Raw genomic sequence first — 57,671 nt, forward strand, 5'->3', positions numbered from 1 at the left:
CAGGCAGATTCCTAGGTATTACTCACCCGTCCGCCGCTCTCAAGAGAAGCAAGCTTCTCTCTACCGCTCGACTTGCATGTGTTAGGCCTGCCGCCAGCGTTCAATCTGAGCCATGATCAAACTCTTCAGTTCAAACATCTTTGGGTTTTTAAGAAACCCTAAACTTGGCTCAGCAATCGTTGGTTACATCTTTGATTTCTCGCGGAGTAACTTGTGATGCTGATAATCTTGTTGACTATCAGTCTGACTCCACAAGCACCCACACGAATTGCTTGATTCAGTTGTTAAAGAGCGGTTGGTTAGCTTTCGCTGAACCGAGGCGCGCATTCTACAGCAGCCTCTGTTGCTGTCAAGCGGTTATTTTAAGATGTTTTCAAAGTTTCCTCTGTAACATCAACCACTTGCGCTTTCGATCTCTCGTTAGCGGGAGGCGAATTCTACAGCGTTACACGCTGCTGTCAACACCTCATTTCCTGCTTCGATGACTTGAAGCTGACACTGCCGAAAACCAATCCAACTCATTGAAACTCAAGGAGTTTTACGTTTCGACTGCGCCGGAAGTGGGCGCATTATAGGCCGTCACAATTCTGGGTCAAGCACTTGTTTCACATTTCTGTCATATAACCTTTAAAGCCCCTAAAAGCAGAGGCCAGCCTGACGGCTGGCCTCTCTTCTTCTATATAGAGCTACCGCCAGCCTTACAGGCTCGGAAAGGCAAACTGCGATGCCTCATGGCTGGCCCGCTGCGGCCAGCGCTGGGTGATTGCCTTGCGACGCGTGTAAAAGCGCACACCGTCCGGGCCATAAGCATGCAAATCGCCAAACAGCGAACGCTTCCAGCCGCCGAAGCTGTGATAGGCAACCGGCACAGGCAACGGAACGTTCACCCCCACCATGCCGACTTCAATTTCATCGCAGAACAAGCGAGCCGCCTCGCCATCGCGAGTGAAGATACAGGTGCCGTTGCCGTACTCGTGATCATTGATCAGTTGCATTGCCTCTTCCAGGCTCTTGACCCGCACGATGCACAACACCGGACCGAAGATTTCTTCTTTATAGATACGCATCTCAGGCGTCACGCGATCAAACAGGCAACCTCCCAGGAAGAAGCCTTCTTCGTGACCCTTAATGCTCAGGCCGCGACCATCAACCACCAGCTCGGCGCCCGCCGCCACGCCATCGTCGACATAACCGCTCACTTTGTCACGCGCCTGCCCTGTAACCAATGGCCCCATGTCCAGACCGCAGGAAGTACCCGCACCGATTTTAAGCGCCTTGATTTGTGGAACCAGCTTGGCTACCAGGGCATCTGCCACTTGATCGCCCACACACACCGCTACCGAAATAGCCATGCAGCGTTCGCCGCACGAACCATAAGCGGCACCCATCAGTGCACTGACCGCGTTATCAAGATCCGCATCCGGCATCAGTACCGCATGGTTCTTCGCCCCGCCCAGTGCCTGAACGCGCTTGCCACGCTTGGTGCCTTCCGCATAGATGTACTCGGCAATCGGAGTTGAACCCACAAAGCTCAACGCTTTAACTTCCGGCGCCTCGATCAGTGCGTCAACGGCAGACTTGTCTCCGTGAACCACGTTCATGACGCCTTTAGGCAGACCGGCTTCCTGCAACAACTGGGCGATCAGCAGTGTCGAGCTTGGATCACGCTCCGACGGCTTCAGAATGAAACAGTTACCGCACACGATCGCCAATGGATACATCCATAGAGGAACCATGGCCGGGAAGTTGAAAGGCGTAATCCCTGCAACCACACCCAGCGGCTGAAAATCCGACCAGGCATCAATATTAGGTCCTACGTTGCGGCTGTACTCACCCTTCAGGATTTCAGGAGCTGAACAGGCGTACTCAACGTTTTCGATCCCACGCTTCAATTCACCTGCAGCATCTTCCAGCGTCTTGCCGTGCTCTTCGCTGATCAACTGGGAGATACGTGCTTCGTTCTGCTCCAGCAATTGCTTGAAGCGGAACATCACCTGGGCACGCTTGGCAGGCGGAGTGTTACGCCACGCCGGGAAGGCTGCTTTCGCCGCATCAATGGCTTGCTGAATTGTCTCGCGACTGGCCAACGGAACCTGATGAATCACTTTACCGGTGGACGGGTTAAACACATCAGCGGTGCGACCGGAATCGTTCAGCAACTCGCCATTGATCAAGTGTTGAATGGTGCTCATGGATACTCCAGAAAAGTTGTCCACAGGCGCGAACGCTGCGCGCCTGGGTGAGTGCAATTAGTGTCGCTTCTATATAGAAGCGATCAGTCGATCTGATTCAGTGCTTCGCCGACCGCATCGAACAAACGATCCAGGTCTTGCGGCTTGCTGTTGAAGGTTGGCCCGAACTGCAGGGTGTCACCGCCAAAGCGTACGTAGAAGCCGGCTTTCCACAGCTTCATCGCAGCATCGAACGGACGCACAATCGCATCGCCATCACGCGGTGCAATCTGAATTGCACCCGCCAGACCATAGTTACGGATATCAATGACGTTCTTCACACCCTTCAAACCGTGCAGTGCGTTCTCAAAATGCGGTGCCACTTCAGCCACGCTCTGCACCAGGTTTTCTTTTTGCAGCAGATCGAGCGCTGCAAGACCTGCTGCACAGGCCACAGGGTGAGCCGAATAGGTATAGCCATGAGGGAATTCAACCGCATACTCAGGCGTCGGCTGATTCATGAATGTGTGATAAATCTCGCTGGTGGCAATCACTGCGCCCATAGGGATCGCACCGTTAGTCACTTGCTTGGCAATACACATCAAGTCAGGCGTTACACCGAAGCTGTCAGCTCCGAACATCGAACCTGTACGACCAAACCCGGTAATCACCTCATCGAACACCAACAGGATGTTGTGCTGATCGCAGATTTCACGCAGGCGTTTCAGATACCCCTGAGGCGGAACCAGCACACCGGCCGAACCGGCCATAGGCTCCACAAACACCGCCGCAATGTTCGAGGCATCGTGCAGTTCGATCAACTTGAGCAATTCATCAGCCAAGGCGATCCCGCCCAGCTCCGGCATGCCGCGAGAAAACGCGTTGCTTGCCAGCAATGTGTGCGGCAAGTGATCGACATCCATCATCGCCTGGCCAAACATTTTACGGTTGCCGTTTACCCCACCCAGGCTGGTACCGGCGATGTTCACACCGTGATAGCCACGCGCACGGCCAATCATTTTGGTCTTGGTCGACTGACCTTTCAGGCGCCAGTAGGCACGCACCATCTTGACCGCTGTATCCGCACACTCCGAACCCGAGTCAGTGAAGAACACGTGATTGAGATTGCCCGGTGTCAGTTCGGTGATCTTTTCTGCCAACTTGAAGGACAGCGGGTGGCCGTACTGGAACGCCGGGGAGTAATCGAGGGTGCCCAATTGCTTGGCAACGGCTTCCTGGATTTCTGTGCGGGTATGCCCTGCGCCACAAGTCCACAAACCTGACAGCGAATCGTAGATTTGCCGACCCTTATCGTCCGTCAGATAACTGCCTTTGGCGGCCACGATAAAACGCGGATCGCGATGGAAGTTACGGTTGGCGGTGTAAGGCATCCAGTGAGCATCCAGTTTGAGCTGGCTGGTCAGGTTCAATTCGGCATTCTCGGGCATGTTCATCAGCAAAACCTCGCAAGGCGAAAGCGGCGTCGGATGTTGAAAGCGTTGTTGCACCTAAATTGCCACGCCTATAAAGTCGATGAAATCCAACTCTTCTAACCTTTAGTTAGGCGCGCACTAAACTATGAGCAGCCGTCGTCCCGATGCACTGGCCCAAGTCAGCGACTTTGATATTCGATTGCTGCGCATTTTTCGCAGCGTAGTTGAGTGCGGCGGGTTCTCGGCGGCAGAGACCGTGCTGGGTATCGGGCGCTCGGCCATCAGTCAGCAAATGAGCGACCTTGAGCAACGCCTGGGTTTGCGCCTTTGCCAGCGTGGTCGCGCGGGGTTCTCGCTGACAGAAGAAGGACGAGAGGTCTATCAGTCGGCTCTACAGTTATTGGGGGCACTTGAAAGTTTTCGCACAGAGGTCAACGGCCTGCACCAGCACTTGCGCGGCGAACTGACCATTGGCCTCACAGACAACCTCGTCACCCTGCCCCATATGCGCATCACCCATGCCCTGGCCCAACTCAAAGAGCGCGGCCCGGATGTGCAAATCCATATCCGCATGATTTCGCCCCACGAAGTGGAACAGGGAGTACTCGACGGGCGCCTGCACGTGGGCGTCGTGCCCCAGGCCAGCACGTTGTCCGGACTGGAATATCAACCGCTCTACAGCGAGCGCTCCTTGCTGTACTGCGCCGTTGGCCATCCGTTGTTTTATGTCGATGACCGGCAATTGGCGGATGCGCGGCTTAATGATCAAGATGCCATCGCTCCCACCTTTCGCCTGCCCTCCGATATTCAGGCTCACTACCAAGCGCTCAACTGCACCGCCAGTGCGTCGGACCGCGAAGGCATGGCCTTTTTGATTTTGACCGGACGCTACATCGGTTATCTGCCCGATCACTACGCCAGCCTGTGGGTTCAGCAAGGCCGGTTACGGGCGCTGAAGGCAAAAACACGCTTCTACGATCTGAGCCTCGCATCCGTCACGCGTAAGGGGCGTCGCCCGCATCTTGTACTGGAAAGTTTCCTTGAGAGCCTTGAGGCGACGCGTTAACGTGAAAAGTCTCGCTACGGTGCAGAATGCTCCCACACAGATAGCCTGGAACACCTATGACCTTTGACGTCCCTGCCCACGATGGCAAGCCTCCCAGCCGCATTCGACAAAAAAACGAAGAGGCCATTCTCAAGGCCGCTGAGGACGAGTTTGCCCGCCACGGTTTCAAAGGCACCAGCATGAACGCCATCGCACTCAGCGCCGGGCTGCCAAAGGCCAACCTGCACTATTACTTCACTAACAAGTTGGGCCTGTATATCGCGGTTCTCAGCAATATCATCGAGTTATGGGACAGCACCTTTAATGCCCTGACCGCTGAAGACGACCCCGCTCAAGCCCTGACACAGTACATCCGCGCCAAGATGGAGTTTTCCCGCCGACAGCCCCAGGCCTCCCGTGTATTTGCCATGGAAATCATCAGCGGTGGCGCCTGCCTGACCGAGTACTTCACTCAAGACTACAGAGCCTGGTTTCAAGGCAGGGCCGCCGTGTTTCAAGCCTGGATCGATGCGGGAAAAATGGACCCGGTGGATCCCGTGCACCTGATTTTCCTGTTATGGGGCAGTACGCAGCATTACGCTGATTTTTCGACACAGATTTGCCGTGTATCAGGCCGCACACACCTGAGCAAACAGGACATGCAAGCGGCCAGCGACAACCTGATTCGTATCATTCTCAAAGGCTGCGGCCTGACGCCCACTGTCTAAGCCTGGAACCGACATGCCTTCGACCCTGACGGGACTTTGCGAGTACCGCGAAGAAATCCGTAAAAGCCGCTTTATTACCTTCGCTGCGCCCATCACCAGTGCCCAGCAAGCCTTCGATTTTATCGAGCAATACAGCGATCTTGATGCGTCGCACAATTGCTGGGCCTGGAAGCTCGGGGACCAATACCGAAGCAGCGATGATGGCGAGCCAGGCGGTACAGCCGGTCGCCCGATACTCTCAGCCATTGAGGCTCAGGACTGCGACCAGGTCGCGGTGCTGGTCATCCGCTGGTATGGCGGAATTCAGTTGGGCACCGGCGGACTGGCTCGCGCCTATGGCGGTGGCGCTAACAAATGCCTGCAAAGCGCCGAAAAGCTGCCCCTGGTCAGTCGAGTAGCCCTCTCCTGCGCCTGCAGTTTCAGTGAGCTTGCTCTGGTCAAACTGCGCATCTGCGAACTGAACGGCCTGATCATCGATGAAACATTCACCGCCAATGGCGTTGACCTGCAACTGGCGCTGGCCGAAGAACAGATTGCCCCTGCACAGCTACAACTGGCTGGCCTCAGCCGCGGCAGAATTTTACTGCAGCGCCACACCTTCAAAGCTGACGAGTAAAAGTGCTACTTTCCTGCATCCATAGTTGCCCACATTCACTGTGCACCCGCCTGTGGATAACCTGAGCACATAGCGCTGCAGCCCTTACACACCATAGGTTTCAAGCACTTGTACGCTTTTTAGCCAACTCTTATCACCTTTCTATAGGACGCTACTCATGACGGCAAAACATGCACTGATCATCGGAGCTTCACGTGGCCTGGGCCTGGGTCTGGTCAAAGAGTTGCTCGCTGATGGCTGGACCGTCACTGCGACTGTTCGCGATCCCAAAAAAGCGGAAGCCCTGAAAGCCCTGGGTCCAGTCCGCATAGAGCGACTGGACATGGACAGCCAGCAAGCCATCAAGGCATTGAGCAACACGTTGAGCAACGAAGTCTTCGACCTGCTGTTTGTGAACGCCGGTGTCAAAGGCCCGGACGATCAACTGTCGGGCAACGCGACGCTGGCCGAGGTGGGGCAGCTGTTTTTCACCAACAGCGTGGCGCCGATCAATCTGGCCCGCGAGTTTGTCAGCAAGGTCCGTAAAGACAGTGGGGTACTGGCCTTTATGAGTTCTGTGCTCGGCAGCGTCACTCATCCTGACGCCCCTGAGTTGGCCCTCTACAAGGCCAGCAAAGCGGCACTCAACTCTATGACCAATACGTTTGTGCGCTACGAACTGGGCGACAACAACCCAACCGTGCTGTCCATGCATCCGGGCTGGGTGAAAACCGATATGGGGGGCGAAGGCGCGGACATTGACGTCCAGACCAGCACTCGCGGCCTGGTCGAACAGGTCAAGGCGTTTGCCGGCAAAGGCGGTCATCACTTTGTCGATTACAAGGGCCAGACGATTCCCTGGTAAGCCGCCTGCGACAAATGGCGGGAGGTTTTTTACGAGTTACGTCGCCTCCCGCCTGTAGAATGACGCCATCTGCACCCGATTTGATGAGAAAACCTTTTATGTATGACTGGCTCAATGCCCTGCCGAAAGCTGAACTGCACATGCACCTTGAGGGCTCTTTAGAGCCAGAGTTGCTGTTCTCGCTGGCAGAGCGCAACAAAATCGCCTTGCCTTGGAACGACGTCGAAACCTTGCGCAAGGCGTATGCCTTCAACAACCTGCAAGAATTCCTCGACCTTTACTACAAAGGCGCCGACGTACTGCGCACCTCTCAGGACTTCTACGACCTGACCTGGGCCTACCTGTTGCGCTGCAAGGCACAGAACGTCATTCACACCGAACCGTTCTTCGACCCGCAAACCCACACCGACCGTGGTGTTCCGTTCGAAGTCGTGCTCAATGGCATTGCCAGCGCACTCAAGGATGGCGAACAGCAACTGGGCATCACCAGCGGCCTGATCCTGAGCTTCCTGCGCCATTTGAGCGAAGAAGAAGCAGAAAAAACCCTCGACCAGGCACTGCCGTTTCGCGATGCATTTGTCGCCGTTGGTCTCGACAGTTCAGAAATGGGCCACCCGCCCAGCAAGTTCCAGCGCGTATTCGACCGGGCACGCCACGAAGGCTTCCTGACTGTCGCCCACGCCGGTGAAGAAGGTCCACCGGAGTACATCTGGGAAGCCCTCGACCTGCTGAAAATTCAGCGCATCGATCACGGCGTCCGCGCCATTGAAGATGAACGCTTGATGCAGCGCATTATCGACGAGCAAATCCCGTTGACCGTGTGCCCGCTGTCCAACACCAAGCTCTGCGTGTTTGATCACATGTCGCAGCACAACATTCTCGACATGCTTGAGCGCGGCGTGAAAGTCACGGTCAACTCCGATGACCCGGCCTACTTCGGCGGTTACATGACCGAGAACTTCCACGCGCTCTACACCGACCTAGGCATGACCCAGGACCAGGCCAAACGCCTGGCGCAAAACGGCCTGGATGCGCGGCTGGTCAAGCCGTAACACCCCCTGTGGGAGCGGGCTTGCTCGCGATGCTGACCATCAGGTGTGTCTGCCTGATCGAGTTGATGCCATCGCGGGCAAGCCCGCTCCCACAGACATCTGAAACTGCATCACCGTCAGTACCACAACAGTTTTACTGTTTTCCCGGGTACAACTTGCTCAACACCGCACACCTTTCACTGAGCATGTCGCGCAACAAACGCACCGGCTTGCTCAACTGTGCACGATGACCACACAGCAGATTGAGCGGCGCCCGTTCGCACACCAACTCAGGCAATAGCACCCTGAGCCTGCCCGCAGTTACATCGCCCGCCACATCCAGCCATGACTTGTAGGCAATGCCCTCCCCGGCGACTGCCCACAAACGCACCACGTCAGCATCATCGCTAAAACGATTGCCGGTTACGGTCAGCCCCAGCTCACGCTTGCCATCATTGAATTGCCAATGGTCGTGGACCCGCGTGCCGAGCATGTACAACAGGCAATTGTGTTGCAGCAGTTGTTCGAGCTGACGCGGTTCCCCCTTGCGCGCCAGGTAGTCGGGCGATGCACACAGCACCCGCCGATTGTCCGGGGCAACTGGCAGTGCCACCAGGCTGGAGTCTTCCGGTTCGCCGTAACGCAAAGCGATGTCCACAGGCTGGCGAAACAGATCGGCAATCCGGTCGCCCAATAACAGGCGCACAGTCAGTTGCGGATGCTCACGTTGAAACTCATCCAGCCAGGGCAGCAACAGATTACGTCCAAAATCCGAAGGGGCCGACAACTGCAACACACCGCTGACTTGATCTTGCCCACGCGCCAACAAGCGCCGCCCTTCGTCAAGACTGCTCAATGCCGTACGGGCATATTCGAGAAAGCCTTCGCCTTCGGCCGTCAGACGCAAACTGCGAGTTGAGCGCGCCAGCAATCGAGCGCCCAATTGCGCCTCTATCCGCTTGAGTGCCGCGCTGGCCACCGCAGGCGACATGTCCATCACTCGGGCAGCGGCCGACAGGCTGCCCAAATCAGCCGCGCGAACGAACAATTGCAGATCATCAAAACGCAGCATCCAGGGTTCACTCGGCCATTATCAAAAAAATATTGAAAGAGACTGCTCTTTTAGCCGGTTTTATCGTGCTGCGAAATAGCGAATTATCACTACCAGATTCTTACCCCTCTTCAGGACATGTCCGATGAAAGCTGTCGCTTACTACAATTCGCTGCCCATTCAAGACCCGCTGGCCCTGCAAGACATTGAATTGCCTGAGCCGGTCGCCGGCCCAAGGGACTTGCTGGTCGAGGTCAAAGCCATCTCCGTCAACCCGGTGGACACCAAGGTCCGTCAGAACGTACAGCCAGAAGCCGACGCTGCCAAAGTTCTGGGGTGGGATGTGGCCGGGGTCGTCAAGGCGGTGGGCAGTGACGTCAGCCTATTCAAGGTTGGCGACAAGGTGTTTTACGCCGGGTCCATCGCCCGGGCCGGGGCCAACAGCGAGCGCCATGTGGTCGATGAGCGAATTGTGGGGCACATGCCAAAAAGCCTCGACTTTGCCCAGGCAGCCGCGCTGCCGCTGACCGCCATCACCGCATGGGAGCTGTTGTTTGAGCGACTGGGTGTGGCCGAAGGTGGAAATGATGAGCAGCAGAGCCTGCTGATTGTCGGCGCAGCAGGCGGGGTAGGCTCGATCCTCACGCAACTGGCCAGCAAACTGACCGCACTCAAGGTGATTGGCAGCGCATCGCGCCCCGAAACCCAAGCCTGGGTCCGCGAGCTGGGCGCCGACATCGTTGTCGACCATAGCCAGGCACTGAGCGAGGAACTCAAGCGCCACGGCATCAATGCCGTCACCCACGTCGCCAGCCTGACCCAGACTGACCAGCATCTGGATCAGTTGGTCGAAGCCCTGGCACCTCAAGGCAAGCTGGCACTGATTGACGATCCCAAGGCGCTTGACGTTACCAAGCTCAAGCGCAAGAGCCTGTCACTGCACTGGGAGTTCATGTACACCCGCTCACTGTTCGAAACCGCGGACATGATCGAGCAGCATCACTTGCTCAATCGGGTCGCCGACCTGATCGATGCAGGTATCCTGCGCACCACCGTCGGCGAGCACTTCGGCACCATCAACGCCGCCAACCTGCGTCGCGCCCATACGCTGCTTGAAAGCGGCAAATCCAAAGGCAAAATTGTGCTCGAAGGGTTCTGATTAAGGCGACACGGGACTGATGCGGCCAACTTTCAACCGTCAGTCAGAGACTTGACCCCGGACATATTTACCCAAGTATTTCGGCATACACTGGCCTCCTTTGCGAACCGAAGGAGGCCAGTCATGAAAATCCTGATACGAGCGTTAGCAAGATCCCGTAACTGCCAATGGCAGGTTCAAATCGACCAACAAGCCGTCAATTTTCGCAGCGAGTCCGAGGCCCGAGCCTTTGTGGACACGTTGCAATCTCGCCTGCAAGCCCCGCATATCCTGCCTGCACGTTTGGCAGGCTGAATCAGATCGACTGCTGGGCGGCGATCCGGGCGGTGTACAGGCGCCGGGTCGCCATCGCCAGCCCGACCGCCAGCACTCCGCACAAGGTGATGACAATCGCCATCGGCATCGCGCTGCCATCGTGCAATACCCCCACCAATGACGCTGCTCCCGCCGCTACGCTGAACTGCAGACAACCCAGCATCGCCGATGCACTGCCGGCTCGGGCACCCTGCCCGCTCATGGCGCAGGCCGAAGCGTTGGGAATGATGCAGCCCAAACTGGCGATACAGATAAACAACGGGATCAGTAACGGCCACAGTTGCGCGGTATGCAAGGTGCTGACACCCAGCAAGACCAGCCCGGCCGCCAGATACACCCACACCATGCGCGCCAGCAAAAAGGCCGGGCCACGCTTGGCCAACAGGCGGGCGTTCAGTTGCGCCACCAGAATAAAACCGGCTGCGTTGGTACCAAACAGCCAGCCGTAATGCTCGGCGGGTACGCCATACAGTTTGATAAAGACGAAAGGCGAACCTGCGATGTAGGCAAACATCCCGGCCATTGCGATCCCCCCGGTCAGCGCATGCCCCAGGAACTCGCGGTCCTTGAGCAACCGCCCGTATTGACGCAATGCGCCGGACAGCGGCTGGCGCGGCACGTTGGCAGGAAGGCTTTCAGGCAGGCCCAGCGCTACGGCTGTTGCCGCCAACGCACTGAACACCGTCAACACCAGGAAAATCGACTGCCAGCCATACAGGTTGACCAGCAATCCGCCCAGCATCGGCGCCAGGATCGGCGCCAGGCCCATCACCAACATCAATTGCGAAAACACTTTGGCCGACTGCACGGCATCGCATTTGTCACTGACAATTGCCCGTGAGAGCACCATGCCAGCACAGCCGCCGAGTGCCTGGACAAACCGCGCGCCAATCAGCCACTCCAATGTCGGGGCAAAGGCGCACGCCAGCGATGCAACCGTGAACAGGCCAACACCCACCAGCAGTGGCACGCGCCGCCCAAAGCGGTCTGCCACAGGTCCATACGCCAGTTGCCCGATAGACAGGCCCAGGAAGTACACCGCCAGAGTGAGTTGAATTTGAGTTTCATCTGTCGCAAAGGCTTGAGCCATTGCCGGAAACCCGGGCAGGTAGAAATCGATCGCCAGGGGACCGAAGGCGCTCAGGGCACCAAGAATCAAGATTGTTCGAAGGTTCATCAGGTATCCAGATCGGGCTGCAATTAGCGCAGCCCGATAGTCTAGCCGTGGATACCGAACTTGAACATAAAGATAGCCAGCTAGCTAATAAACTGCCTTGGCCTTGTCGGAATACCGCTACCCCGCAATCGGGTGATCACCTGCATTTCAATGCGCTGTACGCGCTTCAAAACCTGCATTGGTGATCACATCAATAATCTGCAAAGGGGACACCTTGCTGTCTACCTTTACGGTTTTGCCCGCCAGATCCACTTCGACCTTCGCGTCTTTATCCACAGCCTGAACCGCACGGGTCACTGCACCAACACAGCCGCCACAGGTCATACCCTCTACTTTGAACGTTTGCATGATCACGCCTCCTGTCTGAGATATGGCTACAGCTTCAACTTTTCCATCGTGGCAAGGTCAAGCCCGTTGTTTCACGCGCTGACTGGCAATCCATGCCCTGCTCGGCCAAGCTGCAAGCCTCGGGATATAAAACAGGATACTTAGTCATGCGCCGGACCGCTTTGAGCCTAGTCAGCCTTTTGGGTCTCGCCAGTTTGCCGCTGTGGGTAAATGCCGATCAGGACTACGGTGTATTGATCATTTCCCGCGAGCGCCTTGAAGTGCCGACCAACTGCGAGGTCGGTGTGTACATCGATGATCAACTGGCCGGTCGACTGTTTCAGGAACAAGCGCTGGCTTTCAACTTGCCGGCGGCCAGCGTTGATATCCGCCTCAAACTTCTACCCGGACAAGCCCCCGGTTGCTTGCCCGGCATGCTGGTACCGCCCGCGCAGCAATTCACCCTGAAGGCCGGGGACGTGCGCAAATACCGTATCGCCCTTGGCAAGCAAGGCATGTACCTCAAGCCCGCCAAACTGGAATATTGAGCGCGGCACAAAGGAAAACCTGACGAACAGCAAGAGCCCTTGACCTTCCCATGGGGTCAAGGTCGATTCTATGGATAGATAACTTCTTGAGGAGGACTGCTCGTGCCCACCCAATTCGATCTGCCGATTGATGGCATGACTTGCGCCAGTTGCGCGGGGCGTGTGGAAAAAGCCCTGACCAAAGTACCCGGCGTGCGTTCGGCAAGCGTCAACCTGGCCACTGAACAGGCCCGCATCGAGGCGCCTGTGGACAGTTTGCCGGCATTGGTCGAGGCCGTGAAACAGGCAGGTTACAGCGTACCCGCCCACAGCCTGGAACTGGATATCAGCGGCATGACGTGCGCCTCTTGCGCAGGCCGCGTCGAAAAAGCCCTGGCCAGGGTGCCGGGAGTCAAGAGCGTCAGCGTTAACCTCGCCAGCGAACGTGCCCATGTCGAGCTGCTCGGCCAAGTCGATACCGCCCTGCTGATAAACGCTGTCAGTCAGGCCGGTTATGGCGCCAGCGTTCACCACACTGCCAAAGCGAGCGAGGATGATCAGCAAAAACGTCTGCACCGCGAGCGCTGGGCGCTGACACTGGCCATTGTGCTGGCGTTGCCGCTGGTATTGCCGATGTTGCTCGCACCATTGGGCGTGCACTGGATGCTGCCCGCCTGGGCCCAGTTCGTCCTCGCCACCCCGGTACAATTTATCCTCGGCGCACGCTTCTACGTGGCCGCCTGGAAAGCCGTCAAAGCCGGTGCCGGCAATATGGACCTGCTGGTGGCACTGGGCACCAGTGCCGGTTATGGCCTGAGCCTTTACGAGTGGGCGATTGCCGAGCCCGGCAGCATGCCCCATCTGTATTTCGAAGCTTCGGCGGTGGTGATTGCACTGGTGCTGCTGGGCAAATACCTCGAAAGCCGCGCCAAACGCCAGACTGCCAGCGCCATCCGCGCCCTGGAAGCCTTGCGACCAGAGCGCGCCCTGCGTGTGGTCGACGGGCAGGAGCAAGACGTCGCCATCAGTGACCTGCGCCTGAATGATTGGGTCCTGGTCAAACCTGGTGAGCGCTTTCCCGTAGATGGCGAAGTGGTTGAAGGCCAAAGCCATGCCGACGAAGCCCTGATCAGCGGTGAAAGCCTGCCAGTCCCCAAACAGCCTGGGGATAAAGTCACCGGAGGCGCCATTAACGGCGAGGGCCGGTTGATCATTAAAACCCTGGCCCTGGGCACTGAAACCGTACTGGCGCGCATTATCCGCCTGGTCGAAGACGCTCAGTCCGCGAAAGCCCCGATCCAGAAACTGGTGGATAAAGTCAGCCAGGTGTTCGTACCCGTGGTCCTGCTGATTGCCCTCGCGACACTGCTCGGCTGGTGGCTTTATGGCGCGCCGATTGAAACTGCGTTGATCAACGCCGTGGCTGTGCTGGTTATCGCCTGCCCTTGTGCCCTGGGCCTGGCAACGCCCACTGCGATCATGGCCGGCACTGGCGTTGCGGCCCGTTACGGGATTTTGATCAAGGATGCCGAAGCCCTCGAACGCGCCCATGAAGTCAGCGCCGTGGTTTTCGACAAAACCGGCACCCTGACCTCTGGCACCCCGCAAATTGCCCACTTCAGCGCACTGGACGGCGATGAAGCGCAGTTGTTGCAAGCCGCTGGCGCCCTGCAACGCGGTAGCGAACACCCGCTTGCCAAAGCCGTTCTGGATGCCTGCGCCGCACGCAACCTGAAGGTACCGGATGTCATGGACAGCCAATCGCTTACCGGGCGAGGTATTGCTGGCACCCTGCTAGGCCGTCGCCTGGCGCTGGGCAACCGCCGCCTGCTGGAAGAAACCGGCCTCAGTCCGGGTTCGCTCGCCGAGTCCGCCAAGGCCTGGGAAACCGAAGGCCGCACGCTGTCCTGGCTGATAGAGCAAAGCCCGCAGCCCCAAGTGCTGGGCCTCTTTGCCTTTGGTGACACACTGAAAACCGGCGCCCTCTCGGCGATCCAGCAGCTCAGTGCACGCCACATCAGTAGCCATCTGCTGACAGGCGACAACCGTGGCAGCGCGAAAGTGGTTGCCGAGGCGCTGGGAATTACCGATGTTCACGCCGAAGTGTTGCCCGCTGACAAGGCCGCAACGGTAACTGAACTGAAAAAAACCGGCGTGGTGGCCATGGTTGGCGACGGCATCAACGACGCCCCGGCACTTGCCGCCGCCGACATTGGCATCGCCATGGGTGGCGGCACCGACGTGGCCATGCATGCAGCGGGTATCACCCTGATGCGCGGCGACCCGCGACTGGTGCCGGCCGCACTGGAGATCAGCCGCAAGACCTACGCCAAGATTCGTCAAAACCTGTTCTGGGCGTTTATCTATAACGTGATCGGTATTCCACTGGCCGCCTTCGGCTTTTTGAACCCGGTACTGGCGGGTGCGGCCATGGCATTTTCCAGCGTCAGTGTGGTCAGCAACGCATTGCTGCTTAAATTCTGGAAGCCCAAGGATCTTGAATAAGGAGGCAACCCCATGAATATTGGCCAAGCCGCCAAACAAAGCGGCTTGAGCGCCAAGATGATTCGTTATTACGAGTCCATCGGCCTGCTCAAACCCGCCAGCCGCAGCGACAGCGGCTACCGCCTCTACAGCAGTGACGACCTGCACACCCTGGCGTTTATCAAACGCTCCCGTGACCTTGGGTTTTCACTGGAAGAAGTCGGCAAGCTGCTGACACTCTGGCAAGACCGCCAGCGCGCCAGCGGCGATGTGAAGGCGCTGGCGCGTCAGCACATTGATGAGTTGAATCAAAAAATCGCCGAACTGACCAGCCTGCGCGATACGTTGCACGAACTGGTCGAGAGCTGTCAGGGCGACCATCGCCCTGACTGCCCGATTCTCAAGGATCTTGAGAGTGCTTGTTGTGTCGGCTGAACAAAAAGCCCCGTAGCAGCTGCCGAAGGAACGAGGCTGCGTCCGGCGGCAAAGCCGTCGTAAATTCAGGCAACGCGGTGTTTCAGTTAAAAAGTGCACGCTGATTTTACGATTGCTTCGCAATCGGACGCAGCCTCGTTCCTTCGGCAGCTGCTACGAAAGTTCGGGGCTTACGTCAGGACTGCCTTGGCGAGCATCAACAGGCCTATCACCGCACATAACGTCGCGAAGCCTTGCTGTAGCCATTGGGCCGAAACCCTGGGGGCAATCACCCGACCGGCAATCATGCCGGTCAGGGTGGCGCCGATGAACATCACGCCTTCGCTCGACAAGCTCACACCCTGGCTCATCAGATTGCCCAAGGTGCCCAGCGATACCAGTGCCACCACCATCAGCGAGGTGGAGACCACGGCATGAATGCGCACGTCACTGAATTTTCGAAACGCAGGTACGATCAGGAATCCGCCCCCCACACTCAACAACCCCGTCAGCAAACCCGAGGTGGCACCAATCGATACCAGCGTCATGCTGCAGCGGGCATTCCAGGTCAGCCGCCCGGTAGCAGGATTGAGCATGCAGTTTTTTTCTATTGCCCCCAGGCTGCCACTCTCGCGCGCATCAGCTCTGGCCTGCAAAAACATACGCACGGAGACGAACATCATGACCCCGCTGAACATCAACACCAGCGCCCTGGCGGGGATCAATCTGGCGAGGTGCAGCCCGATCGGCGAAGTCATCGAACCCACAATCGCCATCAACGCGGCGGCCTTGTAGCGCACCAGGCCTTTGCGCAGCCCGTCCAGCGCGCCCAGTGCCGCTGCCGTACCGACCGCCAGCAATGCCACCGGCGTGGCTTGCGCCAGTGTCCACCCCAGGCCCAGGGTCAACGCCGGTATGGCCAGAATACCGCCACCGGCCCCCGTCAAACCCAGCACGACACCCACCAACATGCCTAACAGAATAATCAACATGGTCAGGTTCAGTCCGGTTTGCAGTCAGTGAACCACTCGCGCCCTTTCAGCATGCCTTGCCAGTAGAACCAGGGCAGAAACGTTGCCTTGAGCCACCAGGCCGACTTGCGGGCCACGGTCGGGTCCAGGGCAAAGGTGGGCAGCAGTTTTGCGCCATAACCAAATTCGGCCAGGATGACCTTGCCGTTTTCGACGGTCAGCGGGCATGAGCCATAGCCATCGTAGCGCTTGGGCAAAGCCGCCCCCTTGCGCAGGGCGAGCAGGTTCTCGGCCACCACGACCACTTGCTTGCGAGTCGCTGCCGCGGTTTTGGCATTGGGTGTGTTGCAGACATCGCCAAGGGCGAAAATGTCGGGGTAGCGTGGGTGTTGCAGTGTTGCCGGATCGGTCTCGAACCAGCCCGCTTTGTCCGCCAACTCGCTGCGACGGATAACGTCGGGCGCTTGCTGGGGTGGCACCACATGCAACATGTCGAACGCTTTCTCAACGCGGGTCACGCCACCGTCTGCGTCGGTTACATCAAACCAGGCGGTCTTGCCTGGCCCGTCGACCTTGACCAGATTGGACTGGAAGGCCAATTGGGCCTTATAGGCCTCAACGTATTTCATCAGTGGAGGGACGAAGGTCGGCACGCCAAACAGCACCGCCCCCGCCAGATTGAACTCAACGGCCATCGAATCCAGAACGCCACGCTTGCGCCAATGATCACAGGACAAGTACATGGCTTTTTGTGGAGCCCCCGCGCACTTGATCGGCATTCCCGGCTGGGTGAACAGCGCTTTGCCGCCCTTCAGGGTGCGCACCAGCTCCCAGGTATAGGGCGCCAGGTCATGGCGATAGTTGGACGTCACGCCGTTCTTGCCCAAGGTCTCTTCAAGGCCCTCGATATGCTCCCAGGCCAGTTGCAACCCCGGGCAAACGATCAATTGCTGATACCCCAGTTCAGTACCATCACTGAGCAGCACAACCTTGCGTTGCGGGGCGAAGGCGCACAGCGACGCCTTGATCCAGACACCACCTTTGGGCATTACGGCTGCAGTCGGGCGAACCGTGTCCTTGACATCAAAGGCACCGCCGCCAACCAGCGTCCACGCGGGCTGGTAGTAGTGCTCTGTATTGGGTTCGATCACGGCGATGCGCAATGACGCGTTGCGCTTGAGCAAGCTGGCCGACACCGAGATACCGGCCGAGCCACCACCGACCACGACAACATCGTACAGCCTGGCCTCACGCGGGGCTTGAGTCGCCGCCTGATAGAGCTTTGATGAGCGATTGCCTGTGCGGCAATACGCCAGAACGGGTTTTGGCAGCTCATTGAGCAAATGACGCAACTGCTGCGCCTGCTCAGGGGTCGCACCCGTGCTGAGTACCGGCAGGTAAGCAAAGCTCAGCCCCAGGGCCTGCGCCGCCTGCTGTATCGATGCGTGCCCGGGTTGGTCTGGGCCGCCTTCATGATCCGGACGGTTACAGATCACACTGGCAAAACCCAGTGCTGCCAAAGACTGGAGATCAGACTGCCCGATTTGACCGGCCACAGAAAATGACGTGTCGATTCGCTTGATGCTTTGCTCCATTGAGCACTCCAGGCACAACAAAAATGAATGGAATAGGTTGGGCGATGTCAGCCAGGGGAATGAGGTTGCGCTATTTTTTAAGCGCCTGGCCGCAATACAGGCCTGACAGGGTTTGCATCACAGACACCACTTCAAAGCTGGCAAGGGAATAGAAAATGTACTTCCCCATCCTTCGGGTATTGACCATGCCCTCATCGCGCAACACACCAAGCTGTTGCGAAAGAGTGGGCTGCCGGATGCCCGTCAGGGCTTCAAGTTCGCCGACATTGCGCTCACCTTGGGTCAACTGGCAGAGCAACAGCAGTCGGTCTTCATTGGCCAGGGCTTTGAGAAGGGTGCAGGCTTTGGATGCAGAGTCGCGCAGAAGTCCGATTTCTTCGCTGGTTAACTGAGCAGTCATGAAAAGCTCCGGGACGTGATAGTCGACAGTCTACGACCCGATAATATATGTTTCAATATATTGAGTATTTTTTGACAAACACGAGGCCCGTCATGCACCCCGAAATTCAAGGATTTTTCGACCCTGCAACGTCGACCGTGAGCTACGTGGTTCATGAAGCTGGCGCCAGCGAGTGCGCAATCATCGATCCGGTGCTCGACTACGATGCCGCCGCCGGGCGCATCAGTACCACCGGTGCAGACATCATTGCTGCTTACGTGCAGGCACAGGGCCTGAAGGTGCAATGGCTATTGGAAACCCACGCCCACGCCGATCACCTGTCTGCCAGCGCTTACCTGAAGCGAAAACTGGGCGGACAGATTGGTATTGGCGCGGCAATCACCCAGGTACAAGGGGTGTTTCGCGACATCTACAACCTTGAGCCCGAGTTCAAGCTCGACGGTTCGCAGTTCGACCGGCTGCTGGAACCGGACGAGCTGTTCCACATTGGACGGCTACAGGTACGCGCACTGCACGTGCCGGGGCACACCCCGGCCGACATGGCGTATCAGGTTGAGGGCGACTGTCTGTTTGTGGGCGACACATTGTTTATGCCCGACGTTGGCACGGCCCGCTGCGACTTCCCGGGAGGCGATGCGCACCAGTTGTACCAATCGATCAAGCGTCTGCTGGCCTTTCCGGTCCAGACCCGACTGTTCATGTGCCATGACTATCCGCCAGCAGGGCGTGAGGCCACATGGTCAACCACGGTGGGTGAGCAGCGAGCCAACAATATTCATGTCAACGACAGCATCGACCTGACGGGCTTCGTCGAGATGCGCACCGCTCGCGACGCGACGCTGGGGGTTCCGGCACTGCTGATTCCGGCCATTCAAATCAACATTCGGGCCGGTAACCTGCCGCCCGCCGATGAAACCGGCCTGTGCAGCCTGAAGGTGCCGCTGAACCGTTTTTAGCCACACAATTACTGTGCGTGTGGGAGCGGGCTTGCTCGCGATGCAGAGAACGCGGTCTACCGGTATGACCACAGTGATGCCATCGCGAGCAAGCCCGCTCCCACAACAAGCCTGCTCCCACAGGGCTGCATTGAAGTAAAAAAAATCCGGCCTGAGCCGGATTTTTTATTTAGCCAATCACTGCATCCACGGTGGAGGCGGCTCTTCAGACTTGCTCGGTGGCGCGTCATCTGCAGCACGCACGGCCTGACGGAACGCTTCGTCCAGACGGGCAGCTTCGATCTCGCGCATGACACCGCCCACATCGGCCAGCTCGTCCGGCTCGTCAAACTCGCCCGTCAACACGCTGCCAGGGTGCAAGGTGGCAGCTTCGTAAAGCGCCCACATTTCCTTGGCGTATTTGGTTCCTTTAAGTTCCGGCGCAAAACGCCCGAAGTAAGAAGCCATGTTGCCCACGTCACGTTCCAGCATGCTGAATGCGTGGTTGTTACCCGCGGCATCGACAGCCTGTGGCAGATCAATAATCACCGGGCCGGTCGGCGTCAGCAGTACGTTGAACTCGGACAAATCTCCGTGGACCAGACCGGTACACAGCATCAGCACAATCTGCTGAATCAGGAACGCGTGATACTCGCGAGCCTGGTCCGGTTCCAGCACCACGTCATTGAGTCGTGGGGCTGCATCGCCGTACTCATCCGCCACCAGTTCCATCAACAGCACGCCTTCAAGGAAGTCGAACGGTTTTGGAACCCGAACACCGGCGCCCGCCAGACGAAACAGCGCAGCCACTTCGGCGTTTTGCCAGGCATCCTCGGTTTCTTTACGACCGAACTTGGAGCCCTTGGCCATCGCTCGGGCCTGACGGCTGTTGCGAACCTTGCGACCCTCCTGATATTCGGCGGCCTGGCGGAAACTTCGTTTGTTAGCCTCCTTATAAACCTTGGCGCATCGCAGCTCATTGCCGCAGCGGACTACGTACACAGCTGCTTCTTTGCCACTCATGAGTGGGCGCAGCACCTCGTCGATCAGACCGTCCTCGATCAGGGGTTCTAAGCGTTTTGGAGTCTTCATCAGCTTTTATTGTGGGTCCTTTATTACCAAACACGCGAATGTCACTCGTTATACGGCAATCCACTCACCACGGGGAGAGGGCAAACGATTTGAATGATAGACGAGCAATCCGTCAAGAGCACCGACTAATGGGCCCGCTGCCTAGCCCTGGCGAAATAACTCGCCGGGCGTATAGCCGAACATCTTTTTAAATGCCGCGATGAATGCCGACGTCGACTCATACCCGCACGACAACGCCGCACGCGTGACATGACCACCCTCCTCCAGCACCTGCAACGAAGACAGCAGTCGTACCCGCTGACGCCAACTGCGAAAACTCAAGCCCGTTTCACGCAGGAACAACCGCATCAGGGTTTTTTCAGACATGCCCAGACGATCCGACCACAGGCTCAGGCTGACGTCGGCATCGGGGGTTTCGATCAATTCATTGCACAGCACCAGCAAACGCCCATGGCGTGGCAGCGGTAGCGAAAAACCCACCTCAGGCAGGCTCGCCAATTGATCCAGCAACACCGCCACCAACCTTTGCTCAGGGCTGCCGCCCTCGGGGTATTCGGCGGGCAATGCACAAAAACCTTTGATCAGCTCCCGTGCCAGCGGCGTGACCTCCAGCACCCGGCACTGGCCGGGCGCCCAAAGGCAATCCTCACGACGTACATACAGGCTGCGCATTTCGGCACGCATCGAGGTGATGACCTCATGCTCCAGCCCGGCGGGAATCCAGATCCCCCACTGCGGCGGTGCAAAAAAGCTGCCCTCGTCGGTATGCACCCCCAACACGCCACTGATCGCGTATGAAAACTGCACCCAATCATGCCGATGACGTGGCGTCCAGGAACCTGCGCCCAGGCTTTCGGCCCGGGCATACAGCGGCCGTGGCAGTGCATCAAGCACTGGAATGGCGCGCTGGAGTCCACGTTGTCCGTTTGGCGGCATTGATTGGCCTTATATCGCAAGACGTCAGATACCTGCGACGTTAGGCTAAGTCACTAATTCTTACAATGTCCCGGTGCCCACGATGCCTGTGCTTAAACATCTCAAACGAATGTTCACCGACTGGTTTCTGTGCGGCATGCTGCTAGCGACATTTCTGGCCTATGTGTTTCCGCATTTCGGCAGTACTGGCGGCGGGATGCACGCTGAGTGGGTAATCAACATCGGTGTGTTCCTGGTGTTTTTCCTGCACGGGGTCAACCTGTCCAGCGAGCAAATCCGCCACGGCCTGAAAAACATCCGCCTGCACTTCATGGTTCAGGGCTTCACCTTCATCGTTTTCCCGCTGATCTGGGTCATCGCCGACAAGCTGCTGGGCACCCATGTTCCACCGCTGCTGATGCTGGGCTTCTTCTACCTGTGCGCATTGCCTTCGACCATCTCCTCCTCGGTCGCACTCACCGGCAGCGCAGGCGGCAACGTACCGGCGGCGATTCTCAACGCCAGCCTGTCCAGCGTACTGGGGATTTTCATCACCCCATTGCTCGTCAGCCTGGTGGTTGGCAGCGGCGCGGGCGGCATCGACCTGGGCTCAACCCTGCTCGATCTGTGCGCCATGCTCCTGTTGCCCCTGGTCCTTGGCCAACTGGTACGCCCGCTGTTCGGACGTTTTTTCGCCCGCCACAAGCGCTACACCAACATCTGCGACAAAGTGGTGATTCTGCTGCTGGTTTACGCAGCGTTCTGCAACTCGATGGTCTCGGGCATGTGGCAACAACAAGGCACCTCGGTGATTATCAGCGCCGTGATCGGTAGTGCCGTCCTGCTCGCCGTCATCCTGTGGATGACCACCCGCACTGCCCGTGCCTTGAAGTTCAGCACCAGCGATGAAATTGCCGCCGTGTTCTGCGCCAGCAAAAAATCCCTGGCTGCCGGCGCGCCGATGGCCGCCCTGATCTTTGGCGCCAACCCTGGCCTGGGCCTGATTTTGCTGCCGATCATGATCTACCACCCGCTGCAGTTGATCGTGTGCTCGGTGATGGCAGAAAGCTACGCCACTCGCAAATACAACACGAGTGGAAGCGGGCTTGCTCGCGATGCAGACGCCGCGGTGTAACAGCCACACCGCGGTGATGCCATCGCGAGCAAGCCCGCTGCCACCCACATGCGGCTACCGCTCAAGGATTGCGGTAACGCCCTGCCCACCTGCCGCGCAGATCGAGATCAGCCCTCGCCCCTGCCCGGCAGTGGCGAGCAGCTTGGACATATTGGTCACGATCCGCCCTCCTGTCGCCGCAAACGGATGCCCCACCGCCAGCGAGCTGCCCTTGACGTTGAGCTTGCTGCGATCAATCGAGCCCAGCGGTGCATCCAGGTCGAGCCGGCTTTTGCAGTAGGCCGCATCCTCCCAGGCCTTCAACGTACACAGCACCTGCGCAGCAAAAGCCTCGTGAATTTCGTAGTAGTCAAAATCCTGCAAAGTCAGGCCATTGCGCGCCAGCAGCCGTGGGACTGCATACACCGGCGCCATGAGCAAACCTTCCGCTCCATGCACGAAATCAACAGCAGCAGTTTCGCCATCACGCAAATACGCCAAAATCGGCAGGCCGCGCTCCCTGGCCCACTCTTCGCTGCCCAACAGCACCACGGCAGCGCCATCGGTCAGTGGCGTGGAGTTGCCCGCCGTCAACGTGCCTTTGGCACTGCGCTCGAACACAGGCTTAAGGGCGGCCAGCTTCTCCAGGGTCAAGTCGGCACGCAGGTTGTTATCGCGGCTCAAACCCCGGAAAGGCGTGAGCAAGTCATCTTCCCAGCCTGCGTGATAGGCCGCCGTCAACGCCTGATGGCTGTGCAGCGCCAGTTCGTCCTGTTCAAGCCTTGGGATGCTCCAGGCTTGCGCCATCAGTTCGCAGTGCTGGCCCATCGACAGCCCGGTGCGGGGCTCGCCATTACGGGGAAACTCGGGTTTCAGAAAACCCGGACGCAATTGCAGCAAGGTCTTGAGCTTATCCAGAGGCGCCTTGGTGCGATTGAACTGCAGCAACCATTTACGCAGGCCGTCATTAAGGCCAATCGGCGCATCGGATGTGGTGTCCACTCCCCCGGCAATCGCACAGTCGATCTGCCCCAGGGCAATCTTGTTGGCCACCAGCAATACCGCTTCAAGCCCCATCCCGCAGGCCTGCTGCAGGTCATAGGCCGGTGTTTTCGGCGACAGCCGTGAGCCCAGTACGCACTCACGGGTCATGCTGAAATCCCGAGAATCCTTGAGCACCGCCCCGGCCACGACCTCCCCCATGCGCAGCCCGTGCAGGTTGTAACGCTCGATCAACCCCTCCAGCGCGGCCGTCAACATGTCCTGATTACTGGCGGTCGCATACGGCCCGTTGGAGCGGGCAAACGGGATTCGGTTACCACCAATAATTGCTACACGACGCAGACTCATACGATTGCCCCTATTCTTTTGAATCCATTAATCGTTACAAGCGTAGGTCTTATCGCTGATAACGAACGACCACGGCCTGTTTGTGGTCAACCCTTTGAACCCCATCTGTCGGAGAGTGTTCCATGTCAGACCGTTATATCGACTTCGTCAACTCATCCCTCGGCCAGCGTCTGGTCGGCGCGTTGGGGCTGCCGTCACCGGGACGACTGGAACGCTGGCAAGCCGGGCGCCTGCGCCCCGTCGAAGGCCCGCTATTGATTGGCGGCGGGGCACTGGCCGAACAGGTGAACCGTTTTGCCAGCAAACTCACCGACGCCGTCTACAGCTACGGCCCCGAACCGTTGCTCGCAACCCCCTGGATTCCTGGCCAGGGACCAAAACTCAAGGCCGTGGTGTTCGACGCCAGCGAGCTGCTGCACACCGACCAACTCAAGCAACTGCGCGAGTTTTTCCAGCCACTGCTGCGCAGTCTGGAACACAGCACCCATATGGTGATTCTGGGCCGTGCACCTGAAACATTAAGTGACCCATTTGCTGCCAGCGCCCAGCGTGCGCTTGAGGGTTTCAGCCGGTCACTGGCTAAAGAACTGCGCAACGCCAGCACCCTGCAACTGCTGTATGTCGGTGAAGGTGCTGAAGATCAACTTGAAGGCGCACTGCGGTTTTTCCTTTCGCCCAAAAGTGCATTTATCAGTGGGCAAGTGCTTCGCCTCACGGCCTGCGCCTCCCAGGTACAGGACTGGACCCGCCCCCTGGCCGGGTGCAAGGCATTGGTGACCGGGGCGGCCCGAGGAATTGGCGCCTCGATTGCCGAAACCCTGGCCCGGGATGGCGCCCACTTGATCCTGCTCGACGTGCCATCCGCCAAGGCCGACCTGGATGCGCTGGCCGCCCGTTTGGGCGGACACAGCATCGCGCTGGATATCTGTGCCGCCAATGCCGCTGAAGAACTGGTCGAGCACCTGGCTGACGGTGTCGACATCGTGGTGCACAACGCAGGCATCACCCGTGACAAGACCTTGGCCAACATGACGCCCGAGTTCTGGGACTCCGTGCTCGCGGTCAACCTCAACGCCCCGCAGGTGCTGACCAAAGCCCTGCTCGACAGTGGCACTTTGCGCGATAACGGCCGGGTGATTCTGCTCGCCTCCATCAGCGGTATCGCCGGTAATCGCGGTCAGACCAACTACGCCGCCAGCAAGGCCGGGCTGATTGGCCTGGCTCAAGCCTGGGCCCCCTTGCTGGGCGAACGCGGCATCAGCATCAACGCCGTGGCCCCCGGGTTTATCGAAACCCAGATGACTGCGCATATTCCCTTCGCCTTGCGTGAAGCGGGTCGACGCATGAGCTCCCTGGGCCAGGGCGGCCTGCCGCAAGACGTGGCCGAAGCCGTGGCCTGGCTCGGGCAGCCGGGGTCGGGCGCCGTCAGCGGTCAAGCGCTGCGGGTGTGCGGACAAAGCATTCTGGGAGCATGAACCATGACCGTGAAGTGGCTCGACCTCGCCAGCCCACCGCACTTGCCCGCGCTGTACGCCCACGCCGCCACCCGGCGCAAAATCACCGGCAGCATCTTGCCGGAGCAGGGTTTGCGCTGCTGGGTGGAAGTTGAGCCCACGGCACTGGCAGCCTTCAGGGAGGTGTGCGCCCTGGCGCCAAGCCCACTACTCCCGCCCACCTACCCCCATATCCTGGCCTTCGGGCTGCAAATGCAATTACTGACCAGCAAGGACTTCCCCTTCCCACTGCTTGGGCTGATTCATCTGACCAATCGGGTACGGTTGCTGCGGCCCATGGGCAGCGTGACGCAGCTGCGTATCGGCGTGTTTGTGCACAACCTGCAAAAGCACCCCAAGGGGGCGACCTTTGAGGTGGTCACCCAGGTGGACGACATGCTCGGGCCGCTGTGGGAGGCCGAAAGCACGCTGCTGTGCAAAGGCGTCGAGCTGCCGGGGGAACCCCCTGAAACCGCCGCCCCCGGGCCGGTGGTGCTGAACGAGCTGACCCGCTGGTACGCCCCCACCGACATTGGCCGCCGCTACGCCAAGGTGTCGGGCGACTACAACCCCATTCACCTCAGTGCGGCCAGCGCCAAACTGTTTGGCCTGCCCAGCGCCATCGCCCATGGCCTGTGGATAAAAACCCGTGCCCTGGCGGCATTGAATTCGCACCTGCCAGCCGCCAATGTCGAGATCTTTGTCGCGTTCAAAAAGCCGGTACGTCTGCCCAGCGAAGTGATTTTGCGCTGCAGCGAAGCGGGTTCCAGTGGTGATTTCCAGCTGAACGGGCATGGCGATCTGGTGCACATGACCGGTAATTGGCGACCGATCAGCTAGCGTCTGCTGTCCAAAGACCTGTGGGAGCGGGCTTGCTCGCGATGCAGACGCTGCGCGGTGACAGGCAAACCGTGCTGCTGCCATCGCGGGCAAGCCACGCTCCCACAAGGTGTGTGATGCCTGCCAAATGTGCCTTTCGCTTGCGCCAAAAGCCGTTCAGTCGCAAGCTTTGCGCCTTCTGGAGAGCACACCCTCGATGAACCTCGACGAACTCACGCAACGCATGCACCGCATCCGCGATAACAACGACTGGAAACAATTCCACAGCCCGAAAAACCTGGCCATGGCCGCCAGTGTCGAAATGGCTGAGCTGGTGGAAATCTTTCAGTGGCTAAGCGAGGACCAGTCCCGCCAGCTCCCCGCCGACAAGCTCGCCCACGCAGGCCAGGAGGTAGGCGATATCGTGCTGTATCTGGTGTTGCTGTGCGCCGAACTGGGGTTGGACATGAACGAAGTGGTGCGCAGCAAATTGGCTGACAATGAAAGGCGTTTCAACCCATGAGTGACCGTCACTTCGATCAACTGGCCACCCGTTTCGCCGAAAAAATCTACGGCGGCGCCAAGGGTGCCATTCGTCTGGCCGTGCTTCAGGCCGACCTTGAAGAATCACTGCCAAAACGCCCGTTACGAGTACTGGATATCGGTGCAGGCCTGGGTCATATGTCGTTATGGCTGGCCCAGCAAGGTCATGATGTGACCCTGGCCGAACCGGCCGCGCCAATGCTTGAAGGCGCCCGCCAGCGTTTTGCCGAGGCAGGCCAGACCGGCACCTTTATCCAGGCGCCGTGGCAAGAGCTGCTGGGGCAACTGACCGAACCCTACGATCTGGTGCTGTGCCACGCCGTGCTGGAATGGCTGGCGGAACCCCACGCGATCCTGCCGGTGCTGCATCAGTTGACCGCCAAGGACGGCTGGTTGTCCCTGGCGTTCTACAACCGCGACGCGTTGATCTATCGCAACCTGCTCAAGGGCCACTTCCGCAAAATGCGCAAGAACGACATGGCCGGCGAAAAACAGAGCCTCACCCCTCAACAACCACTCGACCCTCGGGAACTGGCCACGGCACTCGAAGGCCTGTGGCAGGTCCAAACCCAAAGCGGTGTGCGAGTGTTTCACGACTACATGCCCGTTGAGTTCCAGGCCCGAGCCGAGCTTGAGGCACTGGTTGAAATGGAACTGGCCCATCGTCGCCATCCAGCCTTTGCCGGGCTTGGACGTTATCTGCATTGGGTGTGCCGCCCGGTTTGAATCGCCCTGCGGGGGAGACCATCATGTATCGCCGCGTTGCCTTAGTCGTTTTAAGCCTGGGGCTGGGCGCTTGCCAAAGCCCCAACCCTTACACCCCGAGTGCCCTGCCCATGCCGCCAGCCCCGGCACAAGCAGCCAATAGCCTGGACTTGAGCGCCTACCCGGCGCCGCCTCGCGATTACGGGCGCTACCAGAGCTGGGCCTGGCTCAATGGTCGTCTGCCGGTCGGGACCGCGTGGGCCGACTCTGCCCAGATCGCCGAAGCGGTGAACAATGCACTGGACCAGCGGGGCTTGCGCCCGGCGCAGCCCAACCGTCCAGCGGATCTGTGGGTCAGTGCCGACTTACATACCGAAAAACGCTTGCGTCAGGTTCAGGACGACTATGGTTACGGAGCGGGCTACGGCAGCGGCTATGGCCGTTACGGCAGCCAGTACGGGATGTACAACTCTGTGCCCGTGGTGCGCACCTACGAAGTTGAGGTCATGGTGGTGCGACTCAATCTGTATGACGGCAAAACCGGTCAACCGGTGTGGAGTTCCAGTGCAGAAACCAGCAGTAAAGGCAGCCTGGGCGAACGCAGTGATGCTCTGCGCGAATCACTGAACAAGGCAGTACAGGCTTATCCTCCCCATTAAGACTTATTGTTGAAGCGGAGAAATCATCATGCTACGTCGCCTGGCATTACTGGGCATCGCCCTGCTGCTCAGTGCTTGCGAAACCATGCAGGTCAGCAGCGATTACAACCCTGCGGTCGATTTCGCCAAGTTCCAGTCCTGGGCCTGGAAAGACCCTGCCGTGCAATATCACCCCAATAACCCGATGCTGCGAAGCAGCCTGACCGAGCAACGGATCGTTCAGGCCATCAGTGGCCAGCTGGACCAACGGGGCCTGCGCCCGGTTGCGGCAGGCAGCAAGCCGGACTTGCTCGTGCAAGCCTGGTTGATCGTTGCCAACCGCCAGGAGCAGGTCGTGACCAACTACGGCTACGGCGGCCCTTGGGGCGGACCGTGGGGGGGTTACTGGGGTGGCCCGTGGGAAGGTTACTGGGGCCCACCGATGTATAACGAAGTACGCAACGTGGTCTATCAGGTTGGCACGCTGCAAATCGACCTGATCGATGCCAAGGACGGGAAACTGGTGTGGCGCGGCAGTGCTGAAAAAGTCGTCGACACCAGCCCTACTCCGGCCGAACGCAGCGCGGCAATTCAGGAGGCGGTCACGAAAATCTTGAGCGCCTATCCACCGAAGTAAGTTTCAGGGCACTCACTTGCTCACACTGTATATATGTAAGTTGGTATTAATACTTTCGTGAGCAAGTTAGTTTCCACACTCGACTTTCGGCTATTTATCATTGGCTTTTGATTAACTGTTCACATCACGCCTATAAAACTGGCAACTGGCCAGCGCGACGATCACTTTCTGGCTACACTCGATCAAACTTTGGAGAGTTAGCGCTGGGCTATGTTCCAGCAACAGGAGTGCTCGATGTCTCCCCATCTACGCGGTATTGGTTTTACGGGTCCACAGCAACAGCGTGGCGCAATCGGCTTGATGGCTGCCGTGACCCTCGGCATGGTGCTGTTGTTCATGTTGTTGGTGGTCGATAGCGGGCGTTTGTACCTGGAGCAACGCAAATTGCAACGGGTGGCGGATATGGCGGTGTTGGAGGCGGTGAGTCGTGGGGGAAATTGCCTCACAACCCCAACAACGGCACAGGATTATGCAAACCAGAACGCCAAGATCAACAATTTCACCCCAGGTGACGATCAACAAATAAGCGCCGTTTGCGGCACGTTAAAAACCAATGATGACCAGATTCGTGTCTTCACTGAGAACAAGAACAGTTCAGATGCCATTCGCGTGATTGCCACCACCACTGTTCCCACTAGCGTGGCCGGAGGATTGTGGAGCCTATTTTCCAAAGACGGGTTTAGCACCAAGACGAATTTGACGGCGAGTGCCGTGGGGGCAACGCCGGGGCCGACCTTGGCTCAGTTAAGTATTCGAACCACCCTACTCAAAGTAGATACTGCAAAGTCCTTACTGCTTAATGATCTATTTACAAAGCTACTGGGCGGAAACGTTAATATTTCGGCCTTGGGTTGGGAAGGACTGGCCAAAGCCGACATCAACCTTCTTCAATATTTAAACCAGCTAGCTATTGTGCTTAACGTAACCGCTGGAGACTACACTAAACTTCTTGCCACTGACGCCACGGTCACACAGCTTATTCAGGCTGCCATCAAAGCCGCAGAGATCAATGGAGCAACCGCCGACATAGTTACGAACCTAGGACAACTCAAGCTAGCGGCATTAAATAAAGTCCCCTTAAAGGTCGGAGACTTACTAAAATTGCAAACCGGAACCACATCAGCCGGTCTAGATGCAAATGTCCAGTTAATGCAGATACTTCAGGCATTCATCCAAGTTTCTAACAAAAACAATGTTCTCTCTGCATCATTACCTCTGAACTTGCCCGGAGTTGCAAGCATTACAACACAGATCAAAATTATTGAACCGCCACAATTTTCTGCCATAGGCAACCCTGCTTTAGCCAAAGCAGCACCGTTGGGAGAAAACAAAATTTTCGTTCGCACAGCCCAAATCAGAACGCTCATTACCATTGAACTTGGAAAGCTGAGCCTCGTTACTGGTTTACTCAATGCGGTAAATGGTATTTTGAGTCCTATCACAAACCTTGTAACAGGGCTTCTTTGCGGTCTTGGACTATGCTCTGAATCTGTTGACGTTATACTTCTTCCGCCACCAATTTCTATATACGTCAATCTTGACACCGGAGGAGCAAGTAGCTATTTAGTCGATTATAATTGTGCCCCTGACAACAAAAGCTTAACCGCACGTTCAGAGTCGTCTATTGCCAATATAAAAGTAGGCAAAATCACTAACCCTGCCGCCGTTTTCACCTCCAAAGACCTTGTTAGCATGACCCCTCTTCCACTCGTCGACATTGGCACAAGGTGCTTTCTGTGCGAGAGAAAGCCTTTCGGCGGCGGTGGCATTGCTCTTACGGTCAACAGCTATGTTGCACAGAGAACACCGCAAGATCTTTTATTTACAAAGGCTGACGCACCTACAAACCTTAAACAAAAGCCTGCAGAACTCCATATAAAACCTACCGGAGACATTATTGCGAGCCTCAAAAACACCTTATCCGGGATATCAATACAACTTTACGGCCCCATTGATAACACGGGCATATTAAATAATATTTTAACCTCGGTCAGCACCGCCGTAACTCAAGCGCTCAATGCAATATTAGGGATCATTTTACCACTGATCATTAATATTTTAAGCAGCCTCTTGGATCCGCTCATCAATAATATTTTGTCTTTATTAGGCGTTGACCTAATGGACACCGTAGTCGGTGCCAACCTCTCCTGTAACCAAGGTGGCCGCGCCCAGTTGGTTCTTTAACTACCCCTTGAACGCAGAAGGCCCGGTGTATCAGATACACCGGGCCTCATGGTCTTACGACTGCTGCGCAGCCGATCGCAGCCTCGCTTCGCTCCTCAGCGGCTACAGATTTCGTCGTCAACTGCGCGTCGTAGCAGTTGACGAGTAGAACGAGGCTACGTTCGATCGCGGAGCGGTCGCAAAACCGGTAGACACGGTATGCCTGATAAGCCGTGAAAGCTGATTTTTTACGACGGCTACGTCGGGGTGCCGCATCACGCAGGACGCAGGACGCAGCCTCGTTCTACTCGTCAGCTGCTACGGATCGCGAGTACCCTTTTGCGCGCAACCACTAGAGGAGCGCGTTTGACCGGCAACAGAGTATCTACAGATATCGCAGCACTTCACTCCTGCACTTCAACCACCGGCAACTCCACGCAAAACCGGGCGCCGTGCTCGGTGTTGCTGACGCTCAACCGCCCGCCCATGTTGTCGATGATGCCGTAGCTCACGGACAACCCCAGTCCCGTGCCAAGACCAATGGGCTTGGTAGTGAAGAAAGGTTCGAAGATCCGCTCCAGCAGACGCGGGTCAATACCGCCTGCGTTGTCGTCCACTCTCAGGCACACATGCTGTGCATCGGACTCGATACTCAGGGCAATCCAGGGCTCAAAGTCGCGATCGGTTTCTCGCTTGCTCATCAGCGCATCACGGGCATTGACCATCAGGTTGATCAGCACTTGCTCAAGCTGGTCGACATGGCCACGCACTTGCACATCACACACCTGGCCTTCACTGCGCAATTCGACGCCTTTACCGCGCAGGCCTTCGCTGAGCAAGGCCACGGAGCCTTCCATCGCCTGTGAAGGGTTGAACACTTGCTGTTCGATTTCCGAGCGACGACCAAACACCCGCAAGTGGTCCACCACCCGCGCCGCACGCTGGACTTGCCCGTCGATACGGGCAAGCTTTTCCTGCAGGTACTCGATCTGTGCATCGCCGTTGCTCAGACGCTTGAGCACGTTCGCCACGGCCATGCGCATGACGTTCAACGGCTGGTTGATTTCGTGGGCCAGCCCCGTGGCCATTTCGCCAAGGGTGGCCATTTTCGCACTGTGGGTCAGTTGCTGCTGCGAGCGACGCACCTCGGTGTTGTCGCGGCCAACGGCTTGTACTTCCAGCAAGTTGCCCTGTTCGTCGAAAATCCCCCGGTCCGACCACACCCACCAGGCATATTCGCGACCCGGCAGTTGCAGGCTGATTTCAGCGGAGCTCACCGGAGACTGTGGAGTCAAACCCGCAATACGCTGCACAAAGGCTTCACGCTGCTCGTCGGACAGCCAACTGCTCAGATTGATGCCCGGCAACTGCCCGGTCGTGCACTCCAGGTAGCTGGCCAGGGGCTGATTGCCAAAGGTCAGGGTCAGGTCGGGCAGGTAACGGCAGATCATGGCGGGTGAATCTTCGACCAGGATTCGATAGCGTTCTTCGCTGCTCTTGACCCGCTCGGCCGCTTCGGTGGCCTCGGTGATGTCCAGCCACAACCCGACGACTTCAACCGGCAAACCCAGGTCATCACGTAGCAACTTGGCTTCATCCAGCAGCCAGTGGTAATCACCGCCTCGATCGCGAAGACGATAGCGACGCCGGGTGCTGCCTTCGCGCAGCAACTGGCGGGTGCGCTCAAAATAGTGCTCCCGATCATCGGGGTGAACCCACTCGATCAAGGTCGCGCTCGTGCACTCCTCCAGCGTCCAGCCCAGCAAGGGCTTGAGGCTGTCACTGAAAAACGCGGGCAACAGCGCGCCTTCGACATAACGCTGCACGTAAATCACCGCAGGCGAACTGGCGATAAGGTTGTCCAGCCGCGCATGAGCGGCTGCAACTTGCTGCTGTTGATTCTTGATGTCGCTGACATCCAGCATAAAACCCACGATACGCCGCCGGGTGCCGGTCCCCAGCATCTGGCCCTGGACTCGATACCACTGGGCAGGCTGAGTGCTTTGGGGTTGATGCACCCGCGCAAACAGCAACAACTCCTTGCCATGCTCCAGCAATTCATTAAAACGGCCACAGAGCTCATCCCGATCGGCAGGATGAAACAACGCCAGCCATGCCTCGCGGGTCATAGACTGCGGCTCGATGACCTCAGTCAGGTTGGCGGCCAGTTGCGGGGCCAGTTGCATCAGTTCGTGGGTGATCGACCACTCCCACCACCCCGTGCCCAGCAAGCCTTGAAGGGCTTCCATGCGCTCGCGCTGCTGCAGGTGCTGTTGCTCGCGCAAGCGATCCAGCAGGGGCGCGGCCAATGCCGCGCACACCTGCATCCAGTCGCTTTCACTCATCTGCGGTCCGTGCAGGGATGCCGGGTAAAACCCCAGCATCAACCAGGCACACAGGCCTTGCTGGTCGCTGTACGGCACCAGTACGCCGTCGGCATTGCCAAACAAATCGTTCAGCCGCGGGTTGCCGTCGCGCTCGACACGCTGGGGCGAGTTGCCGCCCAGCGGGTCGAGCAGGCTGCCCAGGTTTTGCTCTGGCAACCAGAGTTGCGGTGCATCAAACGAGTGATAGGTGCTGTGCATGTACCAGGAGGACTGCGCATCATCACGCACGGCCAGCGCCATGCAGGGCACACGACCATGCTGGGCCACGCTGCGCAGCGCTTCGTGCATCACTTCCGGCAGGCGCTGCACACTGCACTGACGCAATTGCTCGCCCAGGCTGAGGGTCAGTTGCGTGCAGCGCTCACGGTTGCGCGCCTGCTCGCTGCCAAGGCGCAAGTCACTGATATCCAGCAGCTGTAAAAGCCAGCCATCACCCTGGGGCTGAACCCAGCCTCGGGTATGCACCACGCGCAGCCCGGCGCATTGAAAGTCCAGGTCGAGGCTGTGGCCCACCCAGTCTGCCGGGACGCCTTCGAGCGCCAGCGTGCTGCCCGGCACCATGTAGCTCAGCAGCAAGCGCGGTGCGCCGTCGCCGCTAGAGCGCGCCAGACCATAACGCTGCAGGCCGTGAATGTCGGTGACGTAGCCGTGTTGATCGAGCATCAATTGGATGCCCGCATGGATGTTCAATTGCGGATCATTGGATTCAGGCAAGCGCTCGTCGGTCCGTCCCAACAAGCGCCCGAACAGCCTTTCACTAGGGGACAAGTTGAGCGCTCGATGTGGCAGTCAGGTTGGCTGGCAAGTCCGGCACGGTGATGCTTCCCAATTTGAGCACCGGCATGATCGCGCTCAAATCCTTGGACGGCAGCGTGACGCTGGCTGTCAGCACTTTTGTTGTGGCGTTATAGGTCGCGGCCGGGACAACCTTGCTTCTCACAGCCGATGGCACCCAGGTCAGCTTGTCGTTCAAAACGCTAACGGCCAATGTCTGCACCGCTGCCCCATAGTTGGCCGCCGTCGGGTCCACCGCCATGCTTCGGCGCACCGCTTCGGACGTCGCATTATTGAAGGACTGCACCAGCAACAGCGGCAAGCTGTAGCTGACGACGCCGTAAAGCACTGCGAAAAAAATCACAAACACCAGCGCGAACTCAATCGCCGCGGCGCCTTTCTGCTTTTTGGGAAGCCTTGTTTTCATGACGGTGTCTACCCTGACTGTCGACAGTAATATCATCATAGAATCATTGGTAAAAAAGGGAGGTTCTTTACGTGATCCAGTTATGTGTTGTGTTCGTGTGGTTTGCTGCGTGTTCCATTCAAGATCTTCTCCAACGTCATATCTCCAATATCCTGACCTTTGGCGCGGCGGCGCTGGCATTGCTGTATCTGCTGTGGACAGGCCACACCTGGCTCGGCGCAAGCGCAGCCGAAGGCGGCTGGGCATTGCTGGTCGCGCTGGCACTGACACTGCCCGGCTATGCACTCAACAAGCTTGGAGCCGGCGACGTAAAGCTGTTGATGGCCCTGGCACTGGCAACCGATCGTCCGACAATTCTTGGTACCATCATCGGTGCAGGCCTTTGTACTGGCGCTTGGTGGCTATTTGCGTCAAAAATCCTGCCGTCAATGAATCAACGAGTTAAGACCCCTTCACTTGCCAATCACGTCCCAGTGTCAAAAAAGCTTCCATTTGCACCCTTCCTGTTGGGCGGGTTTACCCTGACAATGGCGCTCCTTCGCTAATCGTTTGAGGGGATTAACACCTTGTACATAGTCGTAAAGTAGGTCTACGTTTAACTCAAACGCAGTAACCAAGTGGACCCAGAAGTCCCTGATTGGTTTACCAGGAAGGAGAACCGCGTGCATACATCCACCCCCCTGATAAAAGTCCTCGTGGTCGACGACCAGTCGTTGATTGTCGAAGAACTGTGCGAATTTCTTGAAAGCAGCGGCTACCGTTGTGTGCCCTGCCATTCAACACGTGAAGCCATCAGTGCTTTCATCGCCGATCCAGAGATTGGCCTGGTGCTGTGCGACCTGCACATGCCCGAGATGAACGGCATCGAACTGACTCAACACTTGCAAAAAATCGCCGGTAAGCACCGCTCCTTTGAAAGCATTTTGTTGACCGGTCGAGCAGACAAGCAGGATGTGATCAAGGCCCTGCGTATCGGCATTGCCGATTACTATCAAAAGCCGGTTGACCTCAATGAACTGCTTGAGGGCATCCAGCGCCAGGAAGCCATCTTGCGCGAAAAGCACAAGAGCGATCAGTTGGGCCACCTGAACCAGAAGTTGCAGTTCCTGGCCGAATCCATTGACGACCTGTATCAGGACATGGAGTCCGCTAGACGCCCCCCTCAGTCGGCCACTCAACCTTCAAACCCGCAGGACTCAAACGAGGGCCCCTGGCAGCAGATCCCGACGATTTTCAAACAGCTGTCGCCCCGTCAACTGGACGTTGCCAAGCTGGTGAGCAAAGGCCAGACCAACTATCAGATCGCCTGCGATCTGGGCATAACCGAAAACACGGTAAAGCTTTACGTGTCCCAGGTTCTGCGCCTGACCCACATGAACAACCGCACTCAACTGGCCCTCGCGCTGTCCCCTAACGCCCCAGCACAACATCGCCAGAGTGCGCATTAATCGCTGATCCTGCCTCACCTTAATCGCTGGCAACACCTGTGAATAACAGGCTAGCCCGCGACAAGATCAGCTCATTCAGTTCTGCTTGGCCGTGCCGCCCTCATCCTGTTTGTAGTACTCAGGGATCTCATGCTTGTAGCTGTCCAGCCAACGCTGCAGGCTGAGCTCACGCTCGGCCGGAGTCGCCGTTTGGCGTATCGGCGACTGCACGCTGCCACTGACCTGAAGCTGCAGCCAGTTTTCGGTTTCCTGCTGGTTTTTTGGCGTGGGACCGGGCTCGATGGCCACCGCACCCAGCGGGATCAGGGCCAGCAACACCCCCACACGAATAGAAAAAGTCATTGCAAACCTCCAACGCATTATTTGATGACAGCCACCTGGTTGCTGGCTGCCTTGGCTTGAGCCTTCAGCGCTTGCGCCCGGGACTGGGCATCACTCACTTGATCGGGCGTTAATTCGGCGCGGGTGACCAGTTCGGCCGCCTGGGTCCACTGGTCCTGATAAATCAGCAAGGTCACCAGGTTCAGCGCCGCCAACGAGTCATCCTGTTTGAGTTCCAGCGCAGTCAAAAACTCGAACCGGGCATCATCGTCACGGCGCTGGTTGAGATACACCACGCCCAGGTCATTGCGAATCTTGGCATCGGTCGGCGCCAGTTTCGCCGCACGCTCAAGGTGGGCTGTCGCCAATGCGTTGTCGCCACGCCCGGCGGCCAACTGGCCCAGGCCATGCTCCCCTTCTGCGGCCAGACACGACCCCAATAGCCCCTGGAACAATGGCTCGGCCTCACTGCGCCCCAACTGACGGTAGATCCGCGCCTTGCGCAGTTGCACCTGCGCGGATCGTTCCGGCAGGTTTTGCAGGTTGGCCAGGCTGGCGTGCAGCTTGCCCTCCTTGGCCATGTCATCGGCCAGGTTCAGCGACAGATCCTGATCAGCACTCAATTTTGTACAACTGCCGCCCATGGCCATCCACGGCGGATTGCTCTGGCCTCCTGTCGCGCAGCCGCCCAGCATCAGCAGCCCACACAAGACGATGACAGCTTTCATGTTCATACCCCTGATCAAGAGAGAAAGGCTCGCGAGATAGCGACAAAGCTCGGCCCGGCCAAGACAATCATTAGCGCCGGGAACAGAAACACCATCATCACTACCGACATCTTGGCGGACATTTTGGAGATGTACTCTTCCATGCGAGTCAGGCGACGGTCATCAAGCAGCTCTTTAAGTGCCTGCAATGACTTCATCGCGCCACCGCCCTGCTGAATCAATTGCTGAAGAATCACGCAGGTGTCATTGAATTCGTCCACGTCCAGCAAGCTTGCGGTTTTGCTCAGTTCCTGGCTCAACTCCAACCCCGAATCAACCCGCGACAGCACTACCCGCAACTCGCCTGTAAGCACTGGCAGCAGCTCCCTGGCATCCTGGCTCAGCACCCGTAACGCCTGTTCAACCGCCATGCCGGACTCAAACAGAATGCGCAGCAACGGGATAAAGGTAGACACCTCCACCGCCACTTCTTGTTGCCGCCGCTTTGCAGCGTAGGCCAGCATTCGCTTGGGGATCAGATACCCCAGCGCCAGTGAGAACAACAAAACAACCAATAGATTGCCGGACCTGGGAAAGAACAACTCATGCCCCAAAAACACCAGCCCGGCAAACGCAAACGGCGTACCGATCTGAAACGCGGCAAACAGCGAACGCTGACTGGCGGTACGCCAGCCAAGGCGGTTGAGCAGCGTTTGGGTTTCGCTGTCCATCGTGATCGAACGCTGGCCAAACTTGCTGTTGCCCACCATCCGCATCCAGAGACTGAGCTTGCCCGGGCCGCTCTTGTCACCGTCCAGGCGCTGCATCACCCGCTGCTGAGCCAAACGGTCCTGAACCACGTTATTGATCAGCAGCGCCATGGCGCCCAGCAGTAAAACTGCACAAATCAGATAGGCCATGTCATACGCTCCGAACCATGCGCCATAACGCAACGCTGCCAATTATTTGCATCGACAACGCCGTAAGCAGCATGTGTTGCCCACCTCCGTCCTGCCACATTTTGAGCATGTAATCGGGGTTGGTAGACATGAAAAAACCCACCACAAATATCGGCAACATGCCCAGTACCAAAGCGGTCATGCGGGTTTCACCGGTCATGGCTCTCAATCTGCGAGCCCCCTGTTCACGCTCGCGAATCAGCACGATCAGGTTTTCCAGCAGCTCACTGGCGTTGCCGCCGTAGCGATGGTTCACCTTCAGGCCGAGGGCGAACATGCGAAACTCGTCGCGCTCATACAGCTCGGCAAAGTCATTCACGGCCTCCGGCAAACTCACCCCCATCTGAACATTGCGTGACACACGGCTTATGCTGCTCTTGAGCGGGTCACTGGAAGCTTCGATCGCGGTCAGTACTGCATCGGCCAAGGTCCGTCCCGCCTTCAGGCTGCGAACGCTGTGATCAAGCAAGAGCGGCAGTTGCTCAACCATGCGCCGTACCCGACGGTGGTAACGCCAACTGACAAACAGCTTGAGCAACAGTGGCGGCAGCACCAGCAGCGCGAGAAAAAATACCCAGCCCCCGATCAGGCCAGCCAACACCACTGCTCCCGCCCACAGCGACAGCCATAAACCCAGGCGCTCAGAAGGACGCCCCAACCCCGCCTGCAAGAAAGCCCGGTCGATCCACGCCACACCCTTTATTTTTTCCGAGAACTGCGGCTGCCCCTCCCCCAAACGGTCCAGCACGCGACTGGTTGTCGGATCCGTCAGAGCCCGATACACCAGACTCAGCGATAGCACGAACATAAGAAAACTGATGGTAAAAAGCAGTAAGGCCGGGATCATGATCAGCGCCTCAGCCGTGGGCATTCAAAATGGGGTCACGACGCAACTTGTCGCCTGCCGGGTTCAAGGCTTCGCGCATAAAACCAAAACCGGTGCGCTTGTCCAGGCGGAACAGGGTGTTGGTCACGTACACATCGTCACGCACCCCGACCACTTCCAGTACTTCACTGACGCAACGGCGACCATCAGGCATGCGCGTGAGCTGAATAATCACGTCCAGTGCAGCGCAAATCATCTGGCGCAGGGTTTTTTCCGCCACGGTGCGGCCCGTCAGGCCGACCAGGGTTTCCAGACGCAGCAATGCATCCTGTGCCGTGTTGGCGTGAACGGTGCTCATCGAACCATCGTGACCGGTGTTCATCGCGGTCAATACGTCGAGCACTTCCACCCCACGAATTTCGCCGAGGATGATGCGGTCCGGACGCATCCGCAGGGCGTTGCGAATCAGGTCGCTGGACTTCACTTCACCATGCCCTTCGGCATTGGGCGGGCGTGTTTCCAGGCGCACCACATGGGGGTGCCCCAGCTGCAGCTCGGCCACGTCTTCGATGGTGACCAAGCGTTCGTGGGGGTTGATCAACTGACTCAAGATATTGAGCAGCGTGGTTTTACCCGTACCGGTACCGCCGCTGATCAAGATATTGCAGCGCTTGCCCACCGACTCCTGAAAAAACTCAAAGATCGCCTGGTCGATGGTTTGCATCGCCACCAGATCGCTGCTCTGGAGCATGTCCTTGCGAAACTTCCGAATCGACAGGCACGGCCCGTCCAGTGCAATGGGCGGAATGATCGCGTTGACCCGGCTGCCATCCGGCAGGCGTGCATCCACCATCGGCGAAGACTCATCCAGGCGCCGACCCAGCGGCGCCAGAATGCGCTGCATGACCCGTTCAACGTGATGATCGTCGATAAAACGCAAATCGCTCTGACTAAGCAGACCCTCGCGTTCAACAAACACGCGATGGGGGCCGTTGACCAAAATTTCCGTGACGGCAGGATCTCGCAGCAAGACTTCAAGCGGGCCGAACCCCGTCAGCTCGTCGACGATTTCTTCAGCCAGACGCTCCATTTCATAACGGGAAATGGCCAGGTGCAGGCGCGATACATATTCAGCCACCCGCTCGGTGACAAACTGGGCCAGGGACACACGGGAGCCTTCCAGCAGGTTAACCCCGGTCTCTTCAATGGCATCGATGATGTAGCGATGCAGTACCAGCTTAAGACCGTCATGGTCCGCACGCCCGTCCTTGTACAGGCCGGAGCCAAACAACTGTTCGTTGTTCATTTGGCCCCCCACAGGCGGTTTAACCACGCGCCAGACTTGGAAACCGTTTGCTCGGACGACTGCGAGCGCTTGGTCAATCGCTCACCCAGTTTTTTTAACGCCAGGCTCAGGGCTTCCCGCGGAGCCAGATCAAACAGGGTGGTGGCCTGATTCTTGGCATTGATGCGTAGCTCAGGGCTGAGCGCCAGTGTCGCCATCACCGGCAGGCCAAAGCTCTTGCCCAGGGCATCGGCATTCGGGGCAACGCCCCCCATGTAACGATCGATCAACAACCCCGTATGCTCAAACTTCATGCCCTTGGCCCGCCAGCGAGCTAGCACCTCCAGGTTGCGGCGGCAATCAAGCACGCTCTGGTCGGTGTACCACAGCAAACTGTCACAATGGGTGGCAAAGGTGCGCAGCGCTTCACTGTCTGGCTGCCCCGTGAGGTTGACCACAATGTGCTGAAAATGCTGACGCAAGGCGCTGAGCAACATATACAACTCGGCGGCGCTGGTTTGCTCCAGCGGCTCATCACTTTCGCTGTGGGCCAATACCCGCAAACCACTTGCTGTCTTGGTAAAGGCACTGTCAATCAAGGTGCTGTCCAGGCGTCGTAAATGGCGCAGGGCATCACCAAAAAAGAACGTACTCTCAAGCCCCAGCACGGCAAGACCATCGCCACGGGGTACGCCCAGGTCCAGAAACAGGGTTTTTTGATCGTGTTTTTGCACGACCAGCCCAAGGTGGCTGGCAACCAGCGCGCCATCGGCATTGCATTGGGCGCTGAACAACACGCTCAACCCGCCCAGCTCGGCGTTGGGCGCCACCGGCGGCAAGCGTTTGCTCAGACGGCGAACCAGCCCTGCCACTTCACTGGAGCGCGAACCGTAGGCGACAAAATCCCTTGCCCCGGCGCGCATGGCGTTGAGCACCAGCTGGTTATCCATACCGTCGCCCAGGGCAACAATGGCCAGCATGGGCTTGGCTTCCAGCGCGCCTTCAATCAGCGCGCACTGGTTGACCACCTTGTCCCGGTCCAGGCCCACAAAGATCAAACCGGCAAACGTCACGTCAACCAGGGCCAGCAGTTCATCCAGGCTACTGGTGCCTGCACCCACCACTTGACCCAACGGCGCCAAGGCACCTTGCAACCATTCAAGATCGGTGTTGTTGCGCGTCAGCGCGAGAAATGTCTGGCTCAGGCTTTGGCTCATTGGGATAACCCGCTACGGCTGTTGAATTTGCCGTTTTCCAGGAAATACAGGCGATACCAGTTAGGGTCGTAGTTACGCAGTTTCTCCCCGGGCATCGATGGCAATGGCGCATTGGCAGCCAATGGCTGAACCAGATGCGGGGTCACGATCATCAACAGTTCTTTTTCTTCGCGGCTGATATTAGAGTCGCGGAAGAACGCGCCAAGAATCGGGATATCCCCCAAGCCAGGAAACTTGTTGACCTGTGAGCTGTTGCGCGAACTGATCAAGCCACTGATCACAAAACTTTCGCCATCGGCCAGGGAAATGCTGGTGTCGGTGCGACGAACCGTCAGGCCCGGCACCAAAGTCCCGGCGATATTCACCGCATTGGTGTAATCCAGCTCACTCACCTCAGGTGCCACTTTCAACATGATGCGATCACGCCCAACCACGGTAGGGGTCAGGGTCAGACGGATACCGAACTCCTTGTACTCGATCGATACGTTGTCGCTGCCGCTGCTGGGTACCGGGATCGGCACTTCACCACCCGCGAGGAAGGTTGCACTCTGCCCGCTCATGGCCACCAGGCTTGGTCGTGCAAGGGTGTAGGCAAAACCGCTGCCTTCCAGGGCATTGATCATCGCTTTGACCTTGCCGCCGCCAAAACCGATGTTGAAGTACTTGCTGTTGGCAACCGGACCGCCTGTGATCACCCCTTCAGCAGTGCTGAGGAATGAACCCGGCGAGCCAAACAGAAAGTTGCTGCCCATGCCGAAGATCGAGGTGCTGGCCTCTTGCAGCTTGGTGCGGCTGACCTCGACGAAACGAATGTCCGTTTGCACCTGAATGGGCAACGTCGGGTCTTCGGTCGGCGACAACGACGTACCGGTCAAACCCGAAGTGGCCTTGCCTTTGACGAACAGCATGGTCTGGTGTGGCTCTTTCGAACAGGCGCTCCAGACCATCAGACTGGTAGTGCCCGACGCAACGCCGGTCAGCAAAAAGGCGTTTTGGCCATTGGTGCGGACATCGGCAACCGTGGGATCACCCACAGCGATGCGAGAAATGTTGACCGGGAAGCTCATGGCCTTCTGGGCCCCCTGGGGCACTTCCAGTACCGATGGCAATGCGTTGAATGCGGCGCAATTGTCAGCAGCGGCCAAGGCCATTTCCAGGGGCAAGCTGCTCAGGAGCAGCGTCCATACCGCACGTTTGAAAAGGGGAGCGCAACGATGGCTCATATGCTATGTCCTTGCAGATAAGACTTTTTATTGGGCCGATTGCTGAGCCGTTTGGTTGCCACGAATCACTTCAATGCCGCGCACACGGGGAGCACCAGCGGGACTGCTGACAGGCGCCCTGGCCGGGCTGGCCATGGATAGCTGGTTGAACTGGTACAGGCTGCGCCTGGCGTTCTCGAGGTTGGTCGGGGACTCTTGCTCACCCGCCCAGTATTTGCTCAACCGCTGTTCATCGGCGCTGCGCACTGCAAGGCGCAGCGTGCCGGCCTGGGTCGCGAGCATCAGTTGATTAAGCAGCACTTCAGGCACCGCCAGCACGGCGGTGCGCGCATTGATACGACCCTGCTCTTGCTTGAGTGCTTCTTCGGCATTTTTCGGTGGGCTGGCCAACTGACCATCACTGGTCATACCCAACTCAGTCCCCACGCTAAGAACCCGTACCGCTGGCAACACCACTTGGGCCGATTGCTGGGGATTGCCCGTGTCCTGACGCAGGAACAGCAGAATGTCGACGTAATCACCCGGAGTCAGCTGACCTCCCGCCCCGGCCACCTCGTCGATCGAGACTGCCAGTGCGCGCTCATCAGGGCGGATCATGCGGGCCAGTGGCCCGCCCATTTCAAAGCTTTTCTCATTGAGCCAGGTACCTGCACTCATGCTGCGCCAAGGAGTACGTCCTACCGCCTGATCAATGGTTGAAAGGCTGCCAGCAGGCGCGGTACGCAGTTTTTCCAGAGTCACATCTTCTGCCGTCAAGGCCACATTCGGGGGTACATCGCGGGCCAGCACCACCACCGACTGACGGGTCGTGTCCTCAGCGGCTGCTACCCCTTGCTCCACAACCTGTGTCACCGGAACTTCAGCAACCGGCTGCTGCCGACTCAATACCAACCCCCAATAACCGGCGGCAATTGCCCCTACAAATAATATGGCGGCCAGTATTAAACTGCGTCGATTGTTCATGCACAAACTCCCTTTTCCACTGCGCACGGCAGACTAAAAAACCCATTCACAATCAGGCAGCTATGAATCGATATTGCTGTTGCAACCATTCGCTATTTAAAATAGCCCAGTCGAAGCAAAATGCCATTAGTGACAATAAAAAGCTCTAATTAATTGTGAATAGTTTGATTTAGCACACATTTTTTAGAATGACCATTTGGACTAATACTTTATGATTAGTCCATTGTTACAGTTGTAAGGAAGTGATTTATTGCCAATCCTATGATGGCAGATGGAGATCAACCTGCACCATTGTTACGCAGTGCCCGACCCGGCGCACTCAAGGAGAAGTCAGATGATGTTAAATACTGTTCTGAAAGTGTATGTACCTGCACAGGTATTCCTGGCGCGCCAGACCAAGTTATTTATTAAAAGGACAGAAGGTGCATCGGGTATTGAATATGCGATTATTGCGGCGATGGTAGCAGTGGTTATTGCTGGACTTTCACCTGATGTACAAACAGCAGTAACCAATGTATTCACTAAGATCAAAGGTGGTCTGGCAACAACTTAATTCACTAACAAAAGGAGCCCTTTGCATGCCCCTCTCCCCATCACGGCAACAACTGCTTCTGGTGGATGACGAAGAGGACGCACTGCTGGAGTTGGCCGAGCTGCTTGAGGGCGAGGACTTTTGTTGCTTTACGGCAACATCAGTCACACTCGCCCTTTCGCAGCTGACCCAGCATCCGGATATTGCGCTGGTCATCACTGACCTGCGCATGCCAGAGGAAAGCGGGATTGCGCTGATCAGGCGCCTGCGTGAGCATACCTCGCGCCAGCATTTACCGGTGATTGTCATCTCGGGGCACGCCGACATGAGCGATGTCAGCGACTTGCTGCGGTTGCAGGTACTGGACCTGTTTCGCAAACCCATCTACCACGTGCGCCTGCTCGACACCCTCGACAATCTCTTTCCAAAACCCCCACAGCTACAACTGGCCAGAACATAAAACCCGCCCCATAAAAACCCCGCAGCCTGAGTTGGCGCTGCGGGGTTTTTATATATAACGCTTACAACTGATAACTAAAACTTAGTGTATAGCGCGGCCTGCGATTAAAACTGTCCAACGCTATATCAGACATGGGCTTGGCAACTTCCAGGGCAATGTTGTAGTAACGCTTGTCACCAAAACGCAACCCCAGTGCTGCGGAGGACATGTCCGAGCCTTTTAATGGCAGTTCGTTGTACCAGGCCTTGGCCCTGTCCACGATCGCATAAGGCTGCAGCAACTTGACCCAGTCACCGTCGCGGTTATAGCTGTAGTTGAGCTCATAGGCCACGCCCCAGCCCTTGTCCCCCGACGCCTGGTCATCCGGATAACCACGACCGAAGTTCTGCCCGCCAAACACTGCCCGCTCGCTGTCAGGCAACGTGTCATCACTCCAGTACAACGCACCCGACACCACGCCCTGCCAGTTATCGAAGTAGCCGTCACTCTGCACACCCGACAAACGCAATCGGAAGAAGTCCAGGTCATAACGGCTGCCAGTCAGGGTGGTTTCGCTCTTGGCACCCATCGCGTCCATGCCCTGATACATACCGGCACTGACAATACGCAACTGCCTGGCATCGGACTTGCGCCAGTCACCTTCAAACGCCAGTGCGCGCACGTTGGTTTTTTCGCTGATGGTCTGGCCGAAGCCTGCCACCTCGTAGTCGGTATTGTCGTTGACGCCATACAACCGGGCACCGGCGCTGAGCCATTGATCCGGCGCGGCAATCAGCGGGTGGCTGACGCCAATCGAGAAGCGGTCATTCTCACGGTGAGGCTTGAGTTCAAACCCGTCATCGGTAGCAATGCTGGTGCTCGGATCACTGCGATAACTGGAGCCATACAGGCTCAGTTGCGTGCCTTCGGCATTCAGGTACTGGCTGTAATCGAGACGGTAGTAGTGCTCCTTGTCGCGACCCGGCGGAAACAACCCGCTCAGGGTCAACTGCTCCGCCATGGCCGTTTGCGAGTTACTGCTGACCCCGAACAGTGCCTGGGTACTGTTACGGCTGCCCTCGACAAGGCTCATGCTGGTGGTGAACGGTTTGCGACTGGCACTCACACGCAGTGTCGAAGCACCGTCGGTGGTGCCCGGTGGCGGCACTTGCGCCTGCAAGGTCACACCGGGAATCCGGCTCATCAGCGTGCTGTAGCGATCAAATGTTTTACGGGTCAGCGGGCGCTCTCCCTTGAGCTTGTCTACCAGTTCATCGATATACCCCTTGACCCGCCCTATATCCCCATCGATCTCGTAATTGCTGACATAGCCTTCGACCAGCACAACACGCACCAGGCCTTGATCGAAGTCCTGTTGAGGCAAAAACGCATACGACAATAAATAGCCATCGTCCTGGTAACGCTTGGTGATGCCGCGCGTGGCCTCGATCAATTCACCCAGGGTGATTTCATGGCCCAGCAGCGGCTTGAACACCGCACCCAACTCGGGCAGCGGGTAAATCGTGCCACCTTCGATCTGCAACTTGCGAATGGTCAGGCGCGTGCCCATGACCAGTGGCTGAGCCTCCCCGGCTGCCGGTTTGGGCAATTCCAGCGCAGGCGCCGGCGGGCGATAGGCATCCACCGGCAAGTTGGGCGTGGGCAAGGTTTGCATGCTGTCGTTGCTATTGAGAAAGCGCGGAAGGGACTCGGCACCCGCGTACGGGGCCAGGGCCAATAACAAAAAGGGAACGCAATTACGCATATGACACTCCATGTTCAACTACAGCGGCATAACGAGGGGGCTTCATCTTTGATTGCGCCGTGAAGCTACCCGAGCATCAGTCCTAAAAACTGCACATGAAAAAAGACGAGAGACTCATCTGAATCTCTCGTCCCAACCAAGCGTAGGCGCTGTAGGTAAGGCCGTCGAACCGGCCAGGTGCAATTAATCGTCAGTTTTTCTTGCCCAGATTGCCCAGCCCACCCAGCACTCCCCCAAGAACACCACCCAGACCTGTACCTGTATTGGCACCCGTGTTACTACCTGTACCAGCGCCTGCACCCAACAAGCCGCCGATACCGCCGCTCAGACCTGCGCCTGCACCGGTACTGCCACCCGTGCTTGCGCCCACTCCCAACAGACCGCCAAGACCCAAACCGGCACTTGCACCGCCACTTGTGCTTGCACCTGCACCCAACAGGCCGCCAAGACCGCCGCCAATGCCTGCACCGGCACCGGCACCGGCACCTGAACCATTACCCGTGCTTGCACCCGCACCCAGCAGGCCGCCAAGAGCGCCACCCAGACCCGAGCCTGTGCCCGTGTTTGCAGCCGGGTTCAGCAGGCCGCCCGCCTTGTCGACCGCACCGCCCACGCCCACCAGCACGCCACCTACCAGCGAGGTCACCGGGTTTTTGTCGCCGGTTGTAGACACCTTGGTGCCAAGACCGCTCACGGTGCCACCGACTTTGGTCAGCAGCCCATCCACCGGGGCTCCGAGGCCTGTGGTGGTACCCACTTTGCCCGTGACGTTTTCTGCCAGGGAAATGACCGGTACCAGGACCTTGTCATTCACGCCCCCGGTCACCTTGCCCAGTTGGCCACTGTTCACATTGGTGGTCAGTGTGTCACCGAGCATGGTCACGGTTGTACCGACTTTGTTGACCAGCCCACCTGTGGTGTCAGTCACTTTGCCCACCAGGCCACCGGCCAACGGGATCTGGCTGATTGGCGTGTTATCGAGCACCGTGCTCAAGCCCGTACCGACGGACGAAACGCCTTTACCCAGCTCGCTGACCGCATTGGTCGCACCCGCTACGGTGATGCCCAGGGAATTCTTGTCTGTGCCCAACGTGCCCAAGCCATTAGTCAGGCCAGTGGTGACGGAGCTCACGGCATCGCCGGTTTTGACCACCAGGCCGCCACCCAGGGTGCCGACTACCGGCACCGGGGTCAGGGCAGTGCCCAGACCACTGACAGTGGTGCCTACGCCACCCAGGGCAGTACCGACTTGACCTACCACCTGACCTGTAACCAGAGGCGTGCTGCCAGTTCCGCCGCCAGTACCACCGCCGGTTCCGCCACCAGTACCACCGCCAGTACCACCACCGGTTCCACCATCAGTACCGCCGCCGGTACCGGTGCCGCCGCCTGAGCCACTGTTAGTTGAGGTCACATAGCTTTTGGAGCCGCCACCACCACTGCTGCAGCCTGCCAGGCTGACAGTCATGACCAACAATAATGCTGTACTGGTTTTAAACCACAGTTGAGTGTTCATGATTAATTCCCTTGCACCTGTTACGCCTGAGTTCGAAGTTCCCTGCTCTGCGTCAGGGATACATTCATCCGTTGGGTACATAACAACCTCAAGGGCCTTATCAAACAATTCACAACTTGGTATTAACCCCTTATATAAAAAGGCCGACACCCTGCTTGAGAACTAATACTTTAGCGTTAAGAACGTATTAAAAAGCGTTATTTATCAAGGACAGGGTCTGCCTGCCAAAGTAAAAAACCCATCACCAAACTTTAGTTATATATACAATTAACAGCGTTTTATAAGCGCTTTAACCCGCCAAACCGCTTTGATTACCTCACTCCACCACACTGAACTCGACACGGGCGGTTTGCCCGCTTTCGTCCAGCACACTGAGCTCATAACGCCCCACGTGTTCCAGGGTGGTGCTGAATACCTCCAGTGGCAGGCTGTCCCCCAAAGGGGCGCCGTTGATAAACCACCACCGCCGCCCCTCTCCGCCCAGGGTCGTCAATGCCAGCCGCAACAGCGCCTGGCTCGCAGCCGGGCGGCGCAGGCGGTCGCCTTCGCGCACGCCCGCAATCGACAGCGGCGTCACTGCACTCAAGGGCGGTGGCGGGCATTGGCGTGAGGCGTCTGGCAGTCGCGCCTCACGCCGTTCAACACGGGGTAGCCACGGTTCAAGCGGTGCAGGCCACAATGCCACCTCACGGACTTGCGCATCCGGGCATTGCGCACCCACGCGCAGGCCCCGGGAATTGACCCGGATGGTTTCCTTGAGCCCCACCCCCAACGGCTGGTCCGCCGCAAGCAAGGTCGGGGGAGTGGTGTGATCCAACGTCCAGGCAAAGCGTTGACGACGGCAATTGGGGTCACTCTTATTCATGGGTTGGCCCAATGGCCAGCAGATCGCAGCCACACCGACGCTGTCAGGTACGGCCTGCACCGGCGCCACAATGCCGCGCTGGCTGTCGCGGTTACTCAGCACATCGTGGACTTGCAGCATCAAGGGCGCCGCCGACGCCAGGCCAAACTGCCCCGGCACGGGCGTGCCATCCGGGCGGCCTATCCACACGCCGATCAGATAACGCGGGCCAACCCCGATCGCCAGCGCATCGCGAAAGCCATAGCTGGTGCCGGTCTTCCAGGCCAATTGCGGGCGCTGCACCAGATCGGCATGGGGGTCACGATCCGGGCGCGCCTGGCCGCTGAGAATGCGCCGGATGATCCACGCCGCACCTGGGGACAGCATGGGGCGCTCGCGTAATTCGTCACTCGGTTGCAGACGTAAATTGGCGCTGCGCCCTTCTCGCGCCAGTGCGCTGTAGCCACTGACCAGATCCTCCAGGCGACTGCCGGCGCCGCCCAGAATCAGCGCCAGATTGGGTTGCGCGAGAGCCGGCAGGCTCAACGGCACGCCGCCATTGCGCATATCGGCGGCAAAACGCTTGGGGCCATACGCTTCCAGCAACTGCACGGCGGGCAAGTTAAGGGAAGTCACCAGCGCTGCACTGGCCGATACCGGCCCGCTAAACCCCGTGGAGAAATTACCCGGTCGATAGTCGCCATAGCGCCGGGGCACATCCTGCAGCAACGACTCGGAGTGGATCAGCCCCGCATCCATTGCCATGCCATACAAAAACGGCTTGAGGGTGGAGCCCGGCGAGCGCATGGCAGTGATCATGTCGACATGACCAAAGCGGCGCGCATCGTTGATATCCACCGACCCCAGATAGGCGCGTACTGCCATGCTCTCAGTCTCGACTACCACGATGGCGGCCGACGTGTGATCGGGTAAACGGGCGCGCCAGCCCAGCAGCAAGTCTTCGAGACGGCGCTGCAGGCTGGCATCGATCGTGGTGCGGATCAGCGGCGGGCTGTCCGGGCGGTTGAGCCGTCGTGCCAGCAACGGCGCCAGGCTCGGTTCCAGGCGCGGCGCCAGTAACAGCGGTTCTTCCTGCGCCTCGTCAACCGCCGATTGCGGCCACACCCGGTATTCGGCCAAGCGGCGCAACACCTTGTCCCGCGCCACTTGTGCCCGCCCCGGATGACGGTCGGGACGCAAGCGGCTCGGCGCCTGGGGCAACACAGCGAGCAGCGCCGCCTCGGAATGGGTGAGCTGGAGCGGCGACTTGCCCAGATAAGCCCAACTGGCCGCCGCGACCCCCTGTAACGTGCCGCCGAACGGAGCCCGGTTGAGGTACAGCGCAAGAATCTGGTCCTTGGACAAGTGCCATTCCAGCTGCGCCGTACGCCACAACTGGCGCAGTTTGCCGGGCAGCGTGCGCTCATGGGGATCGAGCAAACGCGCCACCTGCATCGACAACGTACTGCCGCCTGACAACACCCGCCCGCCCGTCAGGTTTTGCCAGGCCGCGCGGCCCAACGCCAAGGGATTGATTCCGGGGTGCTGAAAAAACCAGCGGTCTTCGTAGGTCAGCAAAGCGTCCAGGTACAACGGCGATACTTCACCGGTTTGCACCGGATAGCGCCACACGCCATTGGCATCGGCAAACCGCCACAGGGGCGTGCCGTCTTCGGCCAATACCACGCGGGCCAGATCATCCCGGGGCAAGGGCAACGGCCAGATCCTGTCGGCCAGCCACAGCAATGCGCACGCCAGCAGCAGACCGGCGAGCGTCCAGCCCACTATTTTTTTGATCCTTGCCCCCACTGACTCTCACTCTCTACGCAACTTGCGGCATGGATGGATGCCTAATCTGGCACAGTGGCCACCTTACTCATCGGAACATGACCATGCACGTCGAAAGTTTTATCGGAAATCTTGGCCTCTGGCTGGGCACACTGGTTCGTTTTATCGTGGAGAGCCTGAACGGCCTGTTTGGCGCCATCACAGACGCAGGCAGCAGCTTTGTCGAAGGCATGGCGCGCGCGTTGGGTATGGACACCTCGATCATCAGCATTGCGGTACTGATCATCGGCTTGCTGTTTCTGTACAACGCCGTGCGCGCCTTCATGCGCGCCTCGGTCATCGGTGGCGTGATCTGGCTGCTGCTGGGCCTGTGGGTGCTGAGCTGGATCATCAACTGAGCAGCCATCCCCCTCACGCCTGTGAGAGCGGACTTGCTTGCGAAAGAGTCGCCGCGGTTTGTCTGTTACACCGCGTCATCGCCATCGCGAGCAAGCCCGCTCCCACACCGGTCAGCGGCCCTTGATCACCATGTCCCCCGGTGTTTCGCCCACGGCCTGCCAGTTGGGGCGGTACATCGACTCCACTTGCGGCGGCGGGACGCGGTAGGTGCCAGGAGTCACGGCACGGGCCAGGTACAGCAGGTGCGTGGTGCCGTAGCCATCCAGTTTCAACGCTGCCACATACCGATCATCCCGATATTCCTGGTGCTGCACGCTGGCGTTCTGCATCGACTCGCGCCATTGCTTGACCTGGGTGCTGGCGTTTTCAAGGCTGGCGGCGCTTTGGCCCAGGTTCTGGTTTTCAAGCTCCAGACCCGCTGGCAGCAAATCGACCACCAGCGCATCCGGCACCTGCTGCTTGGCCGTCACGGCCAGGTGCACCAGCACCAGATCACCACTTTTCAGGGCCTTGAGGTTCAACGGCTCCCCGTTCATGCCCAGGTAGTCACGGCGAATGCTCATGTTCTCGCCGCCCGCCGCCGGGGCTTGTTGTGGATAACCTGAAATCGTCAGTTGTTGGTAAACCGGCGCACTGCCTTCGTTGCGCAAGGTCAGTGGCGAGGCCAGCAGCGGCCCGTCGAGCTTGAGGCCCGACTGGGCATTGTTCAGCTCGCGGGTCTGGTCGCCACTGGCAAGCTGCACCGACCACTTGGCTTCAGGCTGGCTCAACAGATCGCGACCGGCAAGGAACAGCGCGTTGCGCTCCTGGGTCGACAGCCACTGGCTCGCCGCCAGCTGATCGGACAGGTCGAACACCCGTTGCTCGCGCTGGCCGGCCATCAAGTTGTTTTCTTCCAGCAAGGCCAGAATCAGAGCCTGATCGCGCAGCGGGCTACCGTAATCGCCCAGCCATTGATCGGCTGTACGGGTCACTGCCAGGCCCGCCACCAGCGCCTGATCAGCCCGTGGTTGGTCGCCCATCTTCTGCAAGGCAATCGACAACTGCACCAACGGCAGGCCGGAACGGGCATCGCTGCGCCGCTCGAAAATGCTGCGCAATGCACCCAGCGGTGCTTGCTGACTACGGGCCAGGACCATCGCCGCATAGGCCTGCACGGCAAAGCGGGTGTGTTCGAGGTTTTCGCTGTAATCGGCCTCGATCAGGTTGCGCTCCTGCACATAGCGCAGCAAACGCTCGCTGGCCTTTTTAAGCGCTTCGGGCGGCACGGCATAGCCTTGATCCCGGGCACGCAGCAAGAAATCGGTGACATAGGCGGTGAGCCAATACTCTTCCTGACCGTCCGCGCCCCACAGGCCAAAGCTGCCGTTGTAACGCTGCATGCCCAGCAGGCGCTCGATACCCAACTCGATTTTGCGTTTGCGCTCGCTGTCCGGTTCGCCTTCCAGGCCCAGGCGTTTGAGCAGGGCCGCATCGGCATACAGCGCCGGGTAAAGGCCGCTGGTGGTCTGCTCGGAGCAGCCGTAGGGGTAGGCCTTGAGCGCCCGGATCTGCTCGCCCAGGTTCAGCGGCGGACGGCTCGACAGGCTGAGCAAGGCTTCACGCCCGGCCGGCTCAAAGGCTTGCAGCTCGCCCTCGGGCAGGCTCCAGGGCTGGTCGTTGAGCACGGCACGGTAATGCTTGAGCAATGCGGGATACGCCGGGCGCACGCCCAGCGTCCATTCGCGGGTGAACGGCGCCAGGGTTTCACCCGGCAGGTCCAGGCCATTGACCGTCACCTTGACCACACCGGTGCCATACCCGCCTAGCGCCTTGACCGGAACCTGCAAGGTACTGCGCTGGCCGGGGCTGAGTGTCAGGTTCTGTGTCGCGTCACCCAGCAGGCTCAGTTGCCCCTCGGTGTTGAGGTTCACGTGCAGCGTTTGCGGCGTGTCGGTGAGGTTGGACACGTCCAGCGCCAGCCGTGTTTCGTCGCCACCGGCCAAAAAGCGCGGTGCCGCCAGTTCGGCCACCAAGGGCGCGGCGACTACGGTTTTGGCCTCGGCCATGCCGTAGCGATCATCGGTCCAGGCTTGAGCCATCAGGCGCAGCTCGCCATTGAAGTCAGGGATATCCACACTGACTTCACCTTCGCCCTGCTCGTTCAGGGTCACGGGTGCGCTTTGCAGTGCCACGATCGTCACACTGGTGGCAGGCCGCTTGCCGCCTTTGGCCAGCGCTGCATCGCCACCGAACGCCAGGCTGGCCAAACGGCCTTGCCCGGTTTCGATCAATTGCCCGTAGATGTCCAGCTGATCCGCGCCATAGGCCTTGCGCCCAAACAGACTGGCAAATGGATCGGGAGTCGGGTAGTCGGTAATGTTGAGCACGCCCACATCCACGGCGGCCAGCAGCACATGGGCTTGCTTGGGGATGCTGCCATCGGCGTTCTTAGCGTGGATTTTCACCGTCAATGGCTGCTTGGGGCGCATTTTCTCAGGGGCATCGAGAGTGAGTGCCAACTTGCGCTGGCTGCGATCGATCGGCAAATGCAGCACGCCCACGGCACGCTTGGGAGTGATGTTGGTCTTGCGCTCACCCGGGCGAATCACCAGGGCGCTGATGTACAAGTCATGCCGCGCCCAGCGTGGGTCAAGCTTGACGTCGAAGACCTTGCCCTCGGCAGGCACCTCGATTTCTTCCCACCTCAACGGGCCGTCGCTGCCTTCAACCAGCAAATAGCCTTTACCTGCCGCTGGCGGCGTGACCGTTACCCTGGCCGTGTCGCCATCGGCATAGGCAGCCTTGTCCAGCGCCAGCTTGACCTGATCGGGGCGCACGGCGCCGCCTTCGGCGTTGTCCTGGGCGCGATAACCGGCCCAGAAGCGCAGGCTGCTGATCAAGCCGGTTTTCGGGTCTTCAACTTCAACGCGATACGGCCCCCACTCGACCGGGAAGCTGACCTTGGCGGTTTCGCCCGCCTTGAGGCTGAGGGTTTCTTCGTTGAGGTTCAGAAACTTCTCGTTGTAGTGGTAGCTCCAGCCGTCGCTGTCCGAGTAGTTCCAGTAATAGTCACGGCGCTCGCGCACCAAGCGCACCTTGAGGTCGTCGGCGGCCAGCTTGTTGCCCTGGCTGTCGGCAACCAGCAGCTCGAATTCAACCGGGCCATCACCGTCGGTTTCAGTGCCGTCAAACAGGCCGCGAATGCCCGGCAGACGATCCGCTGGCCACACCGCCTGCACCAGACGCCGGGTAATCGGCCGCCCGCCCGACTCTTGCAGACTGGCCTGCACAATCAGTTGCAACGGAGATTTAGCATCACTCCACTGGCTTTCGAGGCTGATGGTTTCCTTGCCTTCGGCATCCAGAACGCTTTCGTCCAGTTCCAGGTCCTGAGTCAGCTCGGGTTCTGTCACCGATCCGAACTCATAGCCCGGCAAGGTGCTGACGGCCTCGCGCAATGGCCGCACATAGACTTGACCACTCAAGCGATTACCCGCCGCCGGAGCGCCATACAAGTAGCGGCCATTGACCTGGATTTCAGCGGTTTGCTCAGGGCTCAGCGGCGTATCGCTACCCTTTAGCTCCAGCGCCAAACGCTCGGGCAGGAAGTCCTCGACCAAAAACTCGTACAGCTGCGGCTTGCCGTCACCGAAGTCGAACACCAGCTGCCAGCGCCCGGTCGGGGCTTCAGCGGCCAGTTGCAACGGGTACTGATACAACCCTGAAGCGTCCGGCGACCACACAAACTTGCGGCTGACCTGCTCGTCCGGACGACGGACTTCAACGCTGACCGGCTGCGGCTTGACCGGGTTGCCATCGCGGTCGCGCAACAAGGCATTGAGCAATACGGTTTCGCCGGGGCGATACAGGTCACGAGGGCCAAACACAAAGAACTGCAGCGGATGCCCCTGGGGGCCGCCAATATCGAATTCGGCCAGGTCCAGCGCCGCCGTGTTCAGGCGCAGCAAGCTGGTTTGATCGCCTTGGCGCGCAACCAGCACTTCGGCCTTGGGGGGCAGCGCCAGTTCGGCGTGACCGTCTTTACCGGTTTTACCCTGGCCCAGCATCTGGCCTTTGCCGTCGAGCAATTCCAGCTCGACACCCGCCAGGGCGCTGCCGCCTTCAAGGGCCTGGGTGAACACATCCAGACGCTTCTGATAGCGGTGTACCGAAAGGCCGATATCGCTGAGGGTGAACAAGGTGGCAGGGGTCGAATAGTTGTAGCTGCCCGTCGCCGTCATCACCGCCAGATACACGCCCGGCTGCTGCAAAGGCTTGATTCCGGACGTCGGCAAGATCAGGGTTTCACGGGTATTGCGCGCCGGGTTCAAGTCAAAACGGCCGCCGTACACCAGCTCGGCCATGCTCAGCAGATCCTTGGCTTCGTAGCTTTGCAGGCTGCTGTTGCGACCCCATTGACTGAGAAACGCTGGCAGGGACTCGGGTTTGACCCGGAAGAACTCAACATCCACCTTGTCGACGTTCAGCGCGATCACCGGCAAGCCTTCGGCCAGGCGGGTGGGCAGCAAGTTGCCACGACTGGCAAAACCGACCGTGGGCTGCAGGTCACGGGTTTCAAGGCGGCTGATGTACTCGGCGGCCAACGTGGCGTCGTTGACGGCACGCAGGCCGGGGTCAACGGTGAGGATCAGTTTGCGCTGAGGCTCAAGATGGCGCAGGCGCAGTTCCATCAGGTTATCCGACAGCTCCCATGCGCCATCGACCTTGCCGGTTTTGGCATCGACCAGGTGCAGCTTGTCTGCAAAATTCTGCTCAGGATGGAGCGGCACCGAAAAACTCACGGACAAGGTGCTGGCTCCGTCCAGTTGCACCTCGGACACATCCACCACACTTAACTCACGCCCGGCGTAACGCTGGGCCAGGGCCTTGACGTCCTGCACCGGCTTGGCGGGCTGGCTCGCGGCAACGGTCGGCGCAGCAGGCTTGTCGACGCTCGAAGAATCGCAAGCGCTCAACAGCGCCAGCGTGCAGGCCAGGAACAATCCTTTGTTAAGCATGGTGTTCTCGTTAACTGGGCAGATAAAGGGCGACTATATAACAGCCGGTGGGGAACCACAGGCGCACTGGTCTGATTGTGGGAGCGGGCTTGCTCGCGAGGGCATCACTGCGACTGGCCTGACACACCGTGCTGCCTGCAGCGCGAGCAAGCCCGCTCCCACAGGTTACAATCGCGGCCCCAAAGGAGCCTGCATGTCATCTTCTCTATCAGCCGACTGGCGCGATCGCCCAACCCATCGCCGGGTATGGGCGCTGGCGGCGCCCATGATTTTGTCGAATATTTCCGTGCCCCTGGTGGCGCTGGTCGACAGCACGGTCATTGGCCATTTGCCTCACGCCCATCAGCTGGGCGCAGTGGCGGTGGGCGCCAGCATGTACATCTTCCTGGCCTGGATGATGGGCTTTTTGCGCATGGGCACCACCGGGTTCTCCGCGCAGGCCGCAGGTCGTGGCGATGGCACCGCACTGCGACAAATTCTGGTGCAGGGCTTGTTGCTCAGTGCGTTGCTGTCGATGCTGCTGGGGGCCATTGCGATTCCGTTCAGCGGGATAGCCTTAAGCGTGATGCAACCCTCGTCCGAGCTGCACGCCCTGACCCTGGATTTTTTCCATATCCGCCTGTTTGGCTTGCCCGCTGCCCTGGCCAGTTATGCCCTGGTGGGCTGGTTCCTGGGGACGCAGAACGCCCGCGCGCCACTGGCGATCCTGCTGACCACCAATCTGGTCAATATCGCCCTTAACCTGTGGTTTGTACTCGGCCTGGACTGGGGCGTGGTCGGTTCGGCGCGGGCTTCGGTGATTGCCGAGTGGAGCGGCGCCCTCCTCGGTTTATGGCTAACCCGCGGCGCCCTGCGCACGTTTCCAGGCACCCTGGCATGGGCCGGGTTACGCATCTGGAACAACTGGAAGCCGTTGCTGGGGGTCAATCGCGATATTTTTATCCGCAGCCTGATGCTGCAACTGGTGTTTTTCTCCATCACCCTGCAAGGCGCCCGTCTGGGTGACGCCACGGTGGCGGCCAATGCGCTGCTGCTCAATGGCCTGCTGCTCGCGGCCCATGCCCTGGACGGCCTGGCCCATGCTGTCGAGGCACTGTGCGGGCATGCTATCGGTGCACGGGATCGCAATGCGTTACGCCGTTCGATGGTGGTGGCCTGTGGCTGGTCGTTGCTGGCCAGCGTGGGGTTTGCGCTGTTGTTCATGTTCGGCGGCCATCTGTTTGTGCAAATGCAGACCGACATCCCTGCGGTGCGCGAAACCGCCTTCCAGTACCTGCCTTATCTGGCTCTGCTGCCGCTGATTGCAGTGTGGAGCTATTTGCTCGACGGGCTGTTCATTGGCGCCACCCGCGCCCGGGAAATGCGGGATGCAATGGTCATCAGCGTGATTATCGCGCTCCCTGTCGCCTGGGCACTGCACGGTTATGGCAACCACGGGCTGTGGATAAGTTTTCTGCTGTTTATGGTGCTGCGCAGCCTGACCCTGGCGGTTTATGCGTTGCGCATGCAGCGCCGGGACGAGTGGTTTACGCCCAAGGCTGCAACCTGACCCCACAACCTGCGCCTACGGGGTTGCGGTGACAAACTCGCTGACGTTGTCCAGCACCGGTGCCAGCCAGCGCAGCGGCCGTGAAAGCGCCGCCACCAGCGTCACGTGACTGGTGCGCGAAAAGTACAGTTCCTGCACCGGCACCTGCGCCTCGCGCAGTGCATTGGCCAGGCCGCCTGTGTTTCGGGTCGGATTGACCAACGTATCCGTCGCGGCCGCCATCAATAACGTCGGCGGCGACGCGTGGCTGACATGACGAATCGGCTGCGACTCGGGCGGTGAGTCCGGATAGAAAAATACCGGCCTGACGGCCTCATCCTTGATCGGCAAAAAGTCGTATGGCCCAGCCAGACCAATCCAGCCGCGGACATTGGCCGGGCTCAGGCCTACCGCCTTCAACCATTGCGCATCGAGGGCCAGCATCGCGACGTTGTAGGCCCCGGCGCTGTGGCCCATCAAGTACAGACGCTGGGGATTGCCGCCGTACTCGCCAATGTGCCGATACGTCCAGCCCACCGCCTGCGCGCCGTCCACCAGAAACTCCGGATATCGCACCTGTGGATAAAGCCGGTAATCGGCAATCACCGTGGTGATCCCCCGCGAAGCCAGG

The 57,671-nt window shown here is 58.7% G+C and carries 51 protein-coding genes and 1 rRNA gene (1 of these 52 running past the window's edge); 25 read left to right on the plus strand and 27 right to left on the minus strand.

Annotation, left to right across the window (positions count from 1 at the left end; translation table 11 throughout):
* The 3 genes from AACY07_RS10250 to AACY07_RS10260 form a co-directional block, all read right to left on the minus strand.
* Positions 1 to 132 (minus strand): 16S ribosomal RNA (locus AACY07_RS10250); the annotation flags it as partial.
* Positions 133 to 698: 566 nt separating this feature from the next.
* Complete coding sequence (locus tag AACY07_RS10255) at positions 699 to 2,192, minus strand: CoA-acylating methylmalonate-semialdehyde dehydrogenase (RefSeq protein WP_133079624.1); 1,494 nt, start codon at positions 2,190 to 2,192, stop codon at positions 699 to 701.
* Positions 2,193 to 2,275: 83 nt separating this feature from the next.
* Positions 2,276 to 3,625, minus strand: a complete 1,350-nt coding sequence (locus AACY07_RS10260) for an aspartate aminotransferase family protein (protein ID WP_019825761.1) — start codon at positions 3,623 to 3,625, stop codon at positions 2,276 to 2,278.
* A gap of 124 nt (positions 3,626 to 3,749) precedes the next feature.
* On the opposite strand from AACY07_RS10260, the gene AACY07_RS10265 reads away from it, so the two are divergent.
* The 5 genes from AACY07_RS10265 (at position 3,750) to AACY07_RS10285 (ending at position 7,889) form a co-directional block, all read left to right on the plus strand.
* On the plus strand, positions 3,750 to 4,670 hold the full coding sequence (locus AACY07_RS10265; RefSeq protein WP_133079623.1) for a LysR family transcriptional regulator: 921 nt from the start codon (positions 3,750 to 3,752) through the stop codon (positions 4,668 to 4,670).
* A 56-nt stretch (positions 4,671 to 4,726) separates the two neighbouring features.
* The gene (locus AACY07_RS10270) at positions 4,727 to 5,377 is read left to right on the plus strand and encodes a TetR/AcrR family transcriptional regulator (RefSeq protein WP_326427434.1); all 651 of its coding nucleotides are present in this window, start codon (positions 4,727 to 4,729) and stop codon (positions 5,375 to 5,377) included.
* Between the two features lie 13 nt (positions 5,378 to 5,390).
* The gene (locus AACY07_RS10275) at positions 5,391 to 5,993 is read left to right on the plus strand and encodes an IMPACT family protein (protein WP_339474681.1); all 603 of its coding nucleotides are present in this window, start codon (positions 5,391 to 5,393) and stop codon (positions 5,991 to 5,993) included.
* A gap of 157 nt (positions 5,994 to 6,150) precedes the next feature.
* Complete coding sequence (locus AACY07_RS10280; RefSeq protein ID WP_339474682.1) at positions 6,151 to 6,837, plus strand: SDR family oxidoreductase; 687 nt, start codon at positions 6,151 to 6,153, stop codon at positions 6,835 to 6,837.
* Between the two features lie 98 nt (positions 6,838 to 6,935).
* On the plus strand, positions 6,936 to 7,889 hold the full coding sequence (locus AACY07_RS10285; protein ID WP_133079625.1) for an adenosine deaminase: 954 nt from the start codon (positions 6,936 to 6,938) through the stop codon (positions 7,887 to 7,889).
* A gap of 133 nt (positions 7,890 to 8,022) precedes the next feature.
* Here AACY07_RS10285 and AACY07_RS10290 read toward each other — a convergent pair whose 3' ends face one another.
* Positions 8,023 to 8,940, minus strand: coding sequence for a LysR family transcriptional regulator (locus tag AACY07_RS10290; protein ID WP_339474683.1), 918 nt, complete (start codon positions 8,938 to 8,940; stop codon positions 8,023 to 8,025).
* 124 nt (positions 8,941 to 9,064) lie between these two features.
* Here AACY07_RS10290 and AACY07_RS10295 point away from each other — a divergent pair, with 124 nt between their 5' ends.
* Both AACY07_RS10295 and AACY07_RS10300 read left to right on the plus strand, forming a co-directional pair.
* The gene (locus tag AACY07_RS10295; protein WP_339474684.1) at positions 9,065 to 10,078 is read left to right on the plus strand and encodes a zinc-binding alcohol dehydrogenase family protein; all 1,014 of its coding nucleotides are present in this window, start codon (positions 9,065 to 9,067) and stop codon (positions 10,076 to 10,078) included.
* A gap of 123 nt (positions 10,079 to 10,201) precedes the next feature.
* Positions 10,202 to 10,372 carry a hypothetical protein gene (locus AACY07_RS10300; protein ID WP_339474685.1) on the plus strand — a complete coding sequence of 57 codons (171 nt, stop codon included), beginning with the start codon at positions 10,202 to 10,204 and terminating at the stop codon, positions 10,370 to 10,372.
* A gap of 1 nt (position 10,373) precedes the next feature.
* On the opposite strand, the gene AACY07_RS10305 is transcribed toward AACY07_RS10300, so the two are convergent.
* Both AACY07_RS10305 and AACY07_RS10310 read right to left on the minus strand, forming a co-directional pair.
* Positions 10,374 to 11,570, minus strand: coding sequence for a multidrug effflux MFS transporter (locus AACY07_RS10305; protein ID WP_133079617.1), 1,197 nt, complete (start codon positions 11,568 to 11,570; stop codon positions 10,374 to 10,376).
* A gap of 147 nt (positions 11,571 to 11,717) precedes the next feature.
* Positions 11,718 to 11,918: a heavy-metal-associated domain-containing protein gene (locus AACY07_RS10310; protein WP_133079616.1), complete on the minus strand. Its 201-nt coding sequence runs from the start codon at positions 11,916 to 11,918 to the stop codon at positions 11,718 to 11,720.
* Positions 11,919 to 12,064: 146 nt separating this feature from the next.
* Between AACY07_RS10310 and AACY07_RS10315 the strand changes: the two genes are divergently transcribed.
* From AACY07_RS10315 to cueR, 3 genes are all read left to right on the plus strand, one after another.
* Positions 12,065 to 12,445 carry a hypothetical protein gene (locus tag AACY07_RS10315; protein ID WP_133079615.1) on the plus strand — a complete coding sequence of 127 codons (381 nt, stop codon included), beginning with the start codon at positions 12,065 to 12,067 and terminating at the stop codon, positions 12,443 to 12,445.
* Positions 12,446 to 12,541: 96 nt separating this feature from the next.
* On the plus strand, positions 12,542 to 14,929 hold the full coding sequence (locus AACY07_RS10320) for a heavy metal translocating P-type ATPase (RefSeq protein ID WP_339474947.1): 2,388 nt from the start codon (positions 12,542 to 12,544) through the stop codon (positions 14,927 to 14,929).
* Positions 14,930 to 14,941: 12 nt separating this feature from the next.
* Positions 14,942 to 15,343: a Cu(I)-responsive transcriptional regulator gene (gene cueR, locus AACY07_RS10325; protein WP_133079613.1), complete on the plus strand. Its 402-nt coding sequence runs from the start codon at positions 14,942 to 14,944 to the stop codon at positions 15,341 to 15,343.
* A gap of 170 nt (positions 15,344 to 15,513) precedes the next feature.
* Here cueR and AACY07_RS10330 read toward each other — a convergent pair whose 3' ends face one another.
* From AACY07_RS10330 to AACY07_RS10340, 3 genes are all read right to left on the minus strand, one after another.
* Positions 15,514 to 16,314 (minus strand): sulfite exporter TauE/SafE family protein, encoded by an 801-nt coding sequence (locus tag AACY07_RS10330; protein ID WP_339474686.1) that lies wholly within the window; start codon positions 16,312 to 16,314, stop codon positions 15,514 to 15,516.
* An 8-nt stretch (positions 16,315 to 16,322) separates the two neighbouring features.
* Complete coding sequence (locus AACY07_RS10335) at positions 16,323 to 17,888, minus strand: TIGR01244 family sulfur transferase (RefSeq protein WP_339474688.1); 1,566 nt, start codon at positions 17,886 to 17,888, stop codon at positions 16,323 to 16,325.
* Positions 17,889 to 17,958: 70 nt separating this feature from the next.
* Positions 17,959 to 18,288, minus strand: a complete 330-nt coding sequence (locus AACY07_RS10340) for an ArsR/SmtB family transcription factor (protein WP_133079610.1) — start codon at positions 18,286 to 18,288, stop codon at positions 17,959 to 17,961.
* 92 nt (positions 18,289 to 18,380) lie between these two features.
* On the opposite strand from AACY07_RS10340, the gene AACY07_RS10345 reads away from it, so the two are divergent.
* Positions 18,381 to 19,244, plus strand: coding sequence for an MBL fold metallo-hydrolase (locus tag AACY07_RS10345; protein WP_339474690.1), 864 nt, complete (start codon positions 18,381 to 18,383; stop codon positions 19,242 to 19,244).
* A gap of 177 nt (positions 19,245 to 19,421) precedes the next feature.
* Here AACY07_RS10345 and AACY07_RS10350 read toward each other — a convergent pair whose 3' ends face one another.
* The gene (locus tag AACY07_RS10350) at positions 19,422 to 20,315 is read right to left on the minus strand and encodes a PA4780 family RIO1-like protein kinase (RefSeq protein WP_133079608.1); all 894 of its coding nucleotides are present in this window, start codon (positions 20,313 to 20,315) and stop codon (positions 19,422 to 19,424) included.
* 141 nt (positions 20,316 to 20,456) lie between these two features.
* Complete coding sequence (locus AACY07_RS10355; protein WP_219262829.1) at positions 20,457 to 21,251, minus strand: AraC family transcriptional regulator; 795 nt, start codon at positions 21,249 to 21,251, stop codon at positions 20,457 to 20,459.
* Between the two features lie 82 nt (positions 21,252 to 21,333).
* On the opposite strand from AACY07_RS10355, the gene AACY07_RS10360 reads away from it, so the two are divergent.
* Complete coding sequence (locus AACY07_RS10360) at positions 21,334 to 22,365, plus strand: bile acid:sodium symporter family protein (protein WP_339474693.1); 1,032 nt, start codon at positions 21,334 to 21,336, stop codon at positions 22,363 to 22,365.
* Between the two features lie 54 nt (positions 22,366 to 22,419).
* Here AACY07_RS10360 and AACY07_RS10365 read toward each other — a convergent pair whose 3' ends face one another.
* The gene (locus AACY07_RS10365) at positions 22,420 to 23,694 is read right to left on the minus strand and encodes an acetyl-CoA C-acetyltransferase (protein ID WP_339474694.1); all 1,275 of its coding nucleotides are present in this window, start codon (positions 23,692 to 23,694) and stop codon (positions 22,420 to 22,422) included.
* A 122-nt stretch (positions 23,695 to 23,816) separates the two neighbouring features.
* On the opposite strand from AACY07_RS10365, the gene AACY07_RS10370 reads away from it, so the two are divergent.
* From AACY07_RS10370 to AACY07_RS10400, 7 genes are all read left to right on the plus strand, one after another.
* Positions 23,817 to 25,169, plus strand: a complete 1,353-nt coding sequence (locus AACY07_RS10370; RefSeq protein WP_339474695.1) for a 3-oxoacyl-ACP reductase — start codon at positions 23,817 to 23,819, stop codon at positions 25,167 to 25,169.
* Between the two features lie 3 nt (positions 25,170 to 25,172).
* Positions 25,173 to 26,027, plus strand: a complete 855-nt coding sequence (locus AACY07_RS10375; protein WP_339474697.1) for a MaoC family dehydratase — start codon at positions 25,173 to 25,175, stop codon at positions 26,025 to 26,027.
* 196 nt (positions 26,028 to 26,223) lie between these two features.
* Positions 26,224 to 26,529, plus strand: coding sequence for a nucleotide pyrophosphohydrolase (locus AACY07_RS10380; RefSeq protein ID WP_133079602.1), 306 nt, complete (start codon positions 26,224 to 26,226; stop codon positions 26,527 to 26,529).
* Entirely contained in the window at positions 26,526 to 27,275 is a 750-nt protein-coding gene (locus AACY07_RS10385; RefSeq protein ID WP_339474699.1) for a methyltransferase domain-containing protein, read from the plus strand. The genes AACY07_RS10380 and AACY07_RS10385 overlap by 4 nt, the downstream gene beginning before the upstream one ends.
* Positions 27,276 to 27,298: 23 nt before the next feature.
* On the plus strand, positions 27,299 to 27,913 hold the full coding sequence (locus AACY07_RS10390) for a DUF4136 domain-containing protein (RefSeq protein WP_133079600.1): 615 nt from the start codon (positions 27,299 to 27,301) through the stop codon (positions 27,911 to 27,913).
* 28 nt (positions 27,914 to 27,941) lie between these two features.
* Positions 27,942 to 28,529 (plus strand): DUF4136 domain-containing protein, encoded by a 588-nt coding sequence (locus tag AACY07_RS10395; protein WP_133079599.1) that lies wholly within the window; start codon positions 27,942 to 27,944, stop codon positions 28,527 to 28,529.
* A gap of 234 nt (positions 28,530 to 28,763) precedes the next feature.
* Complete coding sequence (locus AACY07_RS10400) at positions 28,764 to 30,713, plus strand: pilus assembly protein TadG-related protein (protein WP_339474700.1); 1,950 nt, start codon at positions 28,764 to 28,766, stop codon at positions 30,711 to 30,713.
* A gap of 383 nt (positions 30,714 to 31,096) precedes the next feature.
* On the opposite strand, the gene AACY07_RS10405 is transcribed toward AACY07_RS10400, so the two are convergent.
* Positions 31,097 to 33,847: a PAS domain-containing sensor histidine kinase gene (locus AACY07_RS10405; RefSeq protein WP_339474701.1), complete on the minus strand. Its 2,751-nt coding sequence runs from the start codon at positions 33,845 to 33,847 to the stop codon at positions 31,097 to 31,099.
* Positions 33,837 to 34,280 carry a TadE/TadG family type IV pilus assembly protein gene (locus tag AACY07_RS10410; RefSeq protein WP_339474703.1) on the minus strand — a complete coding sequence of 148 codons (444 nt, stop codon included), beginning with the start codon at positions 34,278 to 34,280 and terminating at the stop codon, positions 33,837 to 33,839. Before AACY07_RS10410 ends, AACY07_RS10405 begins: the two co-directional genes overlap by 11 nt.
* A 71-nt stretch (positions 34,281 to 34,351) precedes the next feature.
* Here AACY07_RS10410 and AACY07_RS10415 point away from each other — a divergent pair, with 71 nt between their 5' ends.
* Complete coding sequence (locus AACY07_RS10415; RefSeq protein WP_339474704.1) at positions 34,352 to 34,825, plus strand: prepilin peptidase; 474 nt, start codon at positions 34,352 to 34,354, stop codon at positions 34,823 to 34,825.
* 117 nt (positions 34,826 to 34,942) lie between these two features.
* Positions 34,943 to 35,728: a response regulator transcription factor gene (locus AACY07_RS10420; RefSeq protein ID WP_339474706.1), complete on the plus strand. Its 786-nt coding sequence runs from the start codon at positions 34,943 to 34,945 to the stop codon at positions 35,726 to 35,728.
* Positions 35,729 to 35,803: 75 nt separating this feature from the next.
* On the opposite strand, the gene AACY07_RS10425 is transcribed toward AACY07_RS10420, so the two are convergent.
* The 8 genes from AACY07_RS10425 to cpaB are packed head-to-tail and all read right to left on the minus strand — an operon-like array spanning position 35,804 to position 43,229.
* Positions 35,804 to 36,070, minus strand: a complete 267-nt coding sequence (locus AACY07_RS10425; protein WP_339474707.1) for a DUF3613 domain-containing protein — start codon at positions 36,068 to 36,070, stop codon at positions 35,804 to 35,806.
* 17 nt (positions 36,071 to 36,087) lie between these two features.
* A complete protein-coding gene (locus tag AACY07_RS10430; RefSeq protein WP_339474709.1) occupies positions 36,088 to 36,777 on the minus strand; it encodes a tetratricopeptide repeat protein in 690 nt (229 codons plus the stop codon).
* A gap of 14 nt (positions 36,778 to 36,791) precedes the next feature.
* Positions 36,792 to 37,676, minus strand: a complete 885-nt coding sequence (locus AACY07_RS10435) for a type II secretion system F family protein (RefSeq protein WP_339474711.1) — start codon at positions 37,674 to 37,676, stop codon at positions 36,792 to 36,794.
* 1 nt (position 37,677) lies between these two features.
* Positions 37,678 to 38,562: a type II secretion system F family protein gene (locus AACY07_RS10440; protein WP_339474712.1), complete on the minus strand. Its 885-nt coding sequence runs from the start codon at positions 38,560 to 38,562 to the stop codon at positions 37,678 to 37,680.
* Positions 38,563 to 38,572: 10 nt separating this feature from the next.
* Positions 38,573 to 39,847 carry a CpaF family protein gene (locus AACY07_RS10445; protein ID WP_339474713.1) on the minus strand — a complete coding sequence of 425 codons (1,275 nt, stop codon included), beginning with the start codon at positions 39,845 to 39,847 and terminating at the stop codon, positions 38,573 to 38,575.
* Positions 39,844 to 41,043: a pilus assembly protein gene (locus AACY07_RS10450; RefSeq protein WP_339474714.1), complete on the minus strand. Its 1,200-nt coding sequence runs from the start codon at positions 41,041 to 41,043 to the stop codon at positions 39,844 to 39,846. The genes AACY07_RS10445 and AACY07_RS10450 overlap by 4 nt, the downstream gene beginning before the upstream one ends.
* Complete coding sequence (locus AACY07_RS10455; protein WP_339474715.1) at positions 41,040 to 42,266, minus strand: type II and III secretion system protein family protein; 1,227 nt, start codon at positions 42,264 to 42,266, stop codon at positions 41,040 to 41,042. Before AACY07_RS10455 ends, AACY07_RS10450 begins: the two co-directional genes overlap by 4 nt.
* Before the next feature lie 27 nt (positions 42,267 to 42,293).
* Positions 42,294 to 43,229 carry a Flp pilus assembly protein CpaB gene (gene cpaB / locus AACY07_RS10460; RefSeq protein ID WP_339474717.1) on the minus strand — a complete coding sequence of 312 codons (936 nt, stop codon included), beginning with the start codon at positions 43,227 to 43,229 and terminating at the stop codon, positions 42,294 to 42,296.
* Positions 43,230 to 43,563: 334 nt separating this feature from the next.
* Between cpaB and AACY07_RS10465 the strand changes: the two genes are divergently transcribed.
* Positions 43,564 to 43,782: a Flp family type IVb pilin gene (locus AACY07_RS10465; RefSeq protein WP_339474718.1), complete on the plus strand. Its 219-nt coding sequence runs from the start codon at positions 43,564 to 43,566 to the stop codon at positions 43,780 to 43,782.
* A 25-nt stretch (positions 43,783 to 43,807) separates the two neighbouring features.
* Positions 43,808 to 44,221 (plus strand): response regulator, encoded by a 414-nt coding sequence (locus tag AACY07_RS10470; RefSeq protein WP_339474719.1) that lies wholly within the window; start codon positions 43,808 to 43,810, stop codon positions 44,219 to 44,221.
* 61 nt (positions 44,222 to 44,282) lie between these two features.
* Here the strand turns inward: AACY07_RS10470 and AACY07_RS10475 are convergent, their stop codons facing one another.
* From AACY07_RS10475 to pbpC, 3 genes are all read right to left on the minus strand, one after another.
* Positions 44,283 to 45,965, minus strand: coding sequence for a ShlB/FhaC/HecB family hemolysin secretion/activation protein (locus AACY07_RS10475; RefSeq protein ID WP_339474720.1), 1,683 nt, complete (start codon positions 45,963 to 45,965; stop codon positions 44,283 to 44,285).
* 190 nt (positions 45,966 to 46,155) lie between these two features.
* Positions 46,156 to 47,481 (minus strand): collagen-like triple helix repeat-containing protein, encoded by a 1,326-nt coding sequence (locus tag AACY07_RS10480; protein ID WP_339474721.1) that lies wholly within the window; start codon positions 47,479 to 47,481, stop codon positions 46,156 to 46,158.
* 316 nt (positions 47,482 to 47,797) lie between these two features.
* Entirely contained in the window at positions 47,798 to 50,110 is a 2,313-nt protein-coding gene (gene pbpC / locus AACY07_RS10485) for a peptidoglycan glycosyltransferase PbpC (protein WP_339474722.1), read from the minus strand.
* A 107-nt stretch (positions 50,111 to 50,217) separates the two neighbouring features.
* Between pbpC and AACY07_RS10490 the strand changes: the two genes are divergently transcribed.
* Positions 50,218 to 50,511 carry a hypothetical protein gene (locus AACY07_RS10490; protein WP_339474723.1) on the plus strand — a complete coding sequence of 98 codons (294 nt, stop codon included), beginning with the start codon at positions 50,218 to 50,220 and terminating at the stop codon, positions 50,509 to 50,511.
* A 111-nt stretch (positions 50,512 to 50,622) separates the two neighbouring features.
* Here AACY07_RS10490 and AACY07_RS10495 read toward each other — a convergent pair whose 3' ends face one another.
* On the minus strand, positions 50,623 to 55,512 hold the full coding sequence (locus tag AACY07_RS10495; protein WP_339474725.1) for an alpha-2-macroglobulin family protein: 4,890 nt from the start codon (positions 55,510 to 55,512) through the stop codon (positions 50,623 to 50,625).
* Positions 55,513 to 55,705: 193 nt separating this feature from the next.
* On the opposite strand from AACY07_RS10495, the gene AACY07_RS10500 reads away from it, so the two are divergent.
* Entirely contained in the window at positions 55,706 to 57,061 is a 1,356-nt protein-coding gene (locus tag AACY07_RS10500; RefSeq protein WP_339474726.1) for an MATE family efflux transporter, read from the plus strand.
* A gap of 15 nt (positions 57,062 to 57,076) precedes the next feature.
* Here AACY07_RS10500 and AACY07_RS10505 read toward each other — a convergent pair whose 3' ends face one another.
* Positions 57,077 to 57,671 carry the 3' portion of an alpha/beta hydrolase gene (locus AACY07_RS10505; RefSeq protein ID WP_339474727.1) on the minus strand. 275 nt of this gene lie beyond the right edge of the window, so only the last 595 of its 870 coding nucleotides appear in the window; the start codon falls outside the window, past its right edge; it ends in the stop codon at positions 57,077 to 57,079.

The sequence above is a fragment of the Pseudomonas sp. RL_5y_Pfl2_69 genome, assembly GCF_963970465.1.
Lineage (GTDB): Bacteria > Pseudomonadota > Gammaproteobacteria > Pseudomonadales > Pseudomonadaceae > Aquipseudomonas.

Bases quoted from the DNA above. Each gene is read 5' to 3' on its own strand.
- AACY07_RS10255 (WP_133079624.1), bottom strand. From the start codon at position 2,192: ATGAGCACCATTCAACACTTGATCAATGGCGAGTTGCTGAACGATTCC.
- AACY07_RS10260 (WP_019825761.1), bottom strand. From the start codon at position 3,625: ATGAACATGCCCGAGAATGCCGAATTGAACCTGACCAGCCAGCTCAAA.
- AACY07_RS10265 (WP_133079623.1), top strand. From the start codon at position 3,750: ATGAGCAGCCGTCGTCCCGATGCACTGGCCCAAGTCAGCGACTTTGAT.
- AACY07_RS10270 (WP_326427434.1), top strand. From the start codon at position 4,727: ATGACCTTTGACGTCCCTGCCCACGATGGCAAGCCTCCCAGCCGCATT.
- AACY07_RS10275 (WP_339474681.1), top strand. From the start codon at position 5,391: ATGCCTTCGACCCTGACGGGACTTTGCGAGTACCGCGAAGAAATCCGT.
- AACY07_RS10280 (WP_339474682.1), top strand. From the start codon at position 6,151: ATGACGGCAAAACATGCACTGATCATCGGAGCTTCACGTGGCCTGGGC.
- AACY07_RS10285 (WP_133079625.1), top strand. From the start codon at position 6,936: ATGTATGACTGGCTCAATGCCCTGCCGAAAGCTGAACTGCACATGCAC.
- AACY07_RS10290 (WP_339474683.1), bottom strand. From the start codon at position 8,940: ATGCTGCGTTTTGATGATCTGCAATTGTTCGTTCGCGCGGCTGATTTG.
- AACY07_RS10295 (WP_339474684.1), top strand. From the start codon at position 9,065: ATGAAAGCTGTCGCTTACTACAATTCGCTGCCCATTCAAGACCCGCTG.
- AACY07_RS10300 (WP_339474685.1), top strand. From the start codon at position 10,202: ATGAAAATCCTGATACGAGCGTTAGCAAGATCCCGTAACTGCCAATGG.
- AACY07_RS10305 (WP_133079617.1), bottom strand. From the start codon at position 11,570: ATGAACCTTCGAACAATCTTGATTCTTGGTGCCCTGAGCGCCTTCGGT.
- AACY07_RS10310 (WP_133079616.1), bottom strand. From the start codon at position 11,918: ATGCAAACGTTCAAAGTAGAGGGTATGACCTGTGGCGGCTGTGTTGGT.
- AACY07_RS10315 (WP_133079615.1), top strand. From the start codon at position 12,065: ATGCGCCGGACCGCTTTGAGCCTAGTCAGCCTTTTGGGTCTCGCCAGT.
- cueR (WP_133079613.1), top strand. From the start codon at position 14,942: ATGAATATTGGCCAAGCCGCCAAACAAAGCGGCTTGAGCGCCAAGATG.
- AACY07_RS10330 (WP_339474686.1), bottom strand. From the start codon at position 16,314: ATGTTGATTATTCTGTTAGGCATGTTGGTGGGTGTCGTGCTGGGTTTG.
- AACY07_RS10335 (WP_339474688.1), bottom strand. From the start codon at position 17,888: ATGGAGCAAAGCATCAAGCGAATCGACACGTCATTTTCTGTGGCCGGT.
- AACY07_RS10340 (WP_133079610.1), bottom strand. From the start codon at position 18,288: ATGACTGCTCAGTTAACCAGCGAAGAAATCGGACTTCTGCGCGACTCT.
- AACY07_RS10345 (WP_339474690.1), top strand. From the start codon at position 18,381: ATGCACCCCGAAATTCAAGGATTTTTCGACCCTGCAACGTCGACCGTG.
- AACY07_RS10350 (WP_133079608.1), bottom strand. From the start codon at position 20,315: ATGAAGACTCCAAAACGCTTAGAACCCCTGATCGAGGACGGTCTGATC.
- AACY07_RS10355 (WP_219262829.1), bottom strand. From the start codon at position 21,251: ATGCCGCCAAACGGACAACGTGGACTCCAGCGCGCCATTCCAGTGCTT.
- AACY07_RS10360 (WP_339474693.1), top strand. From the start codon at position 21,334: ATGCCTGTGCTTAAACATCTCAAACGAATGTTCACCGACTGGTTTCTG.
- AACY07_RS10365 (WP_339474694.1), bottom strand. From the start codon at position 23,694: ATGAGTCTGCGTCGTGTAGCAATTATTGGTGGTAACCGAATCCCGTTT.
- AACY07_RS10370 (WP_339474695.1), top strand. From the start codon at position 23,817: ATGTCAGACCGTTATATCGACTTCGTCAACTCATCCCTCGGCCAGCGT.
- AACY07_RS10375 (WP_339474697.1), top strand. From the start codon at position 25,173: ATGACCGTGAAGTGGCTCGACCTCGCCAGCCCACCGCACTTGCCCGCG.
- AACY07_RS10380 (WP_133079602.1), top strand. From the start codon at position 26,224: ATGAACCTCGACGAACTCACGCAACGCATGCACCGCATCCGCGATAAC.
- AACY07_RS10385 (WP_339474699.1), top strand. From the start codon at position 26,526: ATGAGTGACCGTCACTTCGATCAACTGGCCACCCGTTTCGCCGAAAAA.
- AACY07_RS10390 (WP_133079600.1), top strand. From the start codon at position 27,299: ATGTATCGCCGCGTTGCCTTAGTCGTTTTAAGCCTGGGGCTGGGCGCT.
- AACY07_RS10395 (WP_133079599.1), top strand. From the start codon at position 27,942: ATGCTACGTCGCCTGGCATTACTGGGCATCGCCCTGCTGCTCAGTGCT.
- AACY07_RS10400 (WP_339474700.1), top strand. From the start codon at position 28,764: ATGTCTCCCCATCTACGCGGTATTGGTTTTACGGGTCCACAGCAACAG.
- AACY07_RS10410 (WP_339474703.1), bottom strand. From the start codon at position 34,280: ATGAAAACAAGGCTTCCCAAAAAGCAGAAAGGCGCCGCGGCGATTGAG.
- AACY07_RS10425 (WP_339474707.1), bottom strand. From the start codon at position 36,070: ATGACTTTTTCTATTCGTGTGGGGGTGTTGCTGGCCCTGATCCCGCTG.
- AACY07_RS10430 (WP_339474709.1), bottom strand. From the start codon at position 36,777: ATGAAAGCTGTCATCGTCTTGTGTGGGCTGCTGATGCTGGGCGGCTGC.
- AACY07_RS10435 (WP_339474711.1), bottom strand. From the start codon at position 37,676: ATGGCCTATCTGATTTGTGCAGTTTTACTGCTGGGCGCCATGGCGCTG.
- AACY07_RS10440 (WP_339474712.1), bottom strand. From the start codon at position 38,562: ATGATCCCGGCCTTACTGCTTTTTACCATCAGTTTTCTTATGTTCGTG.
- AACY07_RS10445 (WP_339474713.1), bottom strand. From the start codon at position 39,847: ATGAACAACGAACAGTTGTTTGGCTCCGGCCTGTACAAGGACGGGCGT.
- AACY07_RS10450 (WP_339474714.1), bottom strand. From the start codon at position 41,043: ATGAGCCAAAGCCTGAGCCAGACATTTCTCGCGCTGACGCGCAACAAC.
- AACY07_RS10455 (WP_339474715.1), bottom strand. From the start codon at position 42,266: ATGAGCCATCGTTGCGCTCCCCTTTTCAAACGTGCGGTATGGACGCTG.
- cpaB (WP_339474717.1), bottom strand. From the start codon at position 43,229: ATGAACAATCGACGCAGTTTAATACTGGCCGCCATATTATTTGTAGGG.
- AACY07_RS10465 (WP_339474718.1), top strand. From the start codon at position 43,564: ATGATGTTAAATACTGTTCTGAAAGTGTATGTACCTGCACAGGTATTC.
- AACY07_RS10470 (WP_339474719.1), top strand. From the start codon at position 43,808: ATGCCCCTCTCCCCATCACGGCAACAACTGCTTCTGGTGGATGACGAA.
- AACY07_RS10475 (WP_339474720.1), bottom strand. From the start codon at position 45,965: ATGCGTAATTGCGTTCCCTTTTTGTTATTGGCCCTGGCCCCGTACGCG.
- AACY07_RS10480 (WP_339474721.1), bottom strand. From the start codon at position 47,481: ATGAACACTCAACTGTGGTTTAAAACCAGTACAGCATTATTGTTGGTC.
- AACY07_RS10490 (WP_339474723.1), top strand. From the start codon at position 50,218: ATGCACGTCGAAAGTTTTATCGGAAATCTTGGCCTCTGGCTGGGCACA.
- AACY07_RS10495 (WP_339474725.1), bottom strand. From the start codon at position 55,512: ATGCTTAACAAAGGATTGTTCCTGGCCTGCACGCTGGCGCTGTTGAGC.
- AACY07_RS10500 (WP_339474726.1), top strand. From the start codon at position 55,706: ATGTCATCTTCTCTATCAGCCGACTGGCGCGATCGCCCAACCCATCGC.